The sequence below is a fragment of the Deltaproteobacteria bacterium genome (genome assembly GCA_035063765.1).
Taxonomy (GTDB): domain Bacteria; phylum Myxococcota_A; class UBA9160; order UBA9160; family PR03; genus CAADGG01.
Genome location: JAPSFT010000006.1, coordinates 169,487 through 226,456 on the forward strand (window position 1 = coordinate 169,487; position 56,970 = coordinate 226,456).

Consider the following 56,970-nt stretch of genomic DNA (forward strand, 5'->3'; position numbering starts at 1 on the left):
AAGGCGCCCTTCAGGTGCACGTCGACGACGGCCTCGAGGTCCTGGGGCTCGAGCTTGATGAAGGTCTTGTCGCGCAGGATGCCGGCGTTGTTGATCACGATGTCGATGCGGCCGAAGTTGTCGACGGCCGCCTGGACCATCGCCCTGCCGCCCTCGGGCGTGGCCACCGAGTCGTAGTTGGCGACGGCCTGGCCGCCGGCCTCGGTGATCTCCTTCACGGTCTGGTCGGCCATGCTCGAGCTGCCACCCGTCCCGTCGGCCTTCCCGCCGAGGTCGTTCGCGACGATCTTCGCGCCGCGCGCGGCGAGCTGGAGGGCGTAGGTCTTGCCGAGACCGCCGCCGGCGCCCGTGATCAGGGCCACCTTGCCGTCGAATCGGATGTCGCTCATGGGGGTCCTTTCTGGGTTCGCGGGCTCGGAATCGATCCGCGAGTCAAGGGGGGCCCAACCATAGGGAACCCCCCGCCGGAGGGAACCCCCCGCCCACCCGCCGCCGGGGGCCGTTCCGGGGAGCCGCTCCGGGGAGCCGCGCCGGGGAACGGGTCAGGAAGCCATCTCCTTGAAGGCGCGGCCGATCTTCTTGCGCTTGCCGGCGTTGATCTCGCGCAGCTCGACGATCGCCTCGTCGGCGATCGCGTCCCCGACGACCCCCTCGGGCTCCTGCTCGAGCTGCCCCAGGTCCACCCAGGCTTCGTAGAGATGGCGGGTGCGCTCGGTGATGATGCCGGCGTGCAGCAGGGTCTTGATCAGGACCCGGAAGATGTTGGTGTTCTCCTTCATCATCCGGCGCCGGTCCTCGTCGCCGAAGGCCTCCAGGACCGCACTGCGCACCCACTGCCACTCGAGGCCGAAGCGGGGGTAGATCGCCTGCTTCTGCTCGGCGTTCACGAGGTTCGTGAAGATCTTGTGGAAGCACGCCGCCGCCCAGGCCTCGACCTTCTCGTGCTCCTCCTCGCTGAGCTTCGGCACGGTCCGCCGGGCCCAGATCCGGCCGAAGCGGTGGTGGAAGGCCTCGTCGGTCATCACGAGCTGCACGGTGCGCCGGAGCATCGGGTCGCGGGTCCTGCTGTGGAGCGTCGCGAAGGCGCCCATCGCGAGCCCCTCGATCAGGAGCTGCATCCCGACGAGCTTCTTGTAGACCTCGGGCGCCAGCACCAGCTCGTTCATGAGCGCGCCGAGCGTCGCGCCCACCGGCAGGGGAGTGCCCCAGCGCGCGTCCACGTACTTCGAGAAGGCGGTCACGTGGCGCGCCTCCTCGCGCGCCTGGTTGGCCGCGTACTCCTGCGCGCCCGGGTCGTAGAGCACGTGGCACAGGCTCGCCGACAGCGAGAGCGCGCCCTGCTCGCCGTGCAGGATCTGCGACAGGCTGAAGCGCGTCACCTCGTTCGCGAGCGCGACCTGCTGCCCCTCGTCGAGCCGGTCCGCGACGGCGCAGTTCAGCTCGATCGTGAACTCGCGCGGCATGATCGTCTCGTTCGCGAGGTCGAAGGGCTGCGTGAAGTCGACGTACGCCGGGTCGAGCGGGTCCCAGAAGTGGTCCTCGGTGGCCGAGATGATCTCGTCGAAGGCGCCGGTCCGGCGCGCGTAGCGCTCGACCTCGATCATCGCGTCGAAGTCGTCGCGGTCCACGGTGTCGTAGATCGCGTCGTGGGTGATGTGCTCGGCCATGGGGTCTCCGCTCGGCTCGGGGGCCGCGCTCGTGGGGGAAGGGGGCGCCTCGGGGCGGCGAGGCTATTCGAAGGTCGGCTGGCCGTCCACGGGGGTCAGTCGGCGAGGGTCCGGCGCAGCAGCAGCCCGCCGAGCCGGCGTGCGGCCGCGCTCGGGAGCGCACGCAGCACGGCGCCCATCACCTTGTTGCCCGCACCCGGGATGACGAGCAGGTCGCCGCTGCGGAGCGCCTCGAGCGAGGCCTCGACCACCGCCTCCGGCTCCATCCACGCGAAGCCGGGCACGTCGTCGGTGCGTACCCCCGCCACCTCCTGGAACTCGGTGCGGGTGAAGCCGGGGCACAGGAGCTGCACGCGCACGCCGCTCCCGCGCAGCTCCTCGTGGAGCGCTTGGGTGAACGAGTTCACGAACGCCTTGGTCGCGCCGTAGATCGCGTTGAAGGGCGCCGGCTGGAAGCCCGCCAGCGAGGAGACGTTGACCACGCTGCCGTGTCCGCGCTCGCGGAAGGCCCCGAGCGCGGCGTGCGTGAGGCGCACGAGCGCCAGCACGTTGAGGCGCAGCTCCTGCTCCTCGCCGTCGCGATCGAGCTCCGCGAAGACGCCCGCCGTGCCGAAGCCCGCGTTGTTGACGAGCAGCTCGAGCGTCGGCTCGGCCGCGATGCGCTGCTCGATCGCGCGCAGGCCCGCGGGCGCGGTGAGGTCCGCCGCGACCACGTCCACGCGCCGGCCGTGGGCCGCGCGGAGCGTCTCGGCGAGCGCGTCGAGCCGATCCTGGCGGCGCGCCACGAGCACGAGGTCCCAGGCGTCGCGCGCGAGCCGCTCGGCGAAGCAGCGCCCGATGCCGGCCGAGGCGCCGGTCACGAGCGCGAGGCGGCGCGGGCCGCCGGAGGCGGAAGGGCTCGGATCGACCGGGGGCATGGACGGACCTCCGTGCGCTAGAGGAGCTCGAGCACGCGCTCGGGCGGGCGGCCCACGATCGCGCGCCGCCCGCGCACCAGGATCGGGCGCTCGATCAGGACGGGGTAGCTCGCCATCGCGGCCAGGATCTCGGCGTCGCCGGCCGCCTCGCCGAGCGTCCAGTCGGGCTCGCCGCGGCGAGCCCACTCGCGGGCCGGGCGGCCGAGCCGGCGTGCCAGCTCGGCCAGCTCCTCGGGCGAGAGCGGGTCCTCGAGGTAGCGGCGCTCGGCGAACGCGACGCCGCGCTCCGCGAGCAGCGCGCGCGCGGCCCGCGACTTCGAGCAGCGCGGGTTGTGGAGCAGCAGGAGCTCGTCGTCGCCGGCGGGCAGCATCCCGGATGGAACCTCCGGCGCGACGATAGCGGCGGCGGGTGATCCCGCCCTATGCTGCGCCCCGTGCCCGCCCTCCCCCTCTCGTTCCTGCTGCGCTGGCTCGGCGGCAACGACACCTCCCGCAGCGGCGGCACCGAGACCGAAACGCTCCGCCGGATCGCGGCCCGCCTCGAACGCCTGCCGCCCGAGCGCGCGCGCTTCCTGGCCGCCTTCGCCTACGTGCTCGCCCGCGTCGCCCACGCCGACCTGAAGATCAGCGAGACCGAGACCGTGGCCATGGAGCAGGCGGTGGCCGGCGTCGCCGGGCTCGCGCCCGAGGAGACGGCGCTCGCCGTCGAGATCGCGAAGAGCCAGGCGCGGCTGCTCGGCGGCACCGAGAACTACGTCCTGACCCGCCGCTTCCGCGAGCTCTCGCAGCGCGACGAGCGCGTGAAGCTCGTCGAGTGCCTGTACGCGGTGGCGGCCGCCGACGGCACCATCTCGATCGCGGAGAGCGCCGAGATCGCCCGCATCGCCGAGGAGCTCGGCTTCCTGCCCTCCGAGGCGGTGGCGATCCGCGCGCCGTGGCGGGACCGGCTGGCGGAGATGCAGGGCCTGCCGCGGGGCGGCGAGCCATGACGAGGCGCGCCGCGTGCGGAGGGTTCTCGTCCTCTCCGCGGTTCTCGTGCACGAGCTTCGCGGGCATCGGTGGCGAGATCGACCTCGTGCGGGTGGTGCCCGAGGCTTCGTCCGGCGGGGCGGGGGCAATTGCCGCGGGTGGCCTCGCGCTCGCGGCGGCGCGACGGCGCCGGTTCGCGCGTCCGACGCTGGCCGCGCTCGGCGCCGAGCACTAGATTGCCCGCTCGCTCCACGCGAGCGAACGAGGGAGCACCAGGCACATGGCCAAGGCCGCGAAGAAGAAGAGCGCCGCGAAGCGATCGGCCCGGCCGGCGGCGAAGAAGCCCGCAGTGAAGAAGGCCGCGGCGAAGAAGACCGCGGCGAAGAAGCGGGCGGCTCCCAGGGCCGCTGCGAACAGGGCCCCTGCGAAGAAGGCCGCCGCGCGCCCGGCCGGCGACGACGTGATCTACAGCGACGTGCGGCGCGAGCTGCGCTCGCGGCTGCTCGGGCGGCTGCTGGGCGTGTAGCCGGCCGACCGGCGCCGGATGCCCGCCGCCCCGTTGCGCTATCGCGTCACGCTCGCCGATCCGGTCGGCCACGAGATCGGCGTCGAGCTCGCCGTACCCGCGCTCGGCGACGCGGCCGCGGGCTTCGACCTGGTGCTGCCGGTCTGGGCGCCGGGCAGCTACCTGGTGCGCGACTTCGCGCGCCACGTCTTCGACCTGGAGGCGCGCGACGCGCGGGGCCGCCGGCTCCCGGTCGAGCGCGTCGAGAAGCATCGCTGGCGGGTACCCGCCGTGGCCTCGGGTCCGGTGCGCGTGCGCTACCGCGTCTTCGCGTTCGAGGAGTCCGTGCGCACGTCGTACTTCGACGACGCGCACGCGTTCTGGAACGGGACCAGCGTGTTCCTCTACGTGGACGGCGAGCAGGACCGTCCCTGCGAGGTGGAGGTGCGGGCGCCGCGCGGCTGGCGCGTCTCGACGGCGCTCGCGAAGCGCGGCGCCCGCTGGCGCGCGGCCGGCTACGACGAGCTCGCCGACTCGCCCTTCGAGGCCGGTACCCACGCGCGGCACGCGTTCCGGGCCGGCGGCGCGCGCTTCGAGCTGGCGCTCCAGGGTGACAGCAACGCCGACGTGCGGCGGCTCGTGCGCATCCTGCGCGCGGTGGCGGAGGCCGAGGGCCGGCTCTTCGGCGGCTTCCCGTTCTCCCGCTACCTCTTCCTCGTCCACGCGCTGCCTCACGACGGCGGCGGCCTCGAGCACCGCGCGTCGTGCACGCTCAACGTCGCCGGGCTCTCGTTCGATGGCGAGGCCGGCTACCAGCGCTTCGCGGAGCTGGCCGCGCACGAGCTGTTCCACGCCTGGAACGTGAAGCGGATCCGCGACCGCGTGCTCGGCCCCTTCGACTACACGAAGGAGAACTACACGCGCCTGCTCTGGTTCCACGAGGGCTTCACCTCGTTCATGGAGGGGCCGATCCTGCTGCGCGCGGGCCTCGTCGAGCCGGCGGACCACCTGAAGGACCTGGCCGAGCGCTGGGCACGCTACGCCGCCAAGCCGGGCCGCAACGTGACGCCGCTCTCGGAGCTGTCCTTCGAGGCCTGGGTCAAGCAGTACAAGCCGGCCGAGAACTTCACGAACCGCGCGATCAGCTACTACGAGAAGGGCGCCTGGGTGGGGCTCGCGCTCGAGCTCACCCTGCGCGAGGCGACCGGCGGCCGGCGCGGCGTCGCCGACGTGTTCCGGCGCCTGTGGCGGCGCTTCGGAGCGCGCGACATCGGGCTCGAGCCGGCGGACGTCGAAGCGGCCGCGGCGGCGGTCGCGGGCCGGCCGCTCGACGGCTTCTTCCGCCGCTACGTGCACGGCACGGCCGAGCTGCCAGTGCCGCAGCTCCTCGGGCGCGCGGGCGTGCGCGTCGCGCGGCGCGCGCCCTGGGAGCAGGAGAAGGACGCGACGGAGGCGCGCCGCCTGCGCGGCTGGACGGGGCTCTCCTTCGCCTCGAACGAGCGCGGCAAGCCCGCGACGGTGCGCAACGTGGCGCCCGGGTCGCCGGCCTGGCGCGCGGGCCTGACCTACGGTGACGAGCTGGCTGCCGTGAGCGGCGCGCGCGTCGACGCCGCGAGCGCGCCCCGGCGCCTGCAGGACGCCGCACCGGGCGCCCGGCTGCGCCTCGCGTTCTTCCGCCGCGAGCGGCTGCACGAGGCGACCCTCTCCGTGGGCCGCAATCCGGAGCAGCGCTTCGCGTTCGAGCTCGACCCGCGCGCCCCGGCCCCGGCGCGTGCGATCCGGCGCGGCTGGCTCGGCAGCTGAGCCGGCAGGAAGCCCGACCGCGACCAGGCCCTGGGTCGCCACCGGCGATCCTCCGGCTCAGCGCGTCACGATCGGGTCGCCCGCGGATCGCGAGCGCGGGAGGTGCCCGAACGGCTAGGAGCGGACCAGCAGCAGCGTGCGCGGGTCGAGCGCCACGTGGAGCGCCGCGAGGTCCGGGTTGCCGTGGTCCTTGAGCGCGCGAAGGCGCACCGCGTCGGTACCGGGCTCGAGCGCGAGGATCACGCCGAACAGGTCCGCGAGCGGGCGCAGCGCCGGCGGCAGGCCGTCGATGCGCTCGGCGGGGGCATGGGCGGTGATCCAGATCTCGGCCTCGGCCTCGCGGGCGGCGGCCGCCCAGGCCTCGAGCTCCTCGCGCGAGCGCGCCTCGACGTCGAGGCCGTCGACCACGATCAGCTCCGGCTGGGCGCCGAGCTCGCGCTCGAGCTCGAGCGCCTCGCGCAGGCGCTTGGCGTCGAAGGCGCTCGGCGGGTAGGCGCGGATCCGGCGCAGCCGGTCGAGCTCGGCGCGCACCACCGAGGGGTTCTCGAGGTGGGTCGTCGCCGCCAGGTCCTCGAAGACCGTGTCGTAGTGGTCGCGGACGTGCTGCACCGTGTGGTCGCAGGCGACGTGGAGCACGGGCTTCCCGCGCAGCAGGTCGTCGAGGGCGACGCCGACCAGGAACGAGGACTTGCCGACCCCGCGCCCGGCCAGCACCAGCCCGAGGTTGCCCCGGCCGAGGCCGCCGTGGAGCCCCTTCTCGAGCAGGCGCAGCGGCGAGCGGGCGTTGAGATAGCGGCGAACCGTGGTGCCCATCATTCGTCCTCGATCTTGCGCCGGTCGGCGTACTTCTCGAGCAGCTCCTTGGTGGCCTCCGACGGGCACGGCAGGTAGCGCGCGAACTCCATCGTGAACTCGGCCTTGCCCTGGGTCTGGGAGCGCAGGTCCGTCGCGTAGCCGAACATCTCCGCGAGCGGCACCTCGGCCTCGACGCGGCAGAAGCCGGCCTCCTCGGTGGTGCCGATCACGGTGCCGCGGCGCTGCATGATCGTCTTCAGCACCGCGCCCTGGAACTCGGCCGGGCCCTCGACCGCGAGCTTCATGACCGGCTCGAGGATGATGGGCTTGGCGGCGCCGTAGCACGAGCGGAAGGCCCCGCGCGCCGCGGAGACGAAGGCCATCTCCGAGGAGTCCACCGCGTGCGACTGGCCGTCGTTCACGACCACCCGCACGCCGATCGTCGGGAAGCCGATCAGGCGGCCCTTCTCGAGCGCGCTCGCGAAGCCCTTCTCGACGGCCGGGATGTACTCGGTCGGGATCGCGCCGCCGCGGATGTCGTTCACGAACTCGAAGACGCGGTCGTCGCCCTCGGGCAGCGGCTCGATGTAGCCGGCCACCTTGCCGTACTGGCCCGAACCGCCGGTCTGCTTCTTGTGCGTGTAGCTGAACTCGGCCTTCTGCGAGATGGTCTCGCGGTAGGCCACCTGCGGCGCGCCGGTCGCGACCTCCACCTTGTACTCGCGCTTCATGCGCTCGATGTAGACGTCGAGGTGCAGCTCGCCCATGCCCGAGATGATGGTCTCGTTGCTCTCGGGGTCGACGTGGGCGCGGAAGGTCGGGTCCTCGCGCACGAAGCGGCCGAGCGCCTTGCCCATGTTGTCGCTGGCCTTGTTGTCCTTGGGCTTGATCGCGATCGACACCACCGGCGCCGGCACGTGCATCGAGCTCATCGCGACCTCGACCGTGCCGTCCGTGAAGGTGTCGCCCGAGGCGCACTCGATGCCGAAGAGCGCCACGATGTCGCCGGCCCCGGCCGACTCGATGTCCTCCATCGAGTCGGCGTGCATGCGCACGAGGCGCCCCACCTTGTGCTTGCGGCGGGTCCGGCTGTTGACGATGGTGCCGCCCTTGGCGAGCGTTCCCTGGTACACGCGCGTGTAGGTGAGCTGGCCGTAGCGGCCCTCCTCGAGCTTGAAGGCGAGCGACACGGCCGGCTTCTGCGGGTCCGAGGAGAGCACGATCGGCGCCTCGTCGGCCGACAGGTCCACCGCCGTGTTCTCGACCTCGGTCGGGTTCGGCAGGTAGCGGATGACCGCGTCGAGCAGGAGCTGCACGCCCTTGTTCTTGTAGGCCGAGCCCATGAAGACGGGGGTCAGCTCGCGCGAGAGCGTGCCCCTGCGCACGGCGTCGTGGATCAGCTCCTCGCGGACCGTCCCCTCGAGGATCGCCTCGGTGAGCTCGTCCGAGAACATCGAGACCGCGTCGAGCATCGCCTCCCGCGCGACCTGCGCCTCGTCCTGGAGCTCGGCCGGGATCGGGCCGCGCACGATCGTCTCGCCCTGCTCGCCCTCGAAGCGGACCGCCTCCATCGTCACCAGGTCCACCACGCCGGCGTGATCCGCCTCGACCCCGATCGGGATCTGCATCATCACCGCGTTGTGGGCCAGCTTGTCGCGCAGCTGCTCGGTGACCCGGCGGGGATTGGCGCCCGAGCGGTCGAGCTTGTTGACGAAGGCGAGCCGCGGAACCTTGTAGCGCCGCATCTGGCGGTCGACGGTCAGCGACTGCGACTGCACGCCGGCCACCCCGCAGAGCACCAGCACCGCGCCGTCGAGCACGCGCAGCGAGCGCTCCACCTCGATCGTGAAGTCGACGTGGCCGGGGGTGTCGATCAGGTTGATGTGGTGGTCGGACCAGCTCGTGTAGGTGGCGGCCGACTGGATCGTGATGCCGCGCTCCTTCTCGAGCTCCATGAAGTCCATGGTGGCGCCAGCGCCGTCCTTGCCCTTCACCTCGCTGATCTTGTGGATGCGCTTGGTGTAGAAGAGGATGCGCTCCGAGAGCGTGGTCTTGCCCGAGTCGATGTGGGCGCTGATCCCGATGTTCCGGATCTTCGCGAGGTCGTTGATCATGGCGGCGCTCTGGGTGCCGACGGCCCGCTGGGAGGACCCGATCCCCCCGGGTGCGCGGCGTCGGTCGTGGGTTGAGGGTCGATGGTTCGGCCGGCGGCGCCTCCGCCTTGGGCGGGCCGCGCTCGCGGCGGTTGCGTACGTTCCGGGGAGCCCGGGGGAGCGCGCAAGCTAGCGAAGGCGCTCCCCGGCTTCGAGCCCGGCGTCGGCCGCCGCCAGCTTCGGGCCGCTGCCGACCCGCAGCTTGCCGAGCGCGAGCCGGCCGCCGGCCGCCGCCACGAGCAGCCGGCCGCCCGCGAGCCCGAGGACGGTGCCGGGCGGCTCGGCACCCGTCGCGCGCTCGAGCTGCGCGTCGAACAGGCGCACCGCCTCGCCGCCCGCCCGCTCGGCCCAGGCGCCGGGGCTCGGGTCGCAGCCGCGCACGAGCCGGTCGAGCTCGCCGGCCGGCCGCGCCCAGTCGATCCGCGCGACCGCGTCGGTGACGAGCCCCTGGAAGCTCGCGCCGGCCTCGGGCTGGGCGCGTGGCCGCGCCGTGCCCCGGTCGACGGCGTCGACCGCCTCGAGCACCGCCTCGACCCCGAGCGGGTAGAGCTTCTGGAAGTAGAGCGTGGCGGCGTTGTCGCTCGCCCCGATCGCGACGCCGGCCTTCTGGACCACGATCGGCCCGGTGTCCACCCCGGCGTCGGGCCGGAACACGGTGACCCCCGTCTCGCGCGCGCCGAGGATGATCTGCCAGGGGATCGCGGCGCCGCCGCGGAAGGCGGGCAGGAGCGAGGGGTGGAAGCAGAGCGAGCCGAGCGGGGGCGCGTCGACGATCTCGGGCGGCAGGATCACCGTCGTGTAGGGCATCACGTTCAGCTCCGCGCCGAGCGCGCGGTACTCCTCGACGCGCTCGCGGAGGGCCTGGCCCGCGCGGCGGAAGGCCTTGTGGCGGAGCAGGCGCAGACCGCGCCGGCCGGCCTCCTCGGCGAGCGGGTCGGGCCGGGCGCCCGCGGGCGGCGCGTAGACCGCCACGAGCTCGTGGCCGGCCTCGAGGAGCCGCACCAGCACGTCCTTCGCGAACGCGGCCTGACCGAAGAGGGCGATCTTGCGGGGCATGGTGCGCGGACCGTACCGCAGCCGGGCCCGGCCGAGAGCCGCGCCCCGTCCCGCCCCCCTTCGGGGGCCGCCGGAAACCGGTGGTCGGCGGGGAACGCGCGGCTAGGCTCGGCGCTGGGCCGCTTGCGCGGCCGCAGCGGGAGGGGGGCCGACACCAAGGAGAGACACATGAGGCTTCGGATCCAGACGGCGCTCGCGCGGGCCGGCCTCGTCGCAGCCGGATCCCTGCTCCTCGCTGCCACCGCCCGGGCCGAGCCGCCGCCGGAGCGCGAGTGGGATCTCGGCATCGGCGGCTACGGCTGGCTCACCGCCGCGGAGATGGAGGTCGAAGGCACCCACCGCTTCACGGGCGAACGCTCCACGCGGAACTTCCACAAGGACCTCGGCGACGCCTTCGAGGACGCGGACGGGGGCTTCGGCGGCTACATCGACGGCCGCTACCAGCGCTTCGTCGGCCTCGTCGACGGCTCCTGGGTCCAGAGCGACTACAACTCGAACGGCTGGCAGACGAGCACGATCGTCGACGCGAAGCTCGGCTACCGCGTGCTCGACGTCGTGCGGCCCTTCTCCCGGTCGACCGGCCTCGACGCGCCGCGCCTCCACGTCGACCTCATGGCGGGCGCCCGCTTCCACGAGTCCAACGCGAACGCCGACGACCACGATCTCCGCTACGACCAGTCCCGCAACTGGTTCAGCCCGCTCGTCGGGCTGCGCTGGCGCGTCGAGCTGGTGCCCAACCTGACGCTCGGGGCGACCGCGGACATCGGCGGCTTCGACATCGGGGACGCCAGCCACCTGACCTGGAGCGTGAATCCGCGGCTCGACTACCGCGCCTGGGAGCACGTGGACTTCTTCGTCGGCTGGAAGCGGCTGTCCGACGATCACGACGGCGAGCGCGAGGTGGACCTGAACGGGCCGCAGGCAGGGATCGGCTACCGCTTCTGACCGGCTGCCGGGCAGCCGGGCGCGCGGACCGGCGGCCGGGCGGCCGGGCGCTCGCAGCGGCGGCGGGAGAGCCGGGCACTCGGGCCGGGGGCGGGGCAGCCGGGCGCTCGCAGCGGTGGCCGGACGGCCGGGCTCAGCGCACGCGCGAGCGGTCGCCGACCGTGCCGCGCGGGGTCGCCGGCGCGCCGAGGACGAGCGTGTGCGGGGGGACGTCGCGGGTCACCAGCGAGCGGGCGCCCACCACCGCGTGCGCGCCGATCGTGACCCCCTTCAGCACCGTGCAGTCGGAGGCGATCCAGACGTGGTCGCCGATCCGGACCGGCGCGGCGGCCTCGGGGCGCCCGGCGTCGAAGTCGTGCTGGTCCGAGTCGAAGACCCGCGAGCCGGGGCCCACCCAGGCGCGCCGGCCGAGCACGAGCTCGCGCTTGGCCGACAGGTGCGCGCCGTTCAGGAAGGCCTCCGGGCCGAGCACCATGCGCGCCCCGGCGAAGCAGGCGAGGAGCACCGGACCGAGCTCGGTGCGCAGCCACACGTCGGGGCCGATCTCGACCTCGGCGCCGGGCCCGAGCAGGAAGCGCAGCGCGTGGTGACGCCGTTCGGTGACGAAGCGCGGCCCGATCCGCAGCCGCGCGCCCTCGGCCAGCTGGAAGTCGGCGAGCGCGAGGTTGCTGCTGGCGCTCGGGTCGATCGAGAGGCCCGGGTGGCGGGCGGCCTGGCGCGCCAGGCGGGCGCGGTCGAAGGCCGAGATCGCCCGCAGCAGCCAGACGTCGCGGCGCCGCGGTCCGGAGCCCGGCCGGGGGCCTACGGCCCGTCCCCGGGCGCGTTCTGGCCCTCGCGCAGCCGGAACGTGATGAAGCCGTGGGTCGGGTCGTAGGGCGAGAGGCCCACCTGCACGCGGTCGCCCGGGATCACGCGGATCCGGAACCGGCGCATGCGCCCCGAGAGCTGGGCGGTCACGGTCTGGCCCGAGTCGAGCGTCACCTGGTAGCGCCCGCCGCCGAGGATCTTCTCGACGGAGCCGGTCGTCTGGATCAGGTCGTCGCGCGCCACGAGCCCTGGCTGCCTCCTGCGATCCGCGGGGTTTAGCACGCCCGCGGGCCAGCGGGTACGCGCCCCCGGCCGGGATGCTAGGTTGCCCGGCCCGCGGAGAGGTGCCGGAGCCTGGTTGAACGGGCCTGACTCGAAATCAGGTGTACCCGTCAGGGTACCGGGGGTTCGAATCCCTCCCTCTCCGCCACGTTACGCGTTTCGCAGCGAGTCGGGGCGATCGCGGCGTCGTTCCCCTCGCCGCTCCTCCGCACGAACGAAGAGGGCGCTGCGGGCGCCCCGATCCGCCGTCAATCCTGCATCCCCGCCAGCGCGCTCTCCACGTAGCCCCTGGTCTCCTCGTCCAGGACCAGGATCCGCGCACCACGCAGGCCGCGCGTCAGCAGCACCCGATAGGCGTTGCGAACGAGGCGGAGCATGTCGGGTGAGGATCTCACGGGCCGATCCTGGGACTCCTTGGGCTGCGCGATCCACTGCCCGTCGCGCCAGATCAGGTCACGACCCCAGATCACGCCGATCCGCCCGAAATCGAAGCCCTGGGCGCTGTAGATGACCCCGATCTGGGATTCACCCTCCTCCGTCTCCGCCCACCGCGTGTACGGGTGCTGGGCAGGCTTGTACGGCCTGCTTCCCGCCTTGCGGTTCCACGGGCGCCGCCAGTCACCGACCACGACATCGGGAACCAGATCGCCGGTCTTCGCCGGGTCGCTCCACCTCCAGCAGAAGCCCGCGACCAGACGAGCGCTCTCCCCCGCGACCCGGGATTCGGCGACCAGGCGCTCGAGCACCTCTGGCGTGTCCGCGAGCTCGACGCGGTAGCGTTCACGCCAAGGCTCGGGCTTCTCGATGGAGAATCCCAGCAACCAGTCCACCCAGGCGACATACTCCGCACAACCTCCACAGCGGAACTGGGCGGCGAGATCGAACTGCTTGACCCTTGCGCCCTTCCGCCTCGCCTCCTGGAGGAAGACGGCACTACGGCCGACTTCGTCGGGACGAACGAACTGATTCTCGTCGAGCAGGAAGACCGTCACCTTGGCCGCGTCGATCAGCTCCTCCGTCTGGGACCGCCGGCCCCGCTCGGATCTCGGGGTGAAGCGTTGATCGCTGGTCTCGCGGACGCGGTGCGCCTCGTCCACGAGAAGGAGGTCGAGCCCCTGGGAAGGCGCCTTTCGCAGGTTCATGTTCCAGAGGAAGAGATCCTGCGCGCCACGAAACCTGCTGCGGAGCACGGTCGTGAAGGCCTTGCCGCCGGTCGAGTGCGCAGCCTTCCAGCCGAGGCGCAGGGAAGCCGCCAGGAGTTGAACGGCAATCACCGTCTTCCCCGTTCCCGGCGCACCGCGAACGACGATCACCGCGCGTCCAGCACGAGCCTGCTGTCGCCGGACCTCGTCGTAGATCGCGTTGAAGGCGAGCCTCTGCTCGTCGAGCAGGTGCCATTCCTCCTGACACTCGAGGACGGCCTCGAGGTTCTCGAGGACCCGCTTGCTGGGACGGAAGCGAGCGCCAGTCAGGGCATCGAGGATCTGGAGCCCGGAGCCCCGTCCGAGATGTGCGCCGACGAAGTCCGTGAGATCCGCTTCCTGCCCATGCGTGAAGAGGGGGCTTCGCTCGAGCAGGCCATCGAACCTCGCGTCGCGGAGCGGAACGTCGAACGGCGCTGCCAGGTTGTGACAGTAGGCGGCCGGCAACGCTACGAGGTCGCTCGCCACGAAGGCCGAGTGGTAGTCGGTGAGCCAGTCCGCGTAGTCGAGCGCCTGTTGGGAGGGGTGAACCCGCTCCTCACCACCGACCAGGATGTTCGTCGCATACTCATCCTCGACGTCGACGTTGGACCATTGCTTGAGTTCGAGCACGATCGCAGAGCCACTGCCGCTGGCATCGCGGCCGGTGAGCATGACGTCCACGCGCTTGCCGGTGAGCGGGAGGTGGTACTCGAGGGCAACCCCCGCCGGAGAGCTCGCGGAATCGCGCACGAGTGACGCCATCCCGATCGGCCCCGTTGCGCCGACCGCGACGCCCACGTCGCGCTCCTTCAGTGGGCGCAAAGCGGCGGCCAGCGCGCCGACCGAGTTCTCCCAGCTACGCAGCTCGGCCGTGTTCGGCGCGTAGCGATGGAGCCGGACGAACTGGCCTGCCATTTCGCCGGCGAGCGCGCCTGCCTCTGCATTGCGTAGGAAATCCGACAACGAGCCATGCCACAGGTCCACCGGGCACACGCCTCCGTGTTCCCGGGCCATCAATCCACGGACGACGGCTCTCTCGTCGGGGTGCCCGAGCGTATCAACTGCATTCCCATCGCGGGTAGCTTGATTCTCGTTCCTTGATCGGATAGGCCACCCGCGAGGGGTAGGGCCGCTGAACGCGCTCGACGCCGGCTCGCTCGGGGCCGGCGGGTCGAGCCCGGGAATCGAGCCCCTCCGCTGATGGCCGGGGGCCTTGGGGAACGGACGGGTCGGCCAGAGGCTGCGTGGGCCCGACGGGCCGCCCCCGGGATCGCGGCCGCTCCGTAGCGGCGCTCGCGGCAGACGGAAACGGCCTTGCTTCAGATCCTCCGCGTCGCGCCGGCCCAGTAGCGCTCGCGGAGCTCGCGCTTCAGGACCTTGCCGGCCGGGCTGCGGGGCAGCTCGGCGACGAAGTCGACCGACTTCGGCGTGCGCACGCCGCCGAGCCGCTCGCGGCAGAGATCGAGGAGCGTGGCGACCTCGACGGTCGCCCCGGGCCTGCACTCGACGACGGCCTTCACGGCCTCCCCCCAGTCCGCGTCGGGGACCCCGATCACTGCGCAGTCCTGCACCGCGGGGTGCGACCAGAGTACCTGCTCGATCTCGCTCGGGTACACGTTGAAGCCGCCCGAGATGATCATGTCCTTCTTGCGGTCGGTGATGTGGAGACGGCCCTCGGCGTCGAAGCGCCCGACGTCGCCGGTGTGGAGCCAACCGCCGACGATCGCCTGCGCCGTCTGCTCGGGGTCCTCGTAGTAGCCCCTCATCACGAGGTCGCCGCGGACGCAGATCTCTCCCGTCTCGCCGGGTGCGACACGGCGGCCGTCGTCGTCGAGGATGGCAACCTGGACGAGCGGCGTCGGCCGGCCGCAGGACGAGAGCCGCTCGTCGCCCGCCGGCTTGCCGTCGACCAGGTGCTCGGCCGGCGAGAGGTAGGAGATCGTGCCGGGCGCCTCGCTCTGCCCGTAGAACTGGGTCATCACGGGTCCGAACACGTCGATCGCGCGGCGGAGCTTCTCCGTCGACATCGGCGCGGCGCCGTACAGGAAGTACCGGAGCGAGCCGTAGTCGTGGCTCTCGATCCCGGGGACCTCGAGCAGGCGGTAGATCACGGTGGGCGGCAGGAAGAGCTCGCTGACGCGGTGCTCCTCGATCTGCTTCGGGAGCAGCGCCGGATCCGGCCGCTGCAGGATCACCAGCCGGCCGCCGCGGGCCGCGGCGCCGAGCGAGAGCACCCCCGCGGTGTGCGTCATGGGCGCCGCGGCGAGGTTCACGGGGACGCCGTCCGGGTAGGGGGTGCCGATGATCAGGTTCGCGGTGAACGCCAGCAGGTTGCGATGGGTGAGCATCACGCCCTTCGGCCGGCCGGTGGTGCCACCGGTCGCCTGGATCATGCAGAGCTGCTCGGGCGCGATCGCGAGCTCGACCTCCGCCTCCGACGCGCCGGCGAGCCAGGTCTCGAGCGAGGGGGCGAACGGGGTCTCGCGGTCGAGGCAGACGAGCTCGCCGACGCGCTCGAGCTTCCCCCGCAGCGCTCCGACCACCTCGGTGAACACGCCGTGGAAGAACAGCACGCGGGCGTCGAAGCGGTCGAGCACGTCGTGGAAGGAATCGGGCGTGCCACGCGGGTTGATCGGCACCCAGGCCAGCCCCGCCCGCCAGATCCCGAGAGTCGTGGTCCAGGCCACGGGGTCGTTCGGCGCCAGCACCGCACCGCGCGTCTCCGGCGCGAAGCCCTTCTCGAGCAGCCGGTTCGCGATGCGCAGGCTGAGCCGCCGCGCCTCCCGGTAGGTGCAGGAGTAGCCGTCGGCCACGAGATAGACGCCGTCGGGCGAGATCCCATGGCCCCGGTCGAACAGATCGATCACCGACACGCGAGTGCCCCTCCCCTGCGCGACGCTTCGCCCGCTCAGACCTGCTCGAGCTCCGCATAGCCGTACTCCCGGAGGAGCCCCAGGAGCCCGCGGTGGCCGAACGCCTGGCAGGGCGACTGGAAGCCCCCGGCCCGCGGGCGGCCGTGCACGAGCTGCGCCGCGCAGAAGGCCTGGATGAGGCCGGTCTGCTGGTAGGCGCAGTTGGAGTGCACCCGCACCTCGACGTGCGCGGTCGGGCCGTAGCCCACCACGAAGTCGAGGTTGCGGTGCACCATCCGGTTCTCGCGCGGCGGCATGCCGGGCTGGATCGACTCGGCGATCCCCGTGAGCGCCTTCTCCTGCTCCTCCCTGGGCAGGTCCCGGAGCTGCTCGTCGAAGCCCTTGACGAGCCCGACGACCTGCTCCATCAGCACGCGGTTGTCCGCGAAGGTGACGAGCACCTTCAGGTTCTCGAGCTGCGGGTGATCCTGGTACCAGACCGGAAGCGCCGTCCCCGACCAGGGCAGCGCGAGCTGCGACTCCGGCCAGAGCGGCACCTGGACCTCGTAGCTCCGGCCACGCGGCCACGGCACCAGCTTGCGCGCCTTGACGAAGAACTCCTCCGCCCGCGCCACGCGCACCACGGTCTGGGTCGAGCCGTAGGTCGGGATGCCCGTCGCGGCGCAGACGGCGTGGATCGAGTGGATGCCCGGGTTCTCGAGCGCATGGCAGACCGCGATGTCGAGCGTCGTGTGCATGTAGGCGGCCGAGGGAGCCAGCAGGAGGCCGGCCTTCGCAAAGGCGGCACCGTAGTCGCGCGCGATCGGGAGCACGAATTGCTGCTCGCCGGTGGTGTCGAGGTAGTGGACGCCGGCCTGGAGGCAGGCCTTCACCACGGTCTCGCCGTAGAGCTCGAAGGGGCCGACGGTGTTGCAGACGACCCGAGATCCCTCGAAGAGACGCGCCAGCGCATCGGTCTCGTGCGGAACCACCGCCACCTCGTGGTCCGCGGTCTCGATGCCCGGCACCTTGTCGAGCGCGGCTTCGATGCGCGCCTTGTCGCGGCCGGCCGCGATGAAGGGGAGCTGGAGGTCGCGCAGGAACTCGCAGACGATACGGCCGGTGTATCCGCTGGCACCGTAGACGACGACGGGACGCTTCTGGCTCATGGGGGGCTCCTGTCCGGATCGGGAAGAGGCGAGCTGCGGTCGTCGGGAATCAGCGTGCGCGGCTCTGGTACTCGCGGCTCAGCCAGCTGCCGGCGACGATCCCGAGGATCGTGTTCTCGCCGTCCTCGATCAGCGCGGCGCGCGCGTCGCGCAGCAGCTTCTCGACGGGGTACTCCTTCGTGAGGCCGTTGCCGCCGAAGAGCTGGAGCGCCTCGCTCGCGACCTCGAAGGCCATCTGGGTGCAGTGGATCTTCCCCGTCGCCGAAGCGAGAACGTGCGGGGCGCTCCCCCGGAGGTTGTAGCTGGTGATGCGCCGGGCCATCGCCCGAGCGGACTCGGTCTTCCGCCAGAGCTCGAACAGCCGGTGCCGCACCGACTGGTGCTGGATGATCGGCACCCCGCCCTGCCTTCGCTCGTGCGTGTAGGCGAGCGCGTGCTCGAAGGCGGCGCGGGCGACGCCCGTGAACACCGAGGACATCTCGAGCCCCGCGAAGGCGAGAACGCTGAAGAAGTTGGCATGGAAGCGATCGCGGTCGGCGAGCACGTACCTCGCGGGCACGCGCACGTGCTCGAAGAAGAGCTCGCCCTGCGGCAGCGGACGCTGGCCGAGCTTGTCGAGCGGCCGCCCGCGGCTCACGCCGGGCAGGTCGAGCGGCACCAGCAGCGCCATGCCGTGGATCGTGCCGTCTGGCCGGTGGAAGCCGTCGCCGTAGTCGGCGGCGACGTAGGCGAGCGCCGTCTCGGCGATCGGCGCGCCCGACACCCAGGCCGACGACTGGCCGTGCAGGACGACCTCGTCGCCCTGGACGCGAGCGACCAGGTTCCCCGCGTGGTGCCGGCTGCCCCTCTCGAGGGCGAAGCCCTCCATGTCCGCGACGTCGCTGCCGCGGTCCGGCTGCGTAGCCAGCCAGCACCCGCGGCGTGCGCCGAAGACCTCGATCAGCTCCGGGTTGCCGCTGAGATGGGCAGCGAGCGCCGGGAAGGCGCCGGCGACGGAGAGGATCGTGAGTCCCGCGTCGCCCCACCCCATCTCCTCGGCGACGAGCGGCAGGAGCCGCGCCGCGACGGCGGGCTCCAGACCCGCTACCGCGAGCACCGAGATGCCGAGGTCGTCGAGCTGCTTCAGGAAGTCGAAGAGCGGCGAGCCATCGGCCACGACCTCGTCCGGCGTCATGCGGTCGAGCTTCGCCGCCACCGGGCGCATCACCTCGGCGGCGAAGCGATGCATCGTCTCGAGGACGTCGCGCTCCGCATCGCTGAGGTCGGCGTCGAGCCCGGTGCGCTCCAGCACGGGGAGGGGGATCTCGGTCAGGAACTGCATGGGAGACTCCTCGAGATCAGGCCGCGGCCACGCCGGCGGCGAGGGGAGAGGGGTTCAAGTCCGGTCCTCGCGGCCGAGCACCGTCACGCACGCGGCCGCCTCCTCGATCCCGATGAGCCCGCCGCCGTTCTCGGCGACGGCGATGCGCGCGCCCGCGACCTGGCGCGGCCCCGCCTCGTGGCGGAGCTGGGTCACCAGCTCGTGGATCTGGCCGAGCCCGGTCGCGCCGAGCGGGTGCCCCTTGCACTCGAGCCCGCCCGAGGGATTCACGGGGATGCGACCGCCGAGCGCGGTGTCGCCCCGCACCGCGAGCTCCCCACCCTCGCCGAAGGCGCACAAGCCCAGGTTCTCGGCCTGGAGGATCTCGCCGACGGCGGTCGCGTCGTGGACCTCGGCGACCGATACGTCGCCGGGCTCGATCCCCGCCGCCTCGTAGGCCTCGCGCGCGGCGAGGTGGCTGATCTGACGGTCCCACGCCTCGGGCTCACGGTCGGTCCCGCTGCGCAGCGCCGTCGCGAGCACGCGGACCGCGCGCCTGCGGCCGAAGCGGGGGAGGCCGCGCTCCGTGCAGAGCACAGCGGCTGCGGCACCGTCGGTGAGCGGCGCGCACATGGCGACCGTGAGCGGGTCGACGACGGGCCGCGCGCCGAGCACCTCCGCGACCGTGAAGGGCTTGCGGTACTGCGCGCGCTCGTTGTGGACGGAGTGGCCGTGGTTCTTGGCGGCGACCGCCGCGATCTGCTCCCGCGTCGTGCCGAAGCGGCGCATGTGGAAGCGCGCGAGCGCGGCGTAGATCTCCATGAAGCGGCTGTGGCGGTCCGGTCTGGCGGCGCCGCTCGTGGCCTCGCCGCCGGAGAGCCGGCGCAGCGCCGCCAGGTTCTCCTCCACCGTGTGCACGTCCCAGCCGCTCTCGAACAGGCCGAAGGCCTTCGCACGGTCCCCGGTCACCATCTTCTCGGCACCCACCGCGAGCGCGATCTCGCCGCGCTCGGCCCGTAGCCAGTCGGCGGCGAGGTGGAAGGCCGTGCTCCCGCTCGCGCAGGCGTTCTCGACGTTCACGACCGGCACGCCCGCGATGCCGAGCGGCCGGAGGGCGACCTGCCCGCGCACAGCGTGCTGGCCCTCGTGATAGCCCTGGCCGCTGTTCGAGAAGAAGGCCGCACCGACGTCACGGACGTCACGACCTGCGTCGACCAGCGCCTCGAGGACGGCCTCGCGCGAGAGATCCTTGAGACTTCGCTCGGGATGGCGACCGAAGCGCGTCATGCCGACGCCAACGACGTAGATCGCGCGCATGCGGCTACCTCACGAGACGCTCGAAGCACGAGATGCAGATCCCATGGGAGATCCCCGGCTTCGCTCCCTCCGCATCCTGCTCGCCCGTTCGCGAGCCACACCAGGCGCAGACGGTCCTCGGCTGGTCGGGAGGGAATCCATCGTCGCGACGACCCTCGTCTCTCGCGTGGGGAAGGGATCGCAGCTGCATCGAGGCCCCTGCTCCGAGGCACTCGATGATGGTGGATGCGGACGTTCGGGAAAGGCGGTGGGACGCCAGAGATTGGTCATTTGCCGCCACGCCGTTCCGTCGCGCGGCCGCCACCAGAGGGAGGACCGCGGCCATGACGGTCGCCGAGCGAGCTGCCCGCTTCGCGGGTACCCGCCACCTAGTGGAGGCCGCGCGACGACTCCATTCCGTTCTGGAGGCTTTGCCGGTAGCTCCCCGGCGCCATGCCGAACCAGCGTCGGCAGGCGCGGCTGAAGTTGGCAAGGTCGCCATACCCGAGCCGGTGACAGACCTCGCCGAGGTTCAGGTGGGGATCGCGCAGCAAGGTCTGGGCCGCCGAGCGGCGGTGATCGTCGAGGAGATCGCGATAGGTCGTGCGTTCGCTCCGGAGCCGCCGGATCAGCGTGCGCTGGGAGAGGTGGAGACGCGCGGCGGCCTCGGCCAAGGACAGGCCCGGGCTCCCGCTCGCTGCGATCAGCTGCTCGACGCGCGCCACGATGCAAGCGTCGGAATCGAGCCGACGCGCCTGCGTCTCGATCTGGCGGAACGAGCTCGCGAACATGATCGGGTCGGCCATCGGGCTGGTGTGAGCGAGCCATCCAGATGGGATCGCGAGCGCCGTCTCCGGGGCGCCGAAATGGATACGCCCGCGAAAGCACCTGGCGTACTCTGCAGCGTAGGCTGGTGCGGGATAGACGAAACGGATCGTCGCCTCGTCCATCGCCCGTCCCAACACGAACTCCACGAGGCCCTGCAAGCTCAGGAACAGCATCTCGAGCAGGGGGGTGCGCTCGTCGTCGGCGAGGGTGGCCCGCTCTTCGACGCGGAGGACGAAGCGCTCCTCCGCCTGGTGCGACCGTAGCCGGAAGTAGGGAACCCGGACGTGGGCGAACCGCTCCAGCACGGCGAGCCCTTCGGCCAGCGTCGGCGCGCTCCACGCGGCGAAGCCGACGGCACCGTGCGTTGCGGGTACGAAGCGTGCACCCACCCGAAGCGCCCAGTCCGGCGCTTGCACGGCGTTGAGGTTGCGGATCTGACGCAGCTGCTGCCCCAGGGTGATCTCGGCGCCCGGCTCCACTCCTTGGACCCCGGTTCCCTCCAGGAGCGCAGTACGCATCGTGGCCGACACACCGAACTCACGCAGCATGAGCTCGAAGTACGTGCTCGGCATGGGAAGGGTCTCGGTGGCCGTTCGCAACTCGCCGTCCGTCCCCGCCCGTCCTCGCCCCCCCGGTCGGGCGCAATGGCCGTAAGGTAGCGAAAGTCGGTCCCGATCGCGGCGATCCTCCCGGCGAACCGACGAGACGCTTCGGCTGCCTGCCCGCCAACGGGCGCGAAATGACCAGCGTTTGGCGTGTCGGCCACTTCTGTGCCCGCTCCCGGCGGGTCAGGATGGTCGGTCGCTCGAAGGCCCCATCTGCCCCCCCACCCGCATCGAGCTTCGCCGCCAGAGGTGGCACGAGGGAGCTTCCAGTGATCGAGGTTCAGCCTTCCCGCCGATCCCGAGCGAAGCGCGCGGCGCAGCCGCTTCGCATCGGGCTGGCCGCGCTCGCCGTCGTCTCTGCGTTCGGGGCGCCGGCGGGTGACGCCGAGGACGATGCCACGACGCAGCCCGCTCTCCGCGAGGGAGAGGTCATCGGCTTCGAGCAGGTGGATCGACTCCGCCCCTACCTTCCCGTCGAGCTGTGGCCCCACAAGGACTTCTTCTTCTACGAGGGCATGCAGCTCGAGATCGGCCCCGCCTTCCGCGACTACTCGCCTGCTGCCGTCTACCAGGAGGCGACGACACGGAACCGCGGCAAGTCCAGCATCGGGCCGGACGGGAGTCTCGAGGGCTACGTCGCCGGCCAGCCCTTCCCGATGGACGAGATCGACTGCCAGGGCGATCCGCAGGCCGGCGTCAAGGTCGCCTGGGACCTCGACCGGCGCTGGGAGGGCGCCGGCGTGTCCGGCCACGCCTACTACAGCTACTGGGATCGCGGCGAGGAGCTGCCGCTCTACTACGAAGGGACGGCACGCAACATCTGGCTCTCCGGGCGTCCCGAGCCCCAGTACGCCGACCAGGGCGGGGACCTCTTCCGCGGCGAGAAGCGCAAGCTCGCCTACGGCGTGGAGGTGCTGGCTCCCTACGACGCGAAGGGCATCGCGCTCATCAACTACCGCTACAAGTCCTCGCAGGGCCCGCTCGCCCAGGCGCGCAACGACGACACCTGGGTGTATGTGCCGACCCTGCGTAGGGTACGGCGCATCTCGACGGCGCAGCGCACCGATGCCGTCTCGGGCACCGACTTCACCTTCGACGACTTCGGCGGCTTCTTCGGCGTCGTGCCCCAGTACGAATGGCAGTGCCTAGGCCGGATGGACATCCTCGCCCCGGTCAACTCGAAGGTCCGGGCGTACCCCTACGCGAAGAACCACAACTTCGGCCCGTACGGCCTCTCGATGGCGGACGACCGCTGGGAGCTGCGCAAGGCGATCAAGGTCCGACTCACGCCGAGGAACGCGGATCATCCCTACGCGCACAAGGACATCTACGTCGACGAGAACACGTCGGAGGCGCTCTACTCGTTCGCCTACGACCAGAAGGACGAGCTCTGGAAGATCATCTACCACAACAAGCGCTGGAGCGAAGACCACGACCGCTACAAGGCCTGGGAGGGTGTTCCAGAGCCGCGCGACAGCGTGAATGTCGCTGACGTCGTGATCAACGTGCAGACCGGAACCGGCAACCGCATCGAGTTCTGGGACGCGAACGGGACACCGCTGCCGGCCGGGAAGGCGCGCCAGTACATCGACGTCGGCCGACTGACCCGCGGCCGCTGAGGCCACGACCATGCCTTGGAGCCGGATCGTTTCGGGGGCGACGGCGTGCGTCTGGTTCGCGGCCGCTGCGAGTCTCGCGGCCGAGGAGTCCGCGCTCGTCTCGCCGGACCAGGGTCGCTTCGAGATCCACGGCAGCATGGAGTACCAGCTGCGCATGCTGGCCGACGGGTTCGAGCCGGCGCGTGCCTACCTGAGTCAGTCGGCGCTCGTGCTGAACGTCGAGCCCGTCGCGGATCTCGTGACCGGGGGCTGGGGGCCGATCGAGCTGCTGACGGCCTTCGCGCGCCTCGAGGTGCGCTACGACTGCGTCTACAACGGCTGCGGCACGCTCGGTGCCGAGCGCATGTTCGGTGACAGCGCACGCGTGTCGCCGGCACGGAATTGGGCGGATGCGACGACGCTCGAGCGCGTCGGACCCTACGACCTCCCCGGCCTCGGCATCCCGGTCCAGCACGTCCAGAAGAGCGACCTCGAGCTGCGCACGATCGTGGCGAACCCGGGCTTCGCGCCTGCCTTCGCGGTCGGCATCGATCCGGCGACCACCGCCGCCGCATTCGGTCCCGTCGAGGACGACCGCTTCTCGTGGAAGCGCATCCACGTGGCCGGCCAGGACGTCGCGCTGCCGCTCGGCCCCTGGCCCTACTCGATGAACATCGAGCCGAACGGCGCGCTGCGACACGAGACGTCCACGACCCTGCCGCTGCCGCTGCGGCCGGCGACCGGCTCGCTCTACACGCCGTCGGCTGCGCTGCGCGAGGAGAAGCACCGTTTCGGCTCGTTCGACACCAACTTCGGCGAGCACGAGCTGGCCTGGAATCATGGCGCGAGCCAGAGCGAGACCTACGAGCTGAAGGAGGCCTACCTCGACCTCGAGATGTTCGAATCGCGGCTCTGGATCCGCGCGGGCAAGCAGAACATCGTCTGGGGCAAGACGGAACTCTTCCGGACCACCGACCAGTTCAACCCGATCGACCTGGCGCTCGCCTCGCTGCCGAGCCTCGAGGAGAGCCGCATCGCGCTGCTGTCGGTGCGCGGCACCTGGTCGTTCTACGACGTGGGCCCGCTCGAGGACCTGCGCCTCGAGCTGGCCGCGAACTTCGACCGCTTCGAGCCGATCGACCTGGGCCGCTGTGGCGAGCCCTATACGATCTGGCCGGTGTGCGCCATCTCGACGGGCCTGTGGGCGCACGGCACGACGGGGACGGGCGTCGCCGGGGTGGTGCACCCCCCGAACGGCTGGGACGACGTGAAGGGCGTCGAGGTGGGCGCCCGCGTCGAGTTCCGCTGGGACCGTTTCTCGTTCGCCTTGATGGACTTCTACGGCTACGAGGACGTCCCCACCGTCGAGCTCTTCAACGAGTACCAGCGCAACGTGGACGTCCGGACCGGCCGGCCGCTCGATGCGGAGGGCCGACCGCTCACGCCCGACAACGCCCTCGACTTCGCGAGCGGCAACCGCCAGGCGTTCGACCTTGGCTGCAAGGCGTCGCTCGGCTTCGGGGAACGGGCGATGGACCGGCTCTTCCCGGGGAACTCCATCGATCTGAGCGGTCGCTGTCTGGGCGACCTCCTGAACCTGCAGGAGGACCTGGTGCTGGGACTCACGGTGCCGGAGGCAGTCGGGGGGTTGCTCGCCGGGCAGCCGACCGCCAACGGGCTGGGCCACGTTCTCCAGACGGTGCTGGAGATCCCCGCGGACCAGCAGGTGGACCTCGTCCCCCTGAACCGGGACCCGAACGACGGTCCAGGGGCCGGCCTGCTCCCGCTGGACTCGCTGAGCTTCCACCTGACCGACGAGCAGGAAGCGCTCCTGGGCTGCGGTCCGTTCTACGCCACCAACTGCGACACCGACGGGATCGACTTCTTCAACGCCGAGGCGAGCGTCGTCCTCCAGTCGTTTCCCGGGCTCGGGGAGAATCCCGTTGCGACCCGCTTCGAGGACGGGCGGCTCTACATCCTCCCCGGGGCGCGAGGGCCCGGCGACCCGAGCTACGACCCGCTCGCCGACGGCTGCACAGGGCCCGGCGACTCCCCTGATTGCGTTGCGGCGCATCCCCTCCTCGACCCGCGCACGGGGCAGCTCTTCGCCAGCGAGATGGCCGCCCTGTCGTACAACGTCGCGGTGACGCTCGCGGTGCTCGGGATCGCAGAAGGCGACGAGAAGTGCCAGCTCACCGATCTCGAGACGTGCGCTGCGATCCGGGCGCTGGTGGCGCTCTCGGGCTCGAGGCGCCCCGAGGTGCGCGCGGGCGGCAATGGCCGCTTCGGCCGCCGTGACTGGGGCTGGCACGGCGGCGGCGAGGCCGCGCTCGTCTATCCGAAGCGCAACGTGCTCGGCCTCTCCGTCGACTTCGCGGAGGACCGGACGCGCTCGGCCTGGAGCCTCGAGTTCACCTGGATCGACGGCACGCCGTTCGCAAGCAACCAGTCGGCAGACGGGAACCAGCGGGCGGACACGTTCAACCTGACCGTCTCGGTCGACCGGCCGACCTTCATCGATTTCCTGAATCCGAATCGGACCTTCTTCCTCAACAGCCAGCTCTTCGTCCGCTACGTCCCGGACCACGACTCGAGCTTCGACACCGACGGGCCGCTCTCCCTGCTCGGCACGCTCGCGATCGCCACCGGCTACTACCAGGACCGGCTGCTCCCGACCCTGGTCTTCGTCCACGACGTGGGGTCCTCCTCCGGAGGAGTGATCGGCCAGGTCACCTACCGGTTCGACGAGGCCTTCTCCGCGACGGTCGGCGCGCTCGCCTTCTACGGCAGCCCCGACGACAACCGCCTGCCGCGCCATCCCATCGCGCTCCCCGATGCGACGAGCGACTTCGACACGCGCACCCGCTTCGACGGGCTCTCGGCGATCGCGGAGCGCGAAGAGCTGTTCCTGAGGCTGCGCTGGACCTTCTGAGCCGGCGTGCGGCGCCGGGCCGTCCTCGGGAGCACCCCCTTCTCTCGCAGACGCGTCCTGCCGGGGATCGCTCCCGCCGCCAGGCCTCGGCGAGGAGCGCGAAGACAGCGGGGCTGTCCTTCAGAATATTTGAACTTCTAGACTATTTATATATCCCCTGGGGATAGAACCGGATCTAGGAACTTCTGTAATATCAAACTGTCGCGAATGAAATTGGAATTCGTGGACCTGGAACGGTTTATGATTGACAAAGATCTGGCTCCAAGTGAAACTGTTTCATCATTCAGTTCTTTCATTGCACTCGATCGCTTCGAGCCAAGGAGAGAGACATGAGCGTGCCCGCCGTCGCCGACCCTTCCGCCTCCGGGACCGAGAGGCCCCTCACGTCCACCGCCGCGCGAGGCGTGCGGGTCGTTCCCCGGCTGCCCGACATCGATTTCGCGGACACGAACGTGCCGCGTCATTGGCATAGCGGGAGCGCGGGCATCACCGCGTTCTACAACATGTTCACGATCGCCGGACCCGCGATCGAGACCTTCTTCCTGCGCGACGCAAAGCGGCTCCTCCCTCGCGTGGAGAACCCGGCCCTCCGCCAGGAGTTCGCCGCCTTCATGCAGCAGGAAGCGTTCCACTCGCGCGTGCACCAGCGGACCTACCGCCTCTACGAACACTGGGGCGTCCCCTGGGCGATGGTCGATGCTTTCGTGCGTCGGCTGCTGGGCTGGGTGGAGCGCTTCTCGACCACGAAGCTCCGCTCGGCCATCGTGGTGGCCGGAGAGCACTTCCTTGGTGAGATGGGGACCCGGGCGTTGACCGATCCGACGGCGTTCGCCGACGCCGACCCGCGCATGGCGCGCCTCCTGCTCTGGCACTTCTACGAGGAGTGCGAGCACAAGGCGATCTGCTTCGACGCGTTCGTGGACGTCTACGGAGACGGCGTCTCGACATACCTCCATCGCGTGACGGCGCTCGCCATCGCACTGCTGGTGCTGGGCATCATGGTCCCCGTCCTCGTCTTCCGCCTGCTGCGCGTCGAAGGCGCTGCCTTCCGCTGGTCGGAGTGGCGTGCCATCGGCCATCACGCGTTCGGTGCAGAAGGGATCTGGCGGGGAAGGGGGTCTTCGATCCTGGCGTTCCTGAAGCCCGGCTTCCATCCCTGGTCGTACCGCGAGGACTCCCACTACCTCCAGCTCCGCAGCGACCTCGTGCGACCCGAGTGGGCCGAGGCTGCCCACCGCAGCTGAGCCCGACGCGCTCGATCTCGAGGTCGCGCGGGCGCGAGGAGCGGGGGCGCTCGCGCTCCGCGCGGGATGCCAGACCCGGCAAGCCCCTTCGAGGCCACCACCTTGCGTGTCGGGACGAAGCTCCAGAAGAGCGTGTTGACCCGCCAGCGGATCCTCGCGGCCGCCGAGCGCCGCTTCGCCGAGGCCGGCTTCGACGAGACCCGCATCGAGGACATCGCCAACGACGCCGGGATCGCGACCTCCGCGGTGCTGTATCACTTCGGCGACAAGCGCGCGCTCCATCGGGCCGTGTTGTCGGACGTGACGGTCTCCCTGTACGACAGTCTCCATCGCGCCATCGCGGGCCCGGCCGACCTCCCGACGCGGATCGAGGCGACCGTCGAAGCGCTGGTCGACTACGTCTCCCGCCGGCCCACCGCTGCCTCTCTGGCGGTACGCCAGATCGTCGCGACCGACCCCGAGCAGCGGACCCAGGTCGGTGCCTATGCGACCCGTTTCCTCGACACGCTGCGGGTCGCGTTCGAGGAGGGTGAGCGCGCCGGCGTCATCCAGCCGATCCACCCGGATCCGTTGCATTTCGTGAGCGCGATCGCCGGAGCCGTCTTGTTCTACGTGGCGGCTCTCCCCGCCTTCATGCCCGAGCTTCCCTATCCGCACCTGGCTCCCGAGCAGTTGGCGGCGCTCAAGCGCGACGCCATCGCGATCGCGCAGCGCCTGCTCGGCAGCGAGGCACGGCACACCCACGAGCACTGAACGATCGTGCGGTGTACGGACCTGGGATGTGGCTGTACCGCCGCCTGCCGGGCGGATGGCTCCGGCAGGCGCGCGGCCGGAGCGGAACTCCTCAGCGCAGAGCGTCCCGGAAGTCCGGGTGTGCGACCTCGATCAGGGCCCGCGCCCGCTGCTCGTCGGTGCGGCCCGCGAGGCGGGCGATGCCGTGCTCGGTCACGACGTAGTCGACGTCGTAGCGCGTGCTCGTCACCACGGCGCGCTCCGGGAGCGAGCGCACGATGCGCGAGTGCTTGCCGCCGGCGGCGGTCGACTCGATGGCGATGATGCGGAGGGCGTCGTCGACGAGCCCCGCGCCGCGGAAGAAGTCGAGCTGCCCGCCGACTCCCGCCACCTGCTCGCCGCGGATCGTCTCGGCGTCGACCTGTCCGCGAAGGTCGACGCTGATCGCGCTGTTGATGCAGCGCAGGGTCGCGTGGCGGGCCACCTGGCGCGGGTCGAGCACCTCGTCGGCGCCGCGCACCCTGGCCGCCGGGCTGCCGTCGACGAAGGTGAAGACGGCGGGGTCGATCGAGGCGATCGTGCACACGGCGAGGCCGGGGTCGACGCTCTTGCGCGAGCCGTCCGCGCGGCCGGCGACGGCGAGCGAGACGAGCCCCGGGCCGAGCACCTCGGTGTGGATCCCGAGCGCGCGGCGTTCGAGGAGCGCCACGGCGGCGTCGGGAACCGACCCGATCCCGACCTGGAGCGTCGCCCCGTCGGGCACGAGCTCCGCGAGATGGCGGGCGATCGCCGGCGCGTGGGGAGAGGGGGGAACGGGGGTGTCGGCCGCCGCCGGCGCCTGCGCCGGGCACGCGCGCGCGATCGCCTCCACCGGCACCTCGCGCCCCGAGCGGGTCCGCGGCATCGCCGGGTCGATCTCGGCGAGGATCGGGAGCCCGCGCGCGATGGCGACGTCGAGGAGCTCCGGCGTGTAGCCCGCCGCCCACCCGTAGGAGCAGCGGCCCTGGGCGTCGGGCGGCGCGAGCCGCACGAGGACCACGTCGAAGGCCTCGGCGCGGAAGAACGCTCCGCCGCGCGCGAAGGTGAGGGGCAGGTACTCGCAGAGCCCCGCGGCGGCGAGCGGGCGCGAGGCCGGGGTCGCGAAGGCCGTCCGCATGCGGAAGCGGCCGGTCTGGCCGAGGGCGAGCCCGCCGAGCGCGCAGACGGCGAGCGTGGCCGCGCCCCGCGTCTCGCTCCGCGCGAGGGCCGCCAGGAGGTCCGTCGGCTCGATCAGGCCCGCCGCGACGTGCATGCCGTCGCGCACCAGGGCGATGGCCTCGTCGGGCGTGCCCCAGCGCGCCCCGAACGCGCGGGCCGGATCGCTCACGGCGCGCTCCGGACCCGGGCGGTGCCGGTGATGACCGCACCGCGCGGGCCCGTGCACGCGACGCGCAGCCGGTCGATCCCGGCGGCCCGTCCGGCGACCTCGCCGGTCGTCACGATCCGGTCCCCCGCGAAGACCGGCAGGCGGATCCGCACGTCGAGGGCCGTCCCCGGGATCGCCGCCGCTCCGTAGCGGCGCTGGAGCAGGTCGAAGACGTAGGCGAGGAAGAGCGTGCCCGTCGCGATCGAGGCGGGGAGGCCGACCGCCCGCGCCACCTCGTCGTCGGTGTGGAAGTTGACCTCGCCCTCGGGCTCGTAGAGGATCATCGCCTCGCGGGTCATCACGCGTTCGAGGGGCGCGAGGGTCTCGAGGGCCGGACCTTCCGGGAGCGCGGGCTCGCGCGGCGCCGGCCGCACGCCCTGGTCGGCCACCCGCTCCGAGTAGACGACGACCCCGGTGGTGACGCCGGTGGCGATCCGGGTGCCGGCGTCGTCCCGGGTCTCGGTGTCGATCTCGACGTAGCGGCGCCCCTTGTGGACCCACTTGGCCGCCGCGCGGCCGCGTACGGTGAGGGTCGAGCCGAGGCGCGGCAGCGCATACACTTCGAGGCGTTGAGCGGCGTGGACCGACTGCGAGATGTCGTAGTGGCGGTCCGCGAGGTTGACGCCGTCGGCGGCGAGGAGCGAGACCGGAGCGAAGGGCCCCGGGGCCTGCTGGGTCGCCTGGAGGTGCCGCGAGACGGTCTTCTCGTCGAGCGCGTAGGAGAAGGAGCCCACGTCGGCGCCCGGCTCGATCGCGTCGAAGGGGACGGTCGCACGGCCGCGGGCGTCGGGGAGCTTCGTCATGACGGTCGATCCTATCAGATCCGCGCCCGGCTAAAGACGGCCCCTCCCGCTTCCGATGCGCTCGCGACACGCCCTTCCCGCCCTTCCGAGAAGCCCCATGCGCGCCCCGTCCGCCCCCGTCCTGCTCGTCACCTGCACCCGCTGCCGGCGCCTGCACGCCCCCGTCGAGATCGAGAGATCCCACCCCCTCTGCCTTCGCTGTACGCCCCCGCGCGCCCGTTGAGCGCGTCGCGGTGGCCCCGAAGCATCAGGCGCCGCCCGCCGCGCGCTCCTCCACCCGCCGCAGGCGTTCGGCCAGCACGCGCAGGAGGTCGAAGGCCAGCTCCGGCATCTCGTGGACGAGCTCGCGCAGGCGCGCGCCGGCCAGCACCAGCACGCGCGCGTCGCTCGCCGCCACGACCGTGGCGCTGCGCGGCGCACCGTCGAACACCGCCATCTCCCCGAAGTAGGAGCCGGCGCCGAGCGCGTTGACGCGCTCCTCGCGCGCCGTCCCCGCCTGCTTGACGACGTCGACGGCCCCTTCGACGAGCAGGTAGAGCTCGTCGCCGGGCTCACCCTCGCGCACGATCACCTCGCCCTTCAGGTACTCGACCTCGCGCGCGATCCGCTCCACGGCCTGGAGCCGCTCGAGCGACAACGCGGAGAGCAGCGAGACCTGCCGCAGCGCCAGGAGGTGCTTCATCGTCACGATCTCCTCCGGGTCGGCGCCCGAGTCTGCCGCGGCATGCGCCGCGCGGCGAACCCAGGGGGCGGGATGGGCCGCGGCGCGTGCGAGCGCCTCGGCCGCCGTGCGCGGGGGCGCCCCGAGCCGCCGCAGCGGCCCGAGCTTCTCCTCGACCGGCGCGAGCTCGAGCAGCACGGCGAGCGCCTGCGAGGCCTCGCGATCCCCGAGGTGCGTCAGCACCTCGAGCGCGTCGGCGCGCGCGCGGCCCGGGGCGTGCCGGAGGGCGCGCTCCACGCTGCGCACGACCGGCCCGTCCTCGAGCCGCGCGAGGGCCTGGAGGGCGAGCCGCAGCGCGCGCGCGAAGGCGTCGGCGCAGGCGGCGGGCAGGAAGCGCGCGGCGACGGCTGCACCGGCGCTGGCGCCGGCGGGCTCGAAGCCCGCGCGCGCGAGCAGGAGCGACTCCCAGGCCTCGCGCACGTGCGCCGCGTAGGCCGCGCGCAGCCAGCCGCGCGCCTCGGCCGCCCCGCTGCCGGCGAGCGCGCGCAGGCCCGCCGCGACGGCGTGCTCCTCGGGCGCGTCGAGCGCGGCGCGCGCGGCCCGCGCACCGGCGGCCCCGCCCCTTTCGAGCGCCCGGACGGCCGCGGTGCGCACCTCGCGCACGGGGTCGCGCAGCCCCCGGGCGAGCGAGGCCATGGCCTCGTCGCCCGGCTGGCTGCCGAGCAGGGGCAGCGCCGCGCGGCGCACCGAGGCGTCGGGGTCGGCGGCGGCCGCGAGCAGCGCGGCGATCGGTGGCAGCGCGCCCGGATCCGCCGCCCGCGCGAGCGCAGCAAGCGCCGCGGCGCGCAGGCGGGGCTCGGGATCGGCCAGGCGGCCCGCCGCCTGCGCCGCGAGCGCGGGCGGGAGCACCTCGAGCGCCGCCAGCGCAGACGCCGGATCCGCGAGCATCGCGCCGAGCACCCCGGCGCCGTCCGCTCCGAGCCGTGCGGCGGCCGCGGCGCGCACGCGCGCCGCGGGGTCGGTGAGGCGCGCCCGGAGCAGCGCCTCGAGCGCTGCGTCCGTGCGGAGCGGCTCGGGGAGCGCGACGACCGCGGCCCGGCGTACCTCGGGCTCGGGATCCGCGAGGCCGTCGAGCCAGGGCGCGCGGTTGCCGTCGTCGCCGGCCACGGCGAGCGCCGCGAGGCAGCCCGCCCGCACCCGCGCGCTCGGGTGCGCGAGCCCCGTACGGACGACGCCGGCGAAGCCCTGGGCCGCGAGCGGCGCGGCCAGCTCGAGCAGCGCCTGCCCGGCGCGCTCGCCGGGCTCGTGGAGCAGGGGCTCCCAGAGGGTCGCGAGCTCCGCCAGCTCGCGCGGGCCCAGCTCGCCGCGCAGCTCGCGCAGGTCGAGCCGGCCGGCGCGCAGCTCGGCGGCCAGCGCGCGCAGGTACTCGCGGCGCACCCGCAGGTTGGCGAGCAGGTAGAGCGCCGCGAGCGCGAGGCCCGTTGCGGCCAGGACCGGCAGCTCCACGTGCCCCACGGCGAGCAGGACGACACCGGCGAGCGACATGCCGGAGTAGATCACGATGCCCTCGAGGAAGGCGCGCACCCGCGCGCGGAAGCGTCCCGGCAGGGCGTTGTAGGAGAGGTTGCGGATGGGGCCTGCGAGCGCGTTCTCGAGCAGCTCGCGGTTGGCGCGAGCGGCCACCGCCGCGGGCAGCCGGGGGTCGACGAGCAGGCCCAGGAAGGCGCCGAGCGTCAGCACGGGATGGAGCAGGTTCGCGCTCGGCACGCCGAGCCGGCGGATCCCCCACGGCGCGAGGAGCTCCACGGCGATCTCGACGCCGTTGCTCGCGGCCAGGTAGAGCGCCAGGAAGCGGGCCAGCGCCCGCTCGTCCGGGAACGCGTCGGCCAGCACCGCCGAGTAGAGGTACTGCATCGCGAAGAGCGCGAGCACCATCGCCAGCGCCGAGACCGTGAGCCAGCGCCCGAGCGGCGAGCGCCGCAGATAGCGCGCGGCGGCGCGCATGCCGGCGACCGAGGTCTCGTCCTCCTCGGCGGCGGCGAGCGGGCGCCAGGCTGCCAGGCGACGGCGGCCGGCGAGCGCGAGCGCGCCGAGCCCGGCCAGCGCACCCGCCCAGCCCCAGAGCAGCGCCGTGGGGTCGAGGCGCGCCAGCACGCCGATCGCGGCGGCGCCGCCGAGCGCGCCCCCCACGCTCATCCCGACCGTGAGGAGCGGCACGAGACGCTTGGCCGCGAGCGTGTCGAAGCAGTCGCCGGCGAAGGTCCAGTAGTGGCTCGTGAGCACCGCCTGGGCCGCGAAGTAGACGCACAGGAGCGCCGGCAGGGCGGCCTCCTGGCCGAGCCACAGCGCCGCCGCCGCGCCGCCGACGCCGAGCGCCGCGGCGAACGCCAGCTCGGCCAGCACGCGGTCGTTGCGCGCGCGCCCGACCCGCAGCGCGTAGAGCAGCGAGGCGCCGACGGTGACGGCCGACGCGAGCACGAAGGTCGCGGGCAGCCGTGCGGCGCCGAGCCGCGCCAGGAACAGCGCCTCCGCGCCGGCCAGCCCCATCGTCTGCGCCAGGGTCAGGAGCCCGCCGAAGGCGGCGAACCACGCGAAGCGCTCGCGCTCGGCGCGGCGCACCGCGGGGACGAGCCGCCAGGGCGCCTCCACCCGGCCGCCTACCCGACCCGGCTCGCGGTCGCGAGCATGCGCTGCGACTGGACCCGGTTCAGGTTGCGGTAGACGAGCGCCGCGGTGCGCGGATAGCGGCGGCGCAGGCGCTCGAGGTCGCTCCCGTCGAAGCGCACGAGCCGCACGTCCTCGAGGGCGTGCACGTCGGCCGCGCGGCGGGTCGAGAAGAGCCCGATCTCGCCGACCACGTCGCCGCGGCCGTACTCGAAGAGGGCCACCGCACCGCTCTCGCGGGTGGCGCACAGCCGTCCCTCGAGCACGACGTAGGCGTGCCGGCCCTCGTCGCCCGCCCGCATCAGGAGCTCGCCCGCGCCGAGCCGCCGCACGGTCGCCATCAGCACGAAGATCCGGGCCTGGCGCCTGCTCATGCCGTCGAAGAGCGGGATCTGGTGCTGCGGGTCGGCCCCGAGGTCGAGGGTCAAGACCTCCCACAGGGTCACCACCCGCACGCCGGCGCACAGGGCCGGCGTCACGGTGACGTCCGCCACCCAGCCGAGCGCGAGCGTGGCGGCGGCCAGCAGGCCGAACTGGGCCTGGCTGCGCAGCTCGGAGAAGGCCAGCACCGCGAAGCCGAGGCACAGCCCGACGAGCGTGAAGGTGACCGGGCGCAGGACGGCGCGCAGCGAGGCGAGCAGCGCGCGGCGCTCGTCGGCGAGCCGACGCGCCTCGGTGTTGAAGCGGGCCATGAAGTGGATCGTGTCGTCGGCGGCGATGCCGAGCGCGATGCTGCCGATCAGGCTGGTCCAGGGATTCAGGGGGATGCCCGAGACCCCGAGTGCACCGTAGTAGAGCGCGATCGGCACCACGTTCGGGAACAGCGCGAGCAGGCCCACGCGCCACGAGGTGAAGAGCGCCGCCAGGCACAGGTAGATCGCGGCGAAGGCCGCGACGAGGCTGCTCCACTGGCCGCGCGAGAGGTCGTCGATGCTCTCGCCGAGCAGCACCACGTTGCCGGTCGGCTCGCCGCGCAGCCCCGGCGGCAGCGCGGCGAGCTGCGCGTCGATGCGCGCCACCAGGTCGGCGACGCCGCGCGAGTCGCCGACCGTCGAGCGCACCACCAGGTTGGCGGTCCGGTACTGCGCGTCCACGAGCCGGCTCATCTCGTCGTTGGCCCCGAAGAGCAGGAGCTGGTGGACCTGCCGCCGGGTCTCGGGCACCGCGTAGGCGGCGGGATCGCCGTCGTGGAGCGCCTGGTTGAGGAGCTTCACGGTGTCGACCAGCGAGAGCGTGCCGCCCACCTCGGGCTGCTGCGCGAGCCAGCCCTGGAGCGCCTCGAGGGCCCGCAGGTTGGCGGGCTCGAGGAACGTCTCGGGCGCGTCGCCCTGCACCGGGATCTGGATCAGGTTGGCGCCGCCCAGGCGCTCGTTCACGGCCTCGAAGGCGACGCGCAGGGGGGCCCCGGGGTCGAGGTTGCCCACGAACTCGGTGGACGTCTCGATGCCCCGCGCCGCGAGGAGCGACATCCCGATCGCAGCGAGGGCCACGGCGATCACCGCGCGCCGGCGCGTCCAGGCGAGCCGCGCGAGCGCCTCGGCGAGGCGGTCGATCCAGTCGCCGGAGCGCGGCGGGCGCAGGGCGCGCCCGCGCCCGAGCGCCAGCACCGCCGGCGTGAAGGTGAGAGCGGCCAGCACCGCGAAGGCGACCCCGAGCATCGCGAACAGCCCGAAGCGCCGGATCGCCACGATCGGCGAGAGCGCGAGCGAGGCGAAGCCGACGGCCGTGGTGAGCCCCGCCAGCAGCACCGGCACGCCGACGTCGTCGAGCGCCGCGCGCGCGATCGCGAGCCGGCCCCGCCGGTCGGGGGCGGCGGCGGCGGCGTTCTGCAGGGCGCCGAACTCCGCCACCACGTGCATCGCGTAGGCGAAGCCCACCGTCACGACCAGCGGCGGGAGGATGGTGGTCACGAGATCGAGGCGCAGGCCCAGCCAGGCCAGCACCCCGAGCGTCCAGACGAGCGCCAGCGAGACCGTCGCGATCGGGACCAGGACCCCCGTCGCCGTGCGGAACGCGACGGCCAGCACGCCGCACAAGACGAGCACCGTCGCGGGCAACAGGAGCGCGAGCTCGCGCAGGAGCAGGTCGCTCAACCGGGCGGTGGCGTAGGGGATGCCGCTGATCCAGACCGCCGCGGGGCCGGCCTCCTCGCGCGCCACCGCCTCGATCCGGTCGGCGAGACCGCTCGCCACCAGCGCCGCGTCGTCGAGCCGCTCGGGATACACGAAGATCGCCGCCGTGCGCGCGTCCTCGGAGACCAGCGTGCCGCGGTAGAGGGGGCTCGCCAGCACGCGCGCGCGCAGGGCGGCCCGCGCGGCGGGATCTGCGGGAACGTCCTCGAGCAGCGGCACCACCTCGATGTCGCCGCCCGCGCTCCGCACGTCGGGGACGGTCGTGAGCGACACCACGTGGTGGACGTGGGCGAGCGCGCGCAGCCGCGCCGAGAGCCGCCCGATCCGCGCGAGCGCCTCGGGCGCGAAGACGTCGTCCGCGCCGAGCGCCACCACGAAGGGCTCGTCGCTCCCGAGCAGCTGGCGCGCGCGCTCCCAGTGCTCGCGTGCGTCCCCGCTCGCGGGCAGCAGGTGCACGGGCGCAGGATCGACCCCGAGACGGAGCCTGCCGCTGCGCCAGTCGACGAAGCCGGCCGCGGCGAGCAGGGTCGCCGCCGCCAGCGCGGCGAGCAGCAGGCGGGGACGCGACAGGATGGCGTGGAGCCAGCGAATGGCGACCTAGTTCCCCTGGGTCAGCGCGCGCTCGCTGAAGAGCTTGTCCGGCAGATTCGTGTCGATCTCGAGCCTGCCGAGCTCGACGCGCGTCTCGGTCTGCTCCTGGAGGTCGCGCAGCACCACCGTGTGGGCGGCCCAGACCTCGCCGTGCTTCGTGAGCGACGACGGGTCGGCGGTGAGCTCCTTCGCCAGGCTGCCGCCGCGCGCGAAGAGCTCGAGCCGGAGAGGCACGCAGGTCTCCTGGTCGATCCAGGCGCGGACCTCGCCGTACTCGGACTCCGGCGGGGGCCGGAGCGTCACCACGTAGGTGGCGCGGCCCGCCTGCTCGGCGTCCGGCTGGCGCTCGACGGCGGCGGCCTCGAAGAGGTGGCGCAGCCGGCGCATGTCCTCGTAGCTGAAGTCGGTCCCGAAGAGCGAGCCCGCGAGCGCGTGCGAGGTGATGCGCCGCACCTTCTGGAACTCCGGCAGGTAGACGAACACGTCGACCGTCTCGGGCCGCTCGATCAGCAGGTAGGCGGAGCCGCGCAGGTCGGGCGGGAAGTCGATACGGATCAGCGAGCGCGAGAGGTCGCCCTCCCACTTCTTCCAGTAGGCGGTGCCGGCGAGGGTGCGCGTGCTGCCGGTGCGGTCCTTCGACTCGAAGCGCACGCTCTGCTCGCTCGAGCGCTGCGGCAGGTTGCGGCGCAGGCAGGCCTCGATGGGCGCGACGCCGGCGGCGGCCTCGGAGCCGGCGCGGGCGGGCGAACCCGGTGCCATCGCGAGCGCGAGCAGGAGCCCCCAGCCCGGAGCGATCCGCATCTCTTGTCTCCTCGGCGACCCCCGCAGGGCCCGGAGCGTAGCGGTCCATACCCTTATACCAGCGACTCGGGTACCTTGGCCCGACCTCGGCGGCCTGCGCGGAGAGAGGATCGCAGGGTCCCGCTCGAGCTCGAAGCCCGGTGAACCCCGTCAGGCCCGGAAGGGAGCAGCGGTAGCGGGGCAACGGCGGCGAGCGGGGGCGCCCTGCGGTCTTCTCTCCGCGCAGGGGGACAGTCCCGGCGATTCGGCGATTCTCCGCGACGTCCGCCGAGCGCTCCGCAACGCGAATCGCCGAATCGCCGGGACTGTCCCCGCTTGAGCTACCAGGTTCTCGCTCGCAAATGGCGGCCGCAGCGCTTCGATGACGTGACGGGCCAGGAGCACGTCACGAGGGCGCTGCGCAATGCGATCGCGCAGGGCCGGGTCCCGCACGCGGTGCTCCTGTGCGGGCCGCGCGGGGTCGGCAAGACCACGATCGCGAGGATCCTGGCGCGCTGCCTGAACTGCGAGAAGGGGCCGACCGACACGCCCTGCGGCGAGTGCAGCTCGTGCCTCGAGATCGCCGCGGGCACCTCGACCGACGTGCAGGAGATCGACGCCGCGAGCCGCACCTCGGTCGACGACGTGCGCGATCTGATCGAGTCGATCCGCTACGCCCCCCAGCCCGGCAAGCACCGCATCTACGTCGTGGACGAGGTGCACATGCTCTCGGTCCCGGCCTTCAACGCGCTGCTCAAGACGCTCGAGGAGCCGCCCCCGCGCAGCCTCTTCGTGTTCGCGACGACGAACCCGGAGAAGATCCCCTTCACCGTCACCTCGCGCTGCCAGCGCTACGAGCTGCGCCGGCTGCCGACCGCCGAGATCGCGGCGCGCCTCGCCGAGGTGGCGCAGGCCGAGGCGGTCGCGATCTCGCCGCGCAGCCTCCAGGCGATCGCGCGCGAGAGCCAGGGCTCGCTGCGCGACGGGCTCACCCTGCTCGACCAGGTGATCGCGGTCGGCGGCACCGAGGTGGACGACGAGCGGGTCGCCCAGGTCCTCGACCTGGTCGACCGCCACGTGCTGGTCGAGGCGGTGGCCGCCTGCGTCGACGCCGATCCCCCGCGCGCGCTCGCCGCGCTGGGGCGTGCCGCCGCGCTCGGGATCGACGCGAAGCGCCTGGGGGCTGCGCTGCTCGGGGTGCTGCGCGATCTCGTCGTGCTGCGCGTGGCGCCCGACGCGCCCGAGCTGGTCGAGGGCAGCGATGCCGAGCTCGAGGAGCTGCGCGCCCTCGCTGCGCGAGCCGACGCGGGCCGGGTCCGGCGCATGTTCCGCGCGCTCCTGCGCGAGCAGGAGGACCTGGCCTGGGCGCCGGAGCCGATGGCGGTGCTCGAGATGGCCCTGGTGCGGCTCGCGACGAGCGCGAGCGGCGAGGACGCCGCCGCCCTGCTCGCGCGCCTCGACGCGCTCGAGCGCCGGCTCGCGGGCGCCGGGCCACCCGACGAGCCCGGATCGGGCGGCGGCGGTGGCGGCGGCGGCGGCGGCAGCGCGGGTCGGGGTCCGCAGGGCGCCACGGAGAGGCCGGCGCGCTCCGCCCGAAGACCCGCCACGCCCGCGGCCACCACCGACGCCCCGCCCCTCACCCCTCCCCCCTCCGCGGTCCTCGACCGCCTCCGGGCGGCCCTCGCCGAGAGCGACCGTGGCCTCGCCCTCGCGCTCGAGGACGCGACGCTCCTCGAGCACGATGCGCAGCGCCTGGTGCTCGCCGTCGCCGAGCCCTTCGCCACGCGCCGGCTCGAGCGCCGGCTCGGAGATCTCGAGGCGGCGGCCGCGCGCCTGTTCGGGCGCCCGCTGCGGCTCGTCCTCCGAAGCGCGGAGGCACCGGCGCCCCCGCACGCGGCGGGCGCCTCCCCCCCGCGCCCCGACGCCGACGAGGAGCTCCTGCGCCGCCGACGCCGCGCGGCGCTCGACCACCCGGCCGTGAACGCGGCGCTCGAGATCCTCGGCGGCGACGTCGTCGAGGTCCGGCCCCTCGGGAGCGGGCGCAGCGGCTCCCTCGCTGAGCCCGGAGGCGAGGGATGAGCGCCCCCGACCTCGGCGCCTGGATGCGCCGCGCCCAGGAGATGCAGGGCAAGCTCGCGGAGCTCCAGCGCGAGCTCGCGCGGCGCACGGTGCAGGGCAGCGCGGGCGCCGGCCTCGTCACCGCCACCGTGAGCGGCGAGCTGCGCGTGCTCGCGATCGAGATCGACCCGAAGCTCTTCGCCGAGGGCGACCGCGCGCTCCTCCAGGACCTGACCGCCGCCGCCGTGAACGCCGCGCTCCAGAGCGCCCAGCGCCTGGTCCAGGAGGAGATGCAGCGCGCCGCGGGCTCGCTCGCGCTGCCGCTGCCCGGCGCCCCGGGCTGACGCGTGCGCTCCTCGCCCCCGATCGAACGCCTCGTCGCCGCGCTGCGCCGGCTGCCCGGGATCGGCGAGAAGAGCGCGGCGCGGCTCGCCTTCCACCTGCTCTCGTCCCCCGACGCGCAGGTGCAGGAGCTGGCCGAGGCGATCGTGCGGCTCAAGCGCGAGATCGTGCTCTGCGCCGAGTGCTTCGACCTGACCGACGCCTCGCCCTGCGCGATCTGCCGGGACCCACGCCGCGACGCGGCGCTCCTGTGCGTCGTCGAGGAGCCGGCCGACCTGGCCGCGATCGAGGCCTCGGGGCGCTTCGCCGGCCGCTACCACGTGCTCGGCGGCGCCCTCGCGCCGATCGACGGGATCGGGCCCGAGGAGCTGCGCATCGCCGAGCTCGAGGAGCGCGTGCGCAAGGGCGCCGTGCGCGAGGTGATCCTCGCCACGAACCCGACCGCCGAGGGCGACGCCACCGCCCACCTGCTGGCCGACCGCCTGCGGGGCGCCACGGTCCGGGTCACCCGGATCGCCTCGGGCATGCCCCTCGGCGGCGACCTCGAGTACGCCGACCACGTGACCGTCGGCCGCTCCCTGGACTACCGGCGGGAGATGTGACGGGCTCCCCCTAAAGCCGCGGTCCGCGCCCGCCGATGCGCCGGAGGATCCGAGAGCGAAGCTGCTTGCCGCGCGCCCGTCTCCGGGACTAGAGTGGGCCGCCCGACGAGCCAACGTCTACCACGACTTGCGGACGGACATGCCGATCGTCGACACCCAGCTCGTGCTGTACGACGAGGACTACCGCAAGGTCCTGGGCGTCTGCGAGCGCCTGGCGCGCGACGCCCATGCCAAGGGCGTCTTCGTGGTGGACAAGAACGGCCAGCTCCTCGCCGAGGCGGGCGACGTGCGCGGCATCGACACCACGAGCCTCGCCTCCCTGACCGCGGGCTCGATCGCCGCCACCGGCGGCCTCGCCAAGATCATCGGCGAGGAGGAGTTCCCGATCCACTTCCACCAGGGCGCCCGCGACAACCTCCACATGACCGTGGTGGGCGGGCGCATCATCCTGGTCGTGGTCTTCGACGAGCGCTCGTCGCTCGGCCTCGTGCGGCTGCGCGTCAAGAAGGCCGGCTCCGAGCTGGCCCGGCTCTTCGAGGAGATCCGCAAGAAGAGCGAGCGCGCCCGGGCGAGCGGAGGAAGTCCCTTCGCCGAGATCACCGACGACGACATCGACAAGCTCTTCGCGGACTGACGCTGCCCCATGTCGTTCATCAACTACGCATCGCGCGAGATCAACTGCAAGATCGTCTACTACGGCCCCGGCCTGTGCGGGAAGACGACGAACCTCCAGTACATCTACCAGAAGACGAACCCCGACCTGAAGGGGAAGATGATCTCGCTCGCCACCGAGACCGAGCGCACGCTCTTCTTCGACTTCCTGCCGCTGGCGCTCGGGCAGATCCGCGGCTTCAAGACGCGCTTCCACCTCTACACGGTGCCCGGCCAGGTCTTCTACGACGCCAGCCGCAAGCTGATCCTGAAGGGCGTCGACGGCGTGGTGTTCGTGGCCGACAGCCAGATCGAGCGCATGGAGGCGAACCTCGAGAGCCTCGACAACCTGCGCGTCAACCTCTCCGAGCAGGGCTACGACCTCGACAAGCTCCCCTACGTCGTGCAGTACAACAAGCGCGACCTGCCCAACGCCGCGACGCTCGAGGAGATGCGGCCCCAGCTCAACCCGGCCGGCGTCCCCGACTTCGAGGCCAGCGCCAACGTCGGCAAGGGCGTCTTCGAGACGCTCAAGATGTGCGCGAAGGGCGTGCTCTCGGATCTGCGGAGGATGGCGCGCTAGCCTGCCGGCATGCCGCTCGCCCCGGTCGGCTCGCACTCCCTCTCCTACGAGGTCCACGGGGACGCCTCCGGCCTGCCGCTGCTCCTGATCGCGGGGCTCGGCGGCGCCTCCCAGGGGTGGCTCGCCCTCCAGGTCCCGGAGTTCGCCCTCCGACACCGCTGCGTGGTGTTCGACCACCGCGGGGTCGGCGAGTCCCAGGATCCCGGCGGCGCCTTCACGACCGCCGACCTGGCCGACGACGCTGCCGCCCTGCTCGACGCGCTCGGGATCGGGCGCGCCCACGTGCTGGGCGCGTTCATGGGCGGGATGGTCGCGCAGGAGCTCGCGCTGCGGCACCCGGAGCGGGTGGCCCGGCTCGTGCTGGTCGGCACCTGGGCGCGGCCGGACGCCAAGCGCCGCATGCTGATCGCCAAGTGGAAGGCGATGGCGGGCCACGGCCTGCCCCGCGAGGTGATCGCCTGGGAGCGCATGCTGTGGACGCTCTCGGACGAGACGCTCGAACAGCGCGACCTGGTCCAGCCGATGCTCCAGGGCTACCTGCACGGCGGCTTCCCGATGCCGGAGGCCACCTTCGTGCGCCAGTGCGACGCCTGCCTGGGCCACGACACGAGCGCCCGGCTCGGGGCCCTCGCGCAGCCGGCGCTCGTGCTCTGCGGCCAGGAGGACGTCCTGACGCCTCCGAAGCTCGCGCGCGAGCTGGCCGCGGCGCTGCCCGACGCCCATCTCGTCGTGATCCCGCACGCCGGCCACCTGGTGATGGCCGAAGCGGCCAAACGCTTCGACGAGATCGTGCTGCAGTTCCTCGAGGACGAGCGGCCGGAGGCGTGACGCGCGCGCGGCGGGCGCCCGCGCGGGGCGCCCGCCGCTGCTCGCAGGAATCCGGGCCGCTACGCCCGGGCGCGCCGCCGGCCCATCAGCAGGAGGCCGCTCGTGCCGAGGCCCAGGAGGGCCACCGACAGGGGCTCGGGCACGGCCGACTGGAACTGCTGGATCGACACGTCGAACGCGGTCGGCCCGAAGATCTCGAGCGTGATCGCCCCGACGTGCTCGAGGTCCGCGAAGCCGCTCCCGCCGGCCGTCAGGCCGCTGAGGAGATCCGCGGTCAGCAACTGAGCGCTGCCGAACGTGTTGCCGCCGCTCGTGTGGAGGTCCACGAACGACGCGTTGGCGCCCTCGTGGAACGTCACGCGGATCACCACGTCGGACTGATCCGCCTCGACGAGCAAGCGCAGCAGCGAGTTGGTGCCGCCCTCGGTGACGTCGACGTCGAGCCCCGAGGTGTTCACCGCGTCGTCCTGGTTGCCGTCGTAGATGACGAGCGCGTTCGCCACGACACCCGCCCCCGTCGACACGGAGAGCGCGCCGGACGCGCTCATGCTCGTGTCGTAGCTGGCGCTGCCTCCGCCGGCCGTGCGCTCCAGCACCACCGCGCGGTTGCCGCCGACCGCCGCCGCAGCGAAGCCCCCGGGTTGCTCCTTCGGGTTCGGCAGGCCACCGAGGCCGGTCGTCAACCAGGACGGGTCGGCGAAGTCGTCGATCACGAGCGCCGAGGCGAGGGACGGAATCCCCACCGCGAGCCCGAGCGCCACGGCGCTGGACACAAGAGAGCGCAACATTGCCCGAAGCCTCCCGAGGCGCCGCCGATCCCGGCAGCGCCGACTCCCCCTTCCCCTCCTGGAGTGGCCGGGACGAGCGATTGGTGGCAGGCGGGCGAGCGCCTCAGCGGCGCGTGCGGCGCAGCGACGTGAGCGCAGCGAGGGCAGCGAGACCGGCGGTCCACGCACCGGGCTCCGGCACGCGGATCTCGTCGATCTGCACGTCGAGCCCCGCGGGGCCAGACACGCGCACCAGGATCGCGCCCGTGTCGGTGGGGTCGGCGTGGCCGCCAGGCCCTGCCGCCACGAGATCGACCAGCGGGAGCTCGTGCCACGCGAGCGACGGGCCGGAGGGGACCGCGAGCGTGCCCGCCGACCAGGTGTCCCCGCTCGGGTCGCCGGCGTCGAAGATCTGGAACCAGACCTCGATCGCCTGGTCCGACTGCACGCGGATCGCGAAGCGGTCCTCGGTGCCGAGCTCGGTCAGGTCGACGTCGCCGAGCCCGCCGGGGTCGATCGCGAGCGGATCGCCGTCGGCGCCGTCGTAGACGAGCATCAGCGTGGACTCCGTCCCGACGGCGTTCTCGAAGAAGAGGCGCTCACTCGCCCCGGGGTCGACGTCGAGCGTGACGGCGCCCGCTCCGGCCGCCCGCTCGATCACCGCGTCGCGCTCGCCGACGATCGCGTTCGGCGCGATCACGGAGCTGCTCGCGAGGTCCTCGCCTCCGGCCAGGGTCAGGGTCTGCGGGTCGCTGAAGTCGTCGATCCGGACGTAGGCGGAGGCGGGGGCCGCCAGCCCCAGCGCGAGCACGGCGCCGCACGCGGCCGCGCGCCGCAGGACAGGATCCCTCGTCATCCGTCTCCCTCTCCGGCGCGACCGCCGCCACCCGGGCGCGGTCGCGCACGCGTCATGCCGCCGGCGTCGAAGCACCGGGCCGGCGCGATCTTCCGGATAGGTGCCCGGGAGAGCGCCGTCGGTGGCTGACTTTCGCCCGCTTTCGCCTTCCGGAAGGGCTTACGGCCGCCCCGGGGCCTCGCGCCTTCAGCGCGCCGAGGCCGACAGCGTCGCGAGCTCGCGATGGACCCGCGCGAACCAGGCGGTCTGCTGCTTCGGGATCGTACCGTGGCGGGTCTCGCGGTCGTACTGGTCCTGGAGCGCCTCCCAGTCCGCGCGCCGCGCGCGCTGGGCGGCGGCCCAGCGCTCCGCGAACGCGCGCATCGCCTCGCCGGGGCTGTCGGCGACGACCTTCGAGGCGAGCGCATGGCGCTCGCGCTCGGCGTCGAGGCGGCGCGCGACCAGCTCCGTCACGTCGAAGTGGAGCTGCTCGTGGCGCAGGACCCACTCGGGGTTCGTCCTCGCCTTCGGGTTCCACCACGACTCCTCGCGGTTCAGGAACGCCACATAGTCGAGCTCGTCGAACCAGACCGCGAAGCGGCCGCGCGTCACCTCCTCGGCGCGCAGGCGGCCGACGCAGACGATGGTGGTCGCGACGTGCGCCTCGGTGACCGCGTTCTCCATCTTCACCGCGAGGTGGAGGTCGCGGCTGCGGCGGCGGGCCCGGAAGTCGTCGCGCGCGAGCTGCCGGTAGCGGATCCGGTCGCCCGCGACGGCGTCGAGCGCCGCCTGCGACGGAAAGCAGGCCGTCTCGCGGAAGTCCTCGTCGCGGGCCAGCTCGCGCCACGCCTCGTTCCAGGCCGCGCCGATCCGGTGCCCGCGCAGGCGCGCAGCGTCGAGCTCGCGCTCCCAGGAGGTCGGCCCCGGCGCCAGCGACGGCCCGGGCGAGGGCCCGGGCCCGGCGGCGGGCGCGGGCGCGGCGCGCAGCGCGGCGGCCTCCTCGGCCTCGCGCGCCGCCTCGCGCAGGGCCGCCGCCTCCGCGGCCTCCTCCGCGCGCGCCCGCTCGATCTCGGCCTCGAGCGCGCGCGCCGCGTCCTCCCCGGCGAGGGCCGGCGCGCCCGCCAGGAGCGCCGCCAGCCCGCACGCCGCCACCATCGCCCGCCCCGGGGTCCCGCCCATCGCCTCGCTCCGTCCGGGCCTGCCCGGCGCCGCCGATCCTACCCCAGGCCGGGCGGGTCGGGGCGCGGGAGCCGCTCGGCGAGCGGCGGCAGCGCGGGCAGCGGCTCGCGCCGGTCGAGCTGATACCAGTAGGCGACGCTCGAGTAGTCGCTCGCGAACTCGTTGGCGTGGCCGGTCTCGATCGTGACCCGGATCGAGCGCTCGAAGCGGATCGGGTCCTCGACGTGGAAGCGGTACATCGAGTTCTTGCCGCCCCACGGCCACTCGGGGGTGCCGCTGTAGACGGTGAGCCCGTGATAGGGCGCGCAGTAGACCTGCTTCGGGCAGAAGGCGGTGTTGAAGTAGTCCTCCGTGCCGGTGCCGTGCAGGCGCAGCTCGCCGTCGACGAAGATCATGTCGTCGCCCTCGCCGTACCAGTCGTCGAGCTGGCGCTCGAAGACGTCGACGTTGAGCACGCAGCCGACGTACTGGCCGCGGCCGCGCGCGTCGAGCAGCACGTAGTTGCGCGCGCCGTCGAGGTTCGGCTCCCGCCACGGGCCGCGCAGGCGGGCCTCGACGGTGGCGTAGTCCTCGCGGCGGAGCCCGCGCTCGCGGGCCAGGCCCGCCGAGCGCGGCAGCCGGTTCCACCAGGCGTGGAAGCGCGCCTGGGCGGGGTCGAGGCGCGGGTAGGACTCGTAGTCGAGGTAGTAGTAGAAGACGCGGGTCGCCGTGCCCTGGTTCTCGATCTCGAAGCGCGCGCCCTCGGCAAAGGGCATCGGGAACCAGCAGTTCATGGCGCGGCCGTCCTCGGGGCTCATCTGGAGCGGCAGCGACACGAAGTTGCGGCGAAGCCCGAAGCCCACGCCGAAGAAGTCGCCGAGCGGCGTCTCCACGCTCGGGCTCGGCTCGCCGTCCCACCAGGCGCGCAGCACGAGCCCGCACAGGTCGTGGGGCTCCGCCGGGACCGGCACCGTCGTCACCCACAGGTGCTTGACGCAGCCGGGGCCCGCGATCCGGCCCAGCTCGACGCGCTCGCCGGGGGGGACGAGCAGGAAGTCGCGGTTGCCGCCGCTGCGGTCCCACGAGGAGAGCCGGTGGCGCTCGAAGTCGCGCAGCCGTCCCAGGTTCGCGAGCGAGCCATGGCCCAGGTCCATCCTTCGCCTCCCGATCCGGGCCTCAGGCCCGGGTGCGCAGCTGCAGTCGCGCGGCCGTGGCCGCGAAGAGGGGGGCGCGGGCCAGCGCCGCGCGCAGGGCGCGCGCCTCGAGCGGTCGCGCCGACGCCGCCAGCACCCGGTTGTCGTAGCCCGCGATGCGCAGCTCGAGCCGGTGCGGCAGGAGCTCCGCGAGGACGCGCGCGACCGGCGCCGTCTCGTCGAGGGTGTTGACGGCGAGGACGCCGCCCGCGGCGAGCCGCCGCGCCGCCAGGGCCAGGCCGGGCAGCGGGAAGCCCGGCGGCTTGCGCTCGGCCCGGCCCGCCCCGACGAAGCAGTCCTCGATCACGAGGTCGAAGCGCCGCCGCTCGCGCGCGAGCAGGACGAGCGCGTCGCCCCGCACCACCTCGACGCCGAGCGCGTCGAGCCCGAAGTGGCGGCGCGCGGCCGCCACCACCGCGCGGTCGCGCTCGACGCCCACGATCGTGGCGGGCGGCGCGAGCGCGCGCACGAGGCGCGCCGCCGAGCCGCCGCCCAGGCCCAGCACCAGGACGCGGCGCCGGCGCGCGGGCGGCAGCAGGAGGAGCGGCGCCACGAGCGCGTCCCAGACCGAGCCGGTGGCGGCGCCGCCCGCCCGCCAGTAGGACGCGAAGGTGCCGTCGATCTCGAGACGGCGGCCCCCGCCCGCCGTGTGCTGGACCCGGACCCGCGTGCGCATGGCCCCGCCGGATACACTGTCGCCGTGCTCCAGACAAGGCCGCCCGGCAGCCCGGTCGATCGAGCGGGCTTCGCCGCGCGCGTCGAGATCGCGCTGCCGGTGCCCGTCGACACGCTCTTCCACTACGGGGTGCCGGCGGCGCTCGCCGCCGACGCCGTGCCGGGCCGGCGCGCGCGGGTCCCCTTCGGCGCGCGGCGCGCGACCGGCCTGATCGTCGCGCGCAGCGACGCGCCGGCGCCGGGCGGGGCCCCGCTGCGGGCGATCGAGAGCGTGATCGACCCGGCGCCGGTCGTGAGCCCCGACTTGATCGAGGTCCTGGTCGAGGCGGCGGCCGACGCCTACTGCCCGGTCGGGCTCGCGCTGGCCTGCGCGACCCCCTCCGGCTCGGCGCCGCGCGCAGCGCCGGGCTTCGCCCTCACGCCGCGGGGCCACGAGGCCCTCGCGCGCGGCGCCGTCGCCCGCGAGTGGCGCCCGCTGCTCGCCGCGCTGGCCGGGGGGCCGCGCCCGCGGAGCTGGCTCGCACGCCGCTTCCGCGGCGCCGAGGCCGCGCTCCGGCTCCTCGCCCGCGACGGCCTGCTCGCGACGGCGAGCGTCGACGCCGCCGCCGCGCGGCCGCCCCGCGAGCGGATCGTCACCCTGGCGGACCCGACCGCCGCCCCGGGCGAGGCGGCGGCGACCCTGCTCGCGCGCGCCCCGCGCCAGGCCGCGCTCCTGCGCACGCTCGCCGCGCGCGGCCCGACCGAGCAGGGCGCACTCGTGCACGACGAGCCCGGCGCCGCGGCGGCGCTGCGCGCGCTCGCGCGCCGCGGCCTCGTCCGGGTCGAGGAGCGCGCGCTCGTGCGGGGGGCGGCCCCGGCGCTGCTCGCCGACGGCGAGCCCACGGCGCCCGCGCTCGTGCCCGAGCAGCAGGCCGCGCTCGACGCGATCGCCGCGGCGGTGCGCGCGCGCCGCCCCGAGCGCTTCCTGCTCCACGGCGTCACCGGCAGCGGCAAGACCGAGGTCTACCTGCGCGCGATCGCCGAGGCCCTGGCGCTCGGCCGCCAGGTGCTGGTGCTGGTGCCCGAGATCACCCTCACCCACCAGCTCGTGGCCCGGCTCCAGGCGCGCTTCGGCGACCGGGTGGCGGTCCTGCACAGCGCGCTCCGGCCCGGCGAGCGCATCGCCGAGTGGCGGCGCCTGCTCGCGGGCTCGACACCGATCGCGGTCGGCGCGCGCTCGGCGCTCTTCGCGCCGCTCGACGACCTGGGCCTCGTCGTGATCGACGAGGAGCAGGAGTCCGCCTACAAGAACGAGGAGGGCTTCCGCTACCACGCGCGCGACCTCGCCGCGCGGCGTGCCGCCGCGGCGGGCTGCCCGCTGGTGCTCGGCTCGGCGACCCCCTCGCTCGAGACCCGCTTCGCCGCCGAGCGCGGCGCGCTCCGCCGGCTCGTGCTGCCGCACCGGATCGGCGGGCGCCCGCTCCCGGAGGTGGAGCTCGTGGACCTGAACGCCGAGCGCGCCGCGCTCCCGCGCGGGCGCAAGCTCGTGCTCTCGCGCGCGCTGCGCGCGGCGCTCGCGGACACGCTCGCCGCCGGCGGCCAGGCGATCCTGTTCCTGAACCGCCGCGGCTTCTCGACCCGCGTCTTCTGCTTCTCCTGCGGGCACGCCGAGACCTGCCGTCACTGCGAGGTGTCGCTGGTCTTCCACGCCGGCGCCGGGAAGCTCCGCTGCCACTACTGCGACTACGCGATCGACCCGCCCGATGCCTGCTCGGGCTGCGGGGCGCCCGAGTCGGCGCTGCTCGGGATCGGCACCGAGCGCCTCGAGGAGGAGGTGCGGACGCGCTTCCCGGCCGCCCGCATCGCGCGGCTCGACCGCGACACCGCCGCGCGCCGCGGCGAGACCGAACGCGTGCTCGGCGCGCTCGCCACCGGCCGCGTCGACGTCCTGATCGGCACGCAGATGGTGGCCAAGGGCCACCACTTCCCGGGCGTGCGGCTCGTGGGCGTCGTGGCGGCCGACCAGACCCTCCACTTCCCGGACTTCCGCGCCGCCGAGCGCACCTTCCAGCTCCTCACCCAGGTGGCGGGCCGCGCGGGCCGCGGCGAGGCGCCGGGGCGCGTGCTGGTCCAGACCTTTGCGCCCGACCACTACGCGATCGCGCCCGTGCGCCACCACGACTACGAGGCCTTCTACCGCGCCGAGCTCGCCCATCGCGACGCCCTCGCCTACCCGCCCTGCGGCGCGCTCGTGCACGCGCTGGTGTCGGGCCCCGACGAGGCCGAGGCGCAGGCCCAGGCGGCGCGGCTCGTGACGGTCGCGCGCCGCGCCGCGGGCCTCCCGGACGACGCGGGCGCGCCCCCGGCGGCCGGCGGCGCGCGCGGGCCCGCGCTCGAGGTGCTCGGCCCGGCGCCCGCACCGCTCGCGCGCCTGCGCGATCGCTTCCGCTTCCAGCTCGTAGTGAAGGGCCGCGACGCGAAGGCAGTGCACGAGGCCGGCCGCGCGCTGGCGCGCGCCGCGGCGGCGCTCGAGCGCGAGGCGCGCCACCTGCGTGCGAGCGTCGACCCGCATCCGGTGAACATGCTCTGACGGGGTGGTTCGCTACCCTCGGCGCGCCATGGCGATCCTCGACGTGCTCCAGTTTCCCGACCCGCGGCTGCGCCGCCGCTCGGAGCCGGTCGAGAAGATCACCGACGAGCTGCGCCAGCTCGCCGCGGACCTGCTCGAGACCATGTACGACGAGCCCGGCATCGGGCTCGCGGCCCCGCAGGTGGGCGCCGCGCTGCGACTCGTCGTGCTCGACACGGACTGGACCGACGAGGAGGCCGAGCGCGCGCCGCTGATCCTCGTGAACCCCGAGATCGTCGAGCGCGAGGGCCGGATCGTCTGGAACGAGGGCTGCCTCTCGGTGCCCGAGCTCACCGCGGACGTGGAGCGCGCCGAGCGGGTGGTGCTGCGCGCCACCGACCTCGAGGGCCGGGAGATCCGCGAGGAGGCGCAGGGCCTGCGGGCCGTCTGCTTCCAGCACGAGGTGGACCACCTCGACGGCCTCCTCTTCATCGACCGGATCAGCCGGCTCAAGCGCGACCTCTACGTCCAGAAGCGCAAGAAGGCGCTGCGCGAGGCGGGTGCGGCCTGGACGACCGCCGGCGAGCGCCCGCCGGCGACCCGGCTCTGAAGCTCCTCTTCTTCGGCACGCCGGCCTTCGCGGTGCCGACCCTCGAGCGGCTGCTCGCCGGGCCGCACCCGGTGGTCGCGGTCGTGACCCAGCCCGACCGGCCGCGCGGGCGCGGCCGGCGCCTCTCGCCGTCGCCGGTGGCCGAGGCCGCCGGGCGGGCCGGGCTCCCCGCCTGGCGCTCCGAGCGGGCCGGCGACCCCGCCTTCGTCGAGCGGCTGCGCGCCCTCGAGCCGGACCTCGGGATCGTGGTGGCGTTCGGGCAGTTCCTCCCGAAGCCGCTGCGCGAGCTGCCGCGCGCGGGCTTCCTGCTCAACGCCCACGCGAGCCTGCTGCCGCGCCACCGCGGCGCGGCCCCGATCGCGCACGCGATCCTGGCCGGTGACGCCGAGACGGGGATCTCGGTGATGCGCGTCGAGCGCGAGATGGACGCCGGGGCCGTGGCGCTCGTGCGGCGCACCCCGATCGGGCCCGACGAGACCACCGGCGCGCTCGAGGAGCGGCTCGCGCAGCTCGCGGCCGACGCGATCGAGGAGGCCGTGGCACGCCAGGCCGCAGGCGGGCTCACCTGGCGCGAGCAGGACCCGAGCCAGGCGACGCTCGCCCCGAAGCTCACGGCCGACGACGCCCGGCTCGACTGGCGCGGCCCCGCGGCGGCGCTCGCCCGCAAGGTGCGCGCGATGGCACCGCGACCCGGCGCGTGGACGACCTGGGAGGGCGAGCGGCTGCGCATCCTGCACGCGCGCGCCGTCGCGGCGCCCGGCGCCGATCCGCCCGGAACCGTGCGGCCCGGGGATGGGGACGCGCCGCTGCGGATCGCGACCGGCGCGGGCTGGCTCGCGCCGCTCGTGCTCCAGCGCGCGGGGGGGCGCCCCCTCGACGCCGCCGCCTTCCAGCGCGGGCGCGCGCTCCCCGACGGCGCGCGGCTCGGCGACCCGTGACGGCCCGGGGACCCGCGGCGCCGCCGCCCGCCGGCGCGCGCGCGCTCGCGCTGCGCGTGCTCGAGCGGGTCGCCGAGGCGGGGGCCTACGCGGACCTGGCGCTGCGCGCCGAGCTCGCGCGCAGCGCGCTCGCCCCGCGCGAGCGCGCCCTCGCGACCGAGCTCGCCTACGGCACCCTGCGCTGGCGCGGGCGCCTCGACTTCCTGCTCGCGCAGGTGGTCGACCGCCCGCTCGCCGGGCTCGAGCCGCGCGTGCGCGAGCTGCTGCGGCTCGGCGCCTACCAGATCGCCTTCTGCGACCGGATCCCGGAGGCGGTCGCGGTGTCGGAGACGGTGCGGCTCGCGCACGCGGCCGGGCTCGGCCGCGCCGCGGGGCTCGCCAACGCAGCCCTGCGCCGGCTCGCTCGCGAGCGCGGCTCGCTCGCACCGCCTGCCCTCGCCGGCGACCCGCTCGGGCACCTGGTCCACGGCCTCTCGGTGCCGGCGTGGGTGGCCGAGCGCTGGCTCGCCGCCTACGGGCCCGCCGAGGCGGCGGCGCTCGCCGCGGCGCTGAACCAGCCCGCCCCGCGCACGGTCCGGGCGAACCGGCTGCGGACCCGGCGCGACGCGCTGCTCGCCGAGCTGCGCGGCCGCTTCCCCGACGCGACTCCGTGTCGCATGGCCCCCGACGGCGTACGCCTCGGCGGCCCCGGCGACCCGGTGCGCGACCCGGCCTTCGTCGAAGGCCGCATGACCGTGCAGGACGAGGCCTCGCAGCTCGTCGTCGAGCTCCTCGACCCCCGGCCCGGGGAGTGCGTGCTCGACGCCTGCGCCGCGCCCGGCGCCAAGGCCACCGCGATCGCGGAGCGGATCGCGCCCGGTGGGCTCGTGGTCGCGGCGGACCGCCACGAGCGCCGGCTCGCGCTGGTGGCGCGCGACGCGGCGCGCCTGGGCGTGACGGATCACGTGACGACCGTGTGTGCCGACGCCACGCACGGTCTTCCCGAGGCACCCCGGCCCGGCGGCTATGCGCGCGTGCTGGTCGACGCGCCCTGCTCGGGGCTCGGCGCCTGGCGGCGCAACCCCGACGCGCGCTGGCGCCTCGTCCCCGGCGCGCCCGCGCAGCTCGCCGCACTGCAGCTCGCGATCCTGCGCGCCGCCGCGCTTCGCCTCGCTCCGGGCGGAGCGCTCGTCTACAGTACCTGCACGCTCGCGCCGGAGGAGAACGAGGCGGTGATCGACGCGCTCTTCGCGGACACCCGGCTCGTCGGGACGCTCGGGCTGCGCCGCACGCCGCGCGCCGCGCTGCCCGCCTCGCTCGCCGGGCCCACGGCGCCGCCGCTCCTCGACGCCGACGGCGCGCTCCGCACCCTCCCCCACCGCCACGACACGGACGGCTTCTTCGCCGTGCGCCTCGAGCGCGAGGATCCCCGAGCATGCGCCCGATCGTGATCGCACCCTCGATCCTCTCGGCCGACTTCGGCCGCCTCGCCGAGCAGGTCCGGGCCGTCGAGGACGCCGGCGCCGACTGGATCCACGTCGACGTGATGGACGGGCGCTTCGTGCCGAACCTCACGATCGGCCCGGTCGTGGTGCGCGCGGTGCGCCAGGCCGCGACCCGGCCGCTCGACGTGCACCTGATGATCGTCGAGCCCGAGCGCTACGTGGAGGAGTTCGTCGCGGCCGGCGCGGCGCGCGTGGGCGTGCAGGTCGAGGCCTGCCGCCACGTCCACCGCACGCTCGGGCAGATCCGCGAGGCGGGCGCCAAGGCCTGCGTGGTGCTGAACCCGGGCACGCCCGCGATCGCGGTCGAGCCGGTGCTCGGCGACGTCGACCAGGTGCTCGTGATGTCCGTGAACCCGGGCTTCGGCGGCCAGAAGTTCATCCCGAGCGTGCTGCCGAAGCTCGAGCAGCTGCGCGCCTGGATCGACGAGCGAGGCCTCGACGTCGTCCTCGAGGTGGACGGCGGCGTGGCACCCGGCACGATCGGCCCCGCCGCCCGCGCCGGCGCGGAGGCCTTCGTGGCCGGCTCCTCGGTGTACGGCGCGCCCGACTACCGCGCCGCGATCGAGGCCCTGCGCCGCGAGGCCGAGGAGGCGCGCGCTCGCCGCGGCGCCTGACCCTCAGCTCGCGCCGCCGGCCAGCTTGTCGGCGTGCTTCACGTTGCGGCCTTCGACGAGCAGGATCACCGACTCGGCGATGTTGGTGGCGTGGTCGGCGACGCGCTCCAGGCTCTTGGCGACCAGGATCAGGTCGATCTCCTGCGCGAACAGCTCGGGGTGCTCGTGGATCGCCGCGAGCGCGCTGCGGATCACGCGGTCCTGCTCGTCGTCCACCGCCTCGTCCTGCGCGAGCAGGCGCGCCGCGCGCGCGGCGTCGCGCCCGGCGAAGGCGTCGAGGGCGTCGTGCAGCATGGCCTGGCTCTCGTGCGCCAGGGTCTCGAAGCTCGCGGGCAGCAGGATCGGTGCGCGCTCGGCCAGGCGCGCGGCGCTCTTGGCGATGTTGCGCGCGAGGTCGCCGACCCGCTCGAGGTCGGTCGCGACGTCGTAGGCCGCGAGCAGGCGGCGCAGGTCGTCGGCCACCGGCGCCTGGAGGGCCAGGCTCCGCAGCACCGCCTCGTCGACGGCGACGTCGAGGCGGTCGATCTCGAGGTCGTCGAGGCGGACCTCTTCGGCCAGCGCCGGATTGCGATCGGCGAGCGCGCGCAGCGCCTTGGCGAGGATCGCCTCGCTGCACCCGCCCATGCGCAGGATCAGCTCGTGGACCTCGCCGAGGAAGGGCTCGACGATCCGGGGCATGGGACCTCCGCTGCGACCGGGGACGCGGTCGGTCGAGACGCTACTCCACGGCGGCTTCGACGGGCCCGACGGCCCGGAGGACCTCGGGCTCATCCGAAGCGTCCGGTCAGGTAGGCCTCCGTCTCCGCCTTCTCCGGCTTGACGAAGAGCTGCCGGGTCTCGCCCGCCTCCACGAGCCGCCCCAGGTAGAAGAACGCCGTCCGCTCCGAGACGCGCCCGGCCTGCTGCAGGTTGTGGGTCACGATCACGATCGTGATCCGGCGGCGCAGCTCGAGGATCAGCTGCTCGATGCCGGCGGTCGCGATCGGGTCGAGCGCCGAGGTGGGCTCGTCGAGGAGCAGCAGCTCGGGTCCGGTCGCGAGCGCGCGGGCGATGCACAGCCGCTGCTGCTGCCCGCCCGAGAGCCGGAAGGCGCTCTCGCCGAGCCGGTCCTTCACCTCCTCCCAGAGCGCGGCGTCCCGGAGCGCCGCCTCGACGGCGTCGGCGATCTCGGCGCGTGCCATCCCACCCCGCACGCGCAGCCCGAAGGCCACGTTCTCGAAGATCGACTTCGGGAAGGGGTTCGGCTTCTGGAACACCATCCCGATCCGCGCGCGCATCTCGATCGGGTCGACCGCGGGGCCCACGATGTCGACGCCGTCGGGATGGAGCAGGAGCGTGCCGCCGTAGCGCGTACCCGGCTGGAGGTCGTGCATGCGGTTGAAGCAGCGCAGGAAGGTGGACTTGCCGCAGCCCGAGGGCCCGATCAGGGCCGTCACGGCGTGCTCGGGGATCGCGAGGTCGATCCCGTGGAGCGCCTGGAAGCTCCCGTAGTGGAAGTCGAGGCCGATCGCCTCGGCCTTCACGCCCCCCATCATCGGCCCCTCACCAGCGGACCCGCCTGCGCAGGCGATGGCGCAGCCAGATCGCCGCGCCGTTCATGAGCAGGGTCATGCCCATCAGCACCAGCCCGGCCGCAGCGGCGTTGCCCTGGAAGGCGGCACCCGGGCGCGAGATCCAGTTGAAGGTCTGGATCGGCAGCACGGTGAAGGGATCGGCGAGCCACTGGAACGACAGGAAGGGCCACCCGGCCTGGACCGGTGAAGCCGGCAGGAAGGCGACGTAGGTGAGCGCCCCGATCGTGACGAGCGGCGCCGTCTCGCCGATCGCGCGCGCGAGCGCGATGATGACACCGGTCGTGATCCCTCCCAGCGAGTACGGCAGCACGTGGTGACGGATCGTCTGCCACCGGGTCGCACCGAGCGCGAAGGCGGCCTCGCGGATCCCGAAGGGCACCGCGCGGACGGCCTCGCGGGTGGCGACGATCACGATCGGCAGCACCAGCATCGCGAGCGTGAGCCCGCCGGTCAGCACGCTGCGCCCGAGGCCGAGCCCGTAGACCAGGACGCCGAGTGCGAGCAGGCCGAACACGATCGAGGGCACGCCGGCCAGGTTGGCGACGCTGATCTCGATCGCGTCGGTGATCCAGCTCCGGGGCGCGTACTCCTCGAGATAGACGGCCGCGGCGACGCCGAGCGGGATCGCGGCCGCCGCGGTCACGCCCATCACCGCGAGGCTGCCGACCCACGCCGACAGGATGCCCGCGCGCTCGGGCCTGCGGGACGGGAACGAGGTGAGGAAGTCCCAGCGCAGGTGCGGCAGCGCGTCGGCCGCGAGGTCCACGAGCAGCGCCGCCAGCACCAGCAGCGCCGCCGTCAGGCAGGCCCAGCCGAGCAGCGCGAACAGACGGTCGCCGGCACGCCGGCGGCGGATGCCGCGCCGCAGCGCTGCGAGGTCGGCGGTGGTGAGCGCTCGTGCCACGGTCAGTAGGCCTCCCGGAAGCGGCGCCGCAGCCCCCAGGCGGCGACGTTGAAGGCGAGCGTGAACACCATCAGCGTGAGCCCGGCGGCGAAGATGCTGCGGTATCCGATGCTGCCGTGGGGCAGGTCGCCGAGCGCGACCTGCACGATGTAGGCCGTGATCGTGGCGGCCGGCTCGCGCGGGTCAAGCGTGAGGTTCGGCTGCTGGCCGGCAGCGATCGCCACCACCATCGTCTCGCCGACCGCGCGCGACAGGCCGAGGGCGAAGGCCGCCGCGACGCCCGAGAACGCCGCCGGCAAGACGACGCGCGCCGCCACCTCGAGGCGCGTCGCGCCCATCGCGAAGGCGGCCTCGCGCAGCTCCATCGGCACCGCGCGTAGCGCGTCCTCGGAGAGCGAGCTCACGTAGGGGATGATCATGACCCCGATCACGAGGCCCGGCGCGAGCAGGTTGAAGCCCGGCATGTCGGGGAAGAGCCAGCGCTGGAGCAGCGGCGTCACGAAGAGCAGCGCGAAGTAGCCGTACACCACGGTCGGGACGCCGGCCAGCAGCTCGAGGAAGGGCTTCACGAGCTCGCGGGTGCGCGGGCGGGCGAACTCCGAGAGGTAGAGCGCGCTGGTGAGCCCGAGCGGCACCGCCACGGCCAGCCCCACCCCCGACGACACCAGCGTGCCGCAGAGCAACGGCAGGATCCCGAAGTGCGCGTCGGCGAAGAGTGGCGTCCACATCGTGTCGGTCAGGAAGTCCCCGACCGGGACCACGAGGAAGAAGCCGACCGACTCCGAGGCCAGCACGTAGAGGATGGCGAGCGTGATCGCGATCGAGGTCAGGGCCGCCAGCCCGAGGCCCGCCTCGATGGCGCGCTCGCCGAGCCCGCGCAGCGTCCGGGAGGAGGTCACGGCAGCCACCCGGCCTACTGCGTCTCGCGCTTCGAGAGCCCCTCGACGGGCACGCCGACCTCCGGCACGCCCCCGAAGACCGTCCCGGCCTTCTTCCCCGCGAAGCGCTCGCGCACCGCCTGGTACGCCTCCGCCGGCAGCGGCAGGTAGCCGACCTCCTCGATCAGCGCCGGTCCCTCGCGCAGGAGGAAGCCGACGAAGCGCGCGACCTCCGGCCGCTCGGCGGCCTGCGCGCTCACGTAGGCGAAGAGCGGGCGCGAGAGGGGCTGATAGGCGCCGCTCTTCACGGCCTCCAGACTCGGCAGGACGCCCTTCCCTCCCGGCTTCGCGACGATCGCGAGCGCCTTCAGGCGCTCCTTGTGCGGCTGGTAGTAGGCGTAGGGGACGTAGCCGAGCGCGTTCCGGTCGTGCTCGATGCCCTGCACCAGGAGGTTGTCGTCCTCGCTGGCGGTGTAGTCGCCGCGGCTCGCCTTGGCCTTGCCGACGATCGCCTCGGTGAAGTAGTCGAAGGTGCCCGAGTCCGTGCCGGCTCCGAAGAGCACGAGCGGCCGGTCCGGCCACTCCGGCCGCACCTGGCTCCACTTCGTGACGACGCCCTGCGCTTCGGGTGCCCAGATCTTCTTCAGGTCCGCGACCGTGATCTCGGAGACCCAGTCGTTGCTCGGGCTCACCGCGACGGTGAGTGCGTCGTAGGCGATCGGCAGCTCGTAGTACGCGATTCCCGCGGCCTTGCAGGCCTCGATCTCCTGCTCGAGGATCGGCCGCGAGGCGGTTGCGACGTCGGTCTCGCCGCGGCAGAACTTCGCGAAGCCGCCACCGGTGCCCGAGATCCCGACCGTGACCCGGATCCGGCCCTCTTCCTGGGCCTGGAACTCCTCGGCGACCGCCTCGGCCACCGGATAGACCGTGCTCGAGCCGTCGATCGCGATCCTCCCGGCCGCCCGCGCCGGTGCCGAGACGGCGATCGCGAGGGCCACGCCTACGAACGGACGGATGCAGCGCATGGGATCGTTCTCCGTGGGTTCGGGGGAA

General features: G+C 73.6%; 48 protein-coding genes, 1 tRNA gene, 1 other RNA gene and 1 pseudogene (1 of these 51 running past the window's edge). 21 read left to right on the forward strand and 30 right to left on the reverse strand.

Annotated features, from left to right (window positions below; all coding sequences use genetic code 11):
* The 4 genes from OZ948_06030 to OZ948_06045 all read right to left on the reverse strand — a co-directional run.
* Positions 1–389, reverse strand: the 5' end (the start) of a protein-coding gene (locus tag OZ948_06030) for an SDR family oxidoreductase (protein MEB2344281.1). 517 nt of this gene lie to the left of the window's left edge; the window shows 389 of its 906 coding nt (coding positions 1–389); its start codon is at positions 387–389; the stop codon falls past the left edge of the window.
* Positions 390–542: 153 nt separating this feature from the next.
* The gene (locus tag OZ948_06035; GenBank protein ID MEB2344282.1) at positions 543–1,667 is read right to left on the reverse strand and encodes a ferritin-like domain-containing protein; all 1,125 of its coding nucleotides are present in this window, start codon (positions 1,665–1,667) and stop codon (positions 543–545) included.
* Between the two features lie 95 nt (positions 1,668–1,762).
* On the reverse strand, positions 1,763–2,584 hold the full coding sequence (locus tag OZ948_06040; protein MEB2344283.1) for an SDR family oxidoreductase: 822 nt from the start codon (positions 2,582–2,584) through the stop codon (positions 1,763–1,765).
* Positions 2,585–2,601: 17 nt separating this feature from the next.
* Positions 2,602–2,955 (reverse strand): arsenate reductase (glutaredoxin), encoded by a 354-nt coding sequence (locus OZ948_06045; protein MEB2344284.1) that lies wholly within the window; start codon positions 2,953–2,955, stop codon positions 2,602–2,604.
* Positions 2,956–3,018: 63 nt separating this feature from the next.
* Between OZ948_06045 and OZ948_06050 the strand changes: the two genes are divergently transcribed.
* The 3 genes from OZ948_06050 (at position 3,019) to OZ948_06060 (ending at position 5,861) form a co-directional block, all read left to right on the forward strand.
* Entirely contained in the window at positions 3,019–3,573 is a 555-nt protein-coding gene (locus OZ948_06050; protein ID MEB2344285.1) for a TerB family tellurite resistance protein, read from the forward strand.
* A gap of 260 nt (positions 3,574–3,833) precedes the next feature.
* Entirely contained in the window at positions 3,834–4,079 is a 246-nt protein-coding gene (locus OZ948_06055) for a hypothetical protein (protein ID MEB2344286.1), read from the forward strand.
* Between the two features lie 18 nt (positions 4,080–4,097).
* Positions 4,098–5,861 (forward strand): PDZ domain-containing protein, encoded by a 1,764-nt coding sequence (locus OZ948_06060; protein MEB2344287.1) that lies wholly within the window; start codon positions 4,098–4,100, stop codon positions 5,859–5,861.
* A gap of 114 nt (positions 5,862–5,975) precedes the next feature.
* On the opposite strand, the gene OZ948_06065 is transcribed toward OZ948_06060, so the two are convergent.
* From OZ948_06065 to OZ948_06075, 3 genes are all read right to left on the reverse strand, one after another.
* Entirely contained in the window at positions 5,976–6,674 is a 699-nt protein-coding gene (locus tag OZ948_06065) for an AAA family ATPase (protein MEB2344288.1), read from the reverse strand.
* Positions 6,674–8,770, reverse strand: coding sequence for an elongation factor G (gene fusA, locus OZ948_06070; GenBank protein ID MEB2344289.1), 2,097 nt, complete (start codon positions 8,768–8,770; stop codon positions 6,674–6,676). Before fusA ends, OZ948_06065 begins: the two co-directional genes overlap by 1 nt.
* 168 nt (positions 8,771–8,938) lie before the next feature.
* The gene (locus OZ948_06075) at positions 8,939–9,865 is read right to left on the reverse strand and encodes a methionyl-tRNA formyltransferase (GenBank protein ID MEB2344290.1); all 927 of its coding nucleotides are present in this window, start codon (positions 9,863–9,865) and stop codon (positions 8,939–8,941) included.
* A 168-nt stretch (positions 9,866–10,033) separates the two neighbouring features.
* On the opposite strand from OZ948_06075, the gene OZ948_06080 reads away from it, so the two are divergent.
* Positions 10,034–10,810: a hypothetical protein gene (locus OZ948_06080; GenBank protein ID MEB2344291.1), complete on the forward strand. Its 777-nt coding sequence runs from the start codon at positions 10,034–10,036 to the stop codon at positions 10,808–10,810.
* 133 nt (positions 10,811–10,943) lie between these two features.
* On the opposite strand, the pseudogene OZ948_06085 reads toward OZ948_06080, so the two are convergent.
* Together OZ948_06085 and infA are read right to left on the reverse strand one after the other, a co-directional pair.
* A pseudogene (locus tag OZ948_06085) lies at positions 10,944–11,132 on the reverse strand (acyltransferase).
* Positions 11,133–11,611: 479 nt separating this feature from the next.
* On the reverse strand, positions 11,612–11,860 hold the full coding sequence (infA, locus tag OZ948_06090; protein ID MEB2344292.1) for a translation initiation factor IF-1: 249 nt from the start codon (positions 11,858–11,860) through the stop codon (positions 11,612–11,614).
* A 95-nt stretch (positions 11,861–11,955) separates the two neighbouring features.
* Here infA and OZ948_06095 point away from each other — a divergent pair.
* A tRNA-Ser gene (locus OZ948_06095) sits at positions 11,956–12,047 on the forward strand.
* 100 nt (positions 12,048–12,147) lie between these two features.
* On the opposite strand, the gene OZ948_06100 is transcribed toward OZ948_06095, so the two are convergent.
* From OZ948_06100 to OZ948_06125, 6 genes are all read right to left on the reverse strand, one after another.
* The gene (locus tag OZ948_06100; protein ID MEB2344293.1) at positions 12,148–14,067 is read right to left on the reverse strand and encodes a DUF2075 domain-containing protein; all 1,920 of its coding nucleotides are present in this window, start codon (positions 14,065–14,067) and stop codon (positions 12,148–12,150) included.
* 335 nt (positions 14,068–14,402) lie between these two features.
* Entirely contained in the window at positions 14,403–15,956 is a 1,554-nt protein-coding gene (locus OZ948_06105) for an AMP-binding protein (GenBank protein MEB2344294.1), read from the reverse strand.
* 35 nt (positions 15,957–15,991) lie between these two features.
* Complete coding sequence (locus OZ948_06110; protein ID MEB2344295.1) at positions 15,992–17,104, reverse strand: DUF5938 domain-containing protein; 1,113 nt, start codon at positions 17,102–17,104, stop codon at positions 15,992–15,994.
* Between the two features lie 49 nt (positions 17,105–17,153).
* Positions 17,154–18,425, reverse strand: a complete 1,272-nt coding sequence (locus tag OZ948_06115; GenBank protein ID MEB2344296.1) for an acyl-CoA/acyl-ACP dehydrogenase — start codon at positions 18,423–18,425, stop codon at positions 17,154–17,156.
* Between the two features lie 54 nt (positions 18,426–18,479).
* The gene (locus OZ948_06120; protein MEB2344297.1) at positions 18,480–19,721 is read right to left on the reverse strand and encodes a thiolase family protein; all 1,242 of its coding nucleotides are present in this window, start codon (positions 19,719–19,721) and stop codon (positions 18,480–18,482) included.
* A 368-nt stretch (positions 19,722–20,089) separates the two neighbouring features.
* Positions 20,090–21,100: an AraC family transcriptional regulator ligand-binding domain-containing protein gene (locus OZ948_06125; GenBank protein MEB2344298.1), complete on the reverse strand. Its 1,011-nt coding sequence runs from the start codon at positions 21,098–21,100 to the stop codon at positions 20,090–20,092.
* A 302-nt stretch (positions 21,101–21,402) separates the two neighbouring features.
* Here OZ948_06125 and OZ948_06130 point away from each other — a divergent pair, with 302 nt between their 5' ends.
* The 4 genes from OZ948_06130 to OZ948_06145 all read left to right on the forward strand — a co-directional run bounded on the left by OZ948_06130 (position 21,403) and on the right by OZ948_06145 (position 27,660).
* A complete protein-coding gene (locus OZ948_06130) occupies positions 21,403–22,752 on the forward strand; it encodes a DUF1329 domain-containing protein (protein MEB2344299.1) in 1,350 nt (449 codons plus the stop codon).
* A gap of 10 nt (positions 22,753–22,762) precedes the next feature.
* A complete protein-coding gene (locus OZ948_06135; protein MEB2344300.1) occupies positions 22,763–25,663 on the forward strand; it encodes a hypothetical protein in 2,901 nt (966 codons plus the stop codon).
* A 329-nt stretch (positions 25,664–25,992) separates the two neighbouring features.
* Positions 25,993–26,907: a metal-dependent hydrolase gene (locus OZ948_06140; protein MEB2344301.1), complete on the forward strand. Its 915-nt coding sequence runs from the start codon at positions 25,993–25,995 to the stop codon at positions 26,905–26,907.
* Between the two features lie 102 nt (positions 26,908–27,009).
* On the forward strand, positions 27,010–27,660 hold the full coding sequence (locus OZ948_06145; protein ID MEB2344302.1) for a TetR/AcrR family transcriptional regulator: 651 nt from the start codon (positions 27,010–27,012) through the stop codon (positions 27,658–27,660).
* A gap of 91 nt (positions 27,661–27,751) precedes the next feature.
* Here OZ948_06145 and OZ948_06150 read toward each other — a convergent pair whose 3' ends face one another.
* The 5 genes from OZ948_06150 to OZ948_06170 all read right to left on the reverse strand — a co-directional run bounded on the left by OZ948_06150 (position 27,752) and on the right by OZ948_06170 (position 36,696).
* Positions 27,752–29,005, reverse strand: a complete 1,254-nt coding sequence (locus OZ948_06150) for a hypothetical protein (protein ID MEB2344303.1) — start codon at positions 29,003–29,005, stop codon at positions 27,752–27,754.
* Positions 29,002–29,847 carry a MaoC family dehydratase gene (locus OZ948_06155; GenBank protein ID MEB2344304.1) on the reverse strand — a complete coding sequence of 282 codons (846 nt, stop codon included), beginning with the start codon at positions 29,845–29,847 and terminating at the stop codon, positions 29,002–29,004. Before OZ948_06155 ends, OZ948_06150 begins: the two co-directional genes overlap by 4 nt.
* A 247-nt stretch (positions 29,848–30,094) precedes the next feature.
* Positions 30,095–33,157 (reverse strand): cyclic nucleotide-binding domain-containing protein, encoded by a 3,063-nt coding sequence (locus tag OZ948_06160; protein MEB2344305.1) that lies wholly within the window; start codon positions 33,155–33,157, stop codon positions 30,095–30,097.
* A gap of 8 nt (positions 33,158–33,165) precedes the next feature.
* Complete coding sequence (locus OZ948_06165; GenBank protein MEB2344306.1) at positions 33,166–35,760, reverse strand: efflux RND transporter permease subunit; 2,595 nt, start codon at positions 35,758–35,760, stop codon at positions 33,166–33,168.
* Between the two features lie 141 nt (positions 35,761–35,901).
* Positions 35,902–36,696, reverse strand: coding sequence for an outer membrane lipoprotein-sorting protein (locus tag OZ948_06170; protein ID MEB2344307.1), 795 nt, complete (start codon positions 36,694–36,696; stop codon positions 35,902–35,904).
* A 111-nt stretch (positions 36,697–36,807) separates the two neighbouring features.
* Between OZ948_06170 and ffs the strand changes: the two genes are divergently transcribed.
* From ffs to OZ948_06205, 7 genes are all read left to right on the forward strand, one after another.
* Positions 36,808–36,908, forward strand: an RNA gene (gene ffs / locus OZ948_06175) — signal recognition particle sRNA small type.
* A 103-nt stretch (positions 36,909–37,011) separates the two neighbouring features.
* Entirely contained in the window at positions 37,012–38,754 is a 1,743-nt protein-coding gene (gene dnaX / locus OZ948_06180) for a DNA polymerase III subunit gamma/tau (protein ID MEB2344308.1), read from the forward strand.
* The gene (locus tag OZ948_06185) at positions 38,751–39,077 is read left to right on the forward strand and encodes a YbaB/EbfC family nucleoid-associated protein (protein ID MEB2344309.1); all 327 of its coding nucleotides are present in this window, start codon (positions 38,751–38,753) and stop codon (positions 39,075–39,077) included. Before dnaX ends, OZ948_06185 begins: the two co-directional genes overlap by 4 nt.
* A 3-nt stretch (positions 39,078–39,080) precedes the next feature.
* Positions 39,081–39,677: a recombination mediator RecR gene (recR, locus tag OZ948_06190; GenBank protein ID MEB2344310.1), complete on the forward strand. Its 597-nt coding sequence runs from the start codon at positions 39,081–39,083 to the stop codon at positions 39,675–39,677.
* A gap of 139 nt (positions 39,678–39,816) precedes the next feature.
* Positions 39,817–40,311, forward strand: coding sequence for a roadblock/LC7 domain-containing protein (locus OZ948_06195; protein MEB2344311.1), 495 nt, complete (start codon positions 39,817–39,819; stop codon positions 40,309–40,311).
* A 9-nt stretch (positions 40,312–40,320) separates the two neighbouring features.
* A complete protein-coding gene (locus OZ948_06200) occupies positions 40,321–40,911 on the forward strand; it encodes a GTPase domain-containing protein (GenBank protein MEB2344312.1) in 591 nt (196 codons plus the stop codon).
* 9 nt (positions 40,912–40,920) lie between these two features.
* Positions 40,921–41,739 carry an alpha/beta fold hydrolase gene (locus OZ948_06205; protein MEB2344313.1) on the forward strand — a complete coding sequence of 273 codons (819 nt, stop codon included), beginning with the start codon at positions 40,921–40,923 and terminating at the stop codon, positions 41,737–41,739.
* Between the two features lie 59 nt (positions 41,740–41,798).
* On the opposite strand, the gene OZ948_06210 is transcribed toward OZ948_06205, so the two are convergent.
* The 5 genes from OZ948_06210 to OZ948_06230 all read right to left on the reverse strand — a co-directional run bounded on the left by OZ948_06210 (position 41,799) and on the right by OZ948_06230 (position 46,368).
* A complete protein-coding gene (locus tag OZ948_06210) occupies positions 41,799–42,527 on the reverse strand; it encodes a PEP-CTERM sorting domain-containing protein (protein MEB2344314.1) in 729 nt (242 codons plus the stop codon).
* A gap of 103 nt (positions 42,528–42,630) precedes the next feature.
* Complete coding sequence (locus OZ948_06215; protein MEB2344315.1) at positions 42,631–43,362, reverse strand: hypothetical protein; 732 nt, start codon at positions 43,360–43,362, stop codon at positions 42,631–42,633.
* Positions 43,363–43,548: 186 nt separating this feature from the next.
* Entirely contained in the window at positions 43,549–44,520 is a 972-nt protein-coding gene (locus OZ948_06220; protein ID MEB2344316.1) for a hypothetical protein, read from the reverse strand.
* Between the two features lie 38 nt (positions 44,521–44,558).
* Positions 44,559–45,653: a DUF2961 domain-containing protein gene (locus OZ948_06225; protein MEB2344317.1), complete on the reverse strand. Its 1,095-nt coding sequence runs from the start codon at positions 45,651–45,653 to the stop codon at positions 44,559–44,561.
* Positions 45,654–45,675: 22 nt separating this feature from the next.
* Positions 45,676–46,368, reverse strand: coding sequence for a hypothetical protein (locus OZ948_06230; protein MEB2344318.1), 693 nt, complete (start codon positions 46,366–46,368; stop codon positions 45,676–45,678).
* 24 nt (positions 46,369–46,392) lie between these two features.
* On the opposite strand from OZ948_06230, the gene priA reads away from it, so the two are divergent.
* From priA to rpe, 5 genes are read left to right on the forward strand one after another with little or no spacing between them, the layout of a single operon-like run.
* Positions 46,393–48,936, forward strand: a complete 2,544-nt coding sequence (gene priA / locus OZ948_06235) for a primosomal protein N' (protein MEB2344319.1) — start codon at positions 46,393–46,395, stop codon at positions 48,934–48,936.
* A 28-nt stretch (positions 48,937–48,964) separates the two neighbouring features.
* Positions 48,965–49,525, forward strand: a complete 561-nt coding sequence (def, locus tag OZ948_06240) for a peptide deformylase (GenBank protein ID MEB2344320.1) — start codon at positions 48,965–48,967, stop codon at positions 49,523–49,525.
* Entirely contained in the window at positions 49,522–50,463 is a 942-nt protein-coding gene (fmt, locus tag OZ948_06245; GenBank protein MEB2344321.1) for a methionyl-tRNA formyltransferase, read from the forward strand. Before def ends, fmt begins: the two co-directional genes overlap by 4 nt.
* Positions 50,460–51,893 carry a 16S rRNA (cytosine(967)-C(5))-methyltransferase RsmB gene (rsmB, locus tag OZ948_06250; GenBank protein MEB2344322.1) on the forward strand — a complete coding sequence of 478 codons (1,434 nt, stop codon included), beginning with the start codon at positions 50,460–50,462 and terminating at the stop codon, positions 51,891–51,893. The genes fmt and rsmB overlap by 4 nt, the downstream gene beginning before the upstream one ends.
* Complete coding sequence (rpe, locus tag OZ948_06255; protein MEB2344323.1) at positions 51,878–52,561, forward strand: ribulose-phosphate 3-epimerase; 684 nt, start codon at positions 51,878–51,880, stop codon at positions 52,559–52,561. The genes rsmB and rpe overlap by 16 nt, the downstream gene beginning before the upstream one ends.
* A gap of 3 nt (positions 52,562–52,564) precedes the next feature.
* On the opposite strand, the gene phoU is transcribed toward rpe, so the two are convergent.
* The 5 genes from phoU to OZ948_06280 form a co-directional block, all read right to left on the reverse strand.
* On the reverse strand, positions 52,565–53,239 hold the full coding sequence (gene phoU / locus OZ948_06260; GenBank protein ID MEB2344324.1) for a phosphate signaling complex protein PhoU: 675 nt from the start codon (positions 53,237–53,239) through the stop codon (positions 52,565–52,567).
* Positions 53,240–53,328: 89 nt separating this feature from the next.
* Complete coding sequence (pstB, locus tag OZ948_06265; GenBank protein ID MEB2344325.1) at positions 53,329–54,093, reverse strand: phosphate ABC transporter ATP-binding protein PstB; 765 nt, start codon at positions 54,091–54,093, stop codon at positions 53,329–53,331.
* A gap of 10 nt (positions 54,094–54,103) precedes the next feature.
* Positions 54,104–55,039, reverse strand: a complete 936-nt coding sequence (gene pstA / locus OZ948_06270) for a phosphate ABC transporter permease PstA (protein ID MEB2344326.1) — start codon at positions 55,037–55,039, stop codon at positions 54,104–54,106.
* 2 nt (positions 55,040–55,041) lie between these two features.
* Positions 55,042–55,920: a phosphate ABC transporter permease subunit PstC gene (gene pstC / locus OZ948_06275; GenBank protein ID MEB2344327.1), complete on the reverse strand. Its 879-nt coding sequence runs from the start codon at positions 55,918–55,920 to the stop codon at positions 55,042–55,044.
* A gap of 32 nt (positions 55,921–55,952) precedes the next feature.
* A complete protein-coding gene (locus OZ948_06280) occupies positions 55,953–56,942 on the reverse strand; it encodes a PstS family phosphate ABC transporter substrate-binding protein (protein ID MEB2344328.1) in 990 nt (329 codons plus the stop codon).
* Positions 56,943–56,970: the final 28 nt, after the last annotated feature.

Bases quoted from the DNA above. Each gene is read 5' to 3' on its own strand.
- OZ948_06035 (MEB2344282.1), bottom strand. From the start codon at position 1,667: ATGGCCGAGCACATCACCCACGACGCGATCTACGACACCGTGGACCGC.
- OZ948_06040 (MEB2344283.1), bottom strand. From the start codon at position 2,584: ATGCCCCCGGTCGATCCGAGCCCTTCCGCCTCCGGCGGCCCGCGCCGC.
- OZ948_06045 (MEB2344284.1), bottom strand. From the start codon at position 2,955: ATGCTGCCCGCCGGCGACGACGAGCTCCTGCTGCTCCACAACCCGCGC.
- OZ948_06055 (MEB2344286.1), top strand. From the start codon at position 3,834: ATGGCCAAGGCCGCGAAGAAGAAGAGCGCCGCGAAGCGATCGGCCCGG.
- OZ948_06060 (MEB2344287.1), top strand. From the start codon at position 4,098: ATGCCCGCCGCCCCGTTGCGCTATCGCGTCACGCTCGCCGATCCGGTC.
- OZ948_06065 (MEB2344288.1), bottom strand. From the start codon at position 6,674: ATGGGCACCACGGTTCGCCGCTATCTCAACGCCCGCTCGCCGCTGCGC.
- fusA (MEB2344289.1), bottom strand. From the start codon at position 8,770: ATGATCAACGACCTCGCGAAGATCCGGAACATCGGGATCAGCGCCCAC.
- OZ948_06075 (MEB2344290.1), bottom strand. From the start codon at position 9,865: ATGCCCCGCAAGATCGCCCTCTTCGGTCAGGCCGCGTTCGCGAAGGAC.
- OZ948_06080 (MEB2344291.1), top strand. From the start codon at position 10,034: ATGAGGCTTCGGATCCAGACGGCGCTCGCGCGGGCCGGCCTCGTCGCA.
- OZ948_06110 (MEB2344295.1), bottom strand. From the start codon at position 17,104: ATGAGCCAGAAGCGTCCCGTCGTCGTCTACGGTGCCAGCGGATACACC.
- OZ948_06115 (MEB2344296.1), bottom strand. From the start codon at position 18,425: ATGCAGTTCCTGACCGAGATCCCCCTCCCCGTGCTGGAGCGCACCGGG.
- OZ948_06120 (MEB2344297.1), bottom strand. From the start codon at position 19,721: ATGCGCGCGATCTACGTCGTTGGCGTCGGCATGACGCGCTTCGGTCGC.
- OZ948_06125 (MEB2344298.1), bottom strand. From the start codon at position 21,100: ATGCCGAGCACGTACTTCGAGCTCATGCTGCGTGAGTTCGGTGTGTCG.
- OZ948_06135 (MEB2344300.1), top strand. From the start codon at position 22,763: ATGCCTTGGAGCCGGATCGTTTCGGGGGCGACGGCGTGCGTCTGGTTC.
- OZ948_06140 (MEB2344301.1), top strand. From the start codon at position 25,993: ATGAGCGTGCCCGCCGTCGCCGACCCTTCCGCCTCCGGGACCGAGAGG.
- OZ948_06155 (MEB2344304.1), bottom strand. From the start codon at position 29,847: ATGACGAAGCTCCCCGACGCCCGCGGCCGTGCGACCGTCCCCTTCGAC.
- OZ948_06170 (MEB2344307.1), bottom strand. From the start codon at position 36,696: ATGCGGATCGCTCCGGGCTGGGGGCTCCTGCTCGCGCTCGCGATGGCA.
- OZ948_06185 (MEB2344309.1), top strand. From the start codon at position 38,751: ATGAGCGCCCCCGACCTCGGCGCCTGGATGCGCCGCGCCCAGGAGATG.
- OZ948_06195 (MEB2344311.1), top strand. From the start codon at position 39,817: ATGCCGATCGTCGACACCCAGCTCGTGCTGTACGACGAGGACTACCGC.
- OZ948_06200 (MEB2344312.1), top strand. From the start codon at position 40,321: ATGTCGTTCATCAACTACGCATCGCGCGAGATCAACTGCAAGATCGTC.
- OZ948_06205 (MEB2344313.1), top strand. From the start codon at position 40,921: ATGCCGCTCGCCCCGGTCGGCTCGCACTCCCTCTCCTACGAGGTCCAC.
- OZ948_06210 (MEB2344314.1), bottom strand. From the start codon at position 42,527: ATGTTGCGCTCTCTTGTGTCCAGCGCCGTGGCGCTCGGGCTCGCGGTG.
- OZ948_06215 (MEB2344315.1), bottom strand. From the start codon at position 43,362: ATGACGAGGGATCCTGTCCTGCGGCGCGCGGCCGCGTGCGGCGCCGTG.
- OZ948_06220 (MEB2344316.1), bottom strand. From the start codon at position 44,520: ATGGGCGGGACCCCGGGGCGGGCGATGGTGGCGGCGTGCGGGCTGGCG.
- OZ948_06225 (MEB2344317.1), bottom strand. From the start codon at position 45,653: ATGGACCTGGGCCATGGCTCGCTCGCGAACCTGGGACGGCTGCGCGAC.
- OZ948_06230 (MEB2344318.1), bottom strand. From the start codon at position 46,368: ATGCGCACGCGGGTCCGGGTCCAGCACACGGCGGGCGGGGGCCGCCGT.
- def (MEB2344320.1), top strand. From the start codon at position 48,965: ATGGCGATCCTCGACGTGCTCCAGTTTCCCGACCCGCGGCTGCGCCGC.
- rpe (MEB2344323.1), top strand. From the start codon at position 51,878: ATGCGCCCGATCGTGATCGCACCCTCGATCCTCTCGGCCGACTTCGGC.
- phoU (MEB2344324.1), bottom strand. From the start codon at position 53,239: ATGCCCCGGATCGTCGAGCCCTTCCTCGGCGAGGTCCACGAGCTGATC.
- pstB (MEB2344325.1), bottom strand. From the start codon at position 54,093: ATGGGGGGCGTGAAGGCCGAGGCGATCGGCCTCGACTTCCACTACGGG.
- OZ948_06280 (MEB2344328.1), bottom strand. From the start codon at position 56,942: ATGCGCTGCATCCGTCCGTTCGTAGGCGTGGCCCTCGCGATCGCCGTC.